52 protein-coding genes, 1 tRNA gene and 1 pseudogene (2 of these 54 running past the window's edge) are annotated in these 56,349 nt (G+C 64.0%); 28 read left to right on the forward strand and 26 right to left on the reverse strand.

All coding sequences use genetic code 11. The features are described from left to right. The 4 genes in view from FIU85_RS11595 to dnaQ are tightly spaced (each overlapping or abutting the next) and all read left to right on the forward strand, a layout consistent with a single transcriptional unit that may run on beyond the window. Positions 1-517: the 3' portion of a nucleoside triphosphate pyrophosphatase gene (locus FIU85_RS11595; protein ID WP_152496999.1), read on the forward strand. It extends 83 nt beyond the left edge of the window; 517 of the gene's 600 nt are visible here — the last part of the coding sequence; its start codon lies off the left edge, out of view; the stop codon is at positions 515-517. Beyond that, positions 514-1,347, forward strand: coding sequence for a shikimate dehydrogenase (locus FIU85_RS11600; protein ID WP_152497000.1), 834 nt, complete (start codon positions 514-516; stop codon positions 1,345-1,347). Before FIU85_RS11595 ends, FIU85_RS11600 begins: the two co-directional genes overlap by 4 nt. After that, positions 1,344-1,937 (forward strand): dephospho-CoA kinase, encoded by a 594-nt coding sequence (coaE, locus tag FIU85_RS11605; RefSeq protein WP_152494248.1) that lies wholly within the window; start codon positions 1,344-1,346, stop codon positions 1,935-1,937. The genes FIU85_RS11600 and coaE overlap by 4 nt, the downstream gene beginning before the upstream one ends. Further along, positions 1,930-2,625, forward strand: coding sequence for a DNA polymerase III subunit epsilon (gene dnaQ / locus FIU85_RS11610; protein WP_152494247.1), 696 nt, complete (start codon positions 1,930-1,932; stop codon positions 2,623-2,625). The genes coaE and dnaQ overlap by 8 nt, the downstream gene beginning before the upstream one ends. 111 nt (positions 2,626-2,736) lie before the next feature. Here the strand turns inward: dnaQ and secB are convergent, their stop codons facing one another. Both secB and FIU85_RS11620 read right to left on the reverse strand, forming a co-directional pair. After that, on the reverse strand, positions 2,737-3,252 hold the full coding sequence (secB, locus tag FIU85_RS11615) for a protein-export chaperone SecB (RefSeq protein ID WP_152494246.1): 516 nt from the start codon (positions 3,250-3,252) through the stop codon (positions 2,737-2,739). 87 nt (positions 3,253-3,339) lie between these two features. After that, entirely contained in the window at positions 3,340-3,837 is a 498-nt protein-coding gene (locus FIU85_RS11620) for an FxsA family protein (protein WP_152497001.1), read from the reverse strand. A 112-nt stretch (positions 3,838-3,949) separates the two neighbouring features. Between FIU85_RS11620 and FIU85_RS11625 the strand changes: the two genes are divergently transcribed. The 3 genes from FIU85_RS11625 (at position 3,950) to FIU85_RS11635 (ending at position 6,233) form a co-directional block, all read left to right on the forward strand. Beyond that, positions 3,950-4,612 carry a Tim44/TimA family putative adaptor protein gene (locus FIU85_RS11625; protein ID WP_152497002.1) on the forward strand — a complete coding sequence of 221 codons (663 nt, stop codon included), beginning with the start codon at positions 3,950-3,952 and terminating at the stop codon, positions 4,610-4,612. After that, positions 4,609-5,646: a murein transglycosylase A gene (locus tag FIU85_RS11630; RefSeq protein ID WP_152497003.1), complete on the forward strand. Its 1,038-nt coding sequence runs from the start codon at positions 4,609-4,611 to the stop codon at positions 5,644-5,646. Before FIU85_RS11625 ends, FIU85_RS11630 begins: the two co-directional genes overlap by 4 nt. 161 nt (positions 5,647-5,807) lie before the next feature. Next, positions 5,808-6,233, forward strand: coding sequence for a Smr/MutS family protein (locus FIU85_RS11635; RefSeq protein ID WP_368372961.1), 426 nt, complete (start codon positions 5,808-5,810; stop codon positions 6,231-6,233). Here FIU85_RS11635 and FIU85_RS11640 read toward each other — a convergent pair. Further along, positions 6,216-7,439: an MFS transporter gene (locus FIU85_RS11640; protein WP_152497005.1), complete on the reverse strand. Its 1,224-nt coding sequence runs from the start codon at positions 7,437-7,439 to the stop codon at positions 6,216-6,218. The two genes, FIU85_RS11635 and FIU85_RS11640, sit on opposite strands and share 18 nt — an antisense overlap. 375 nt (positions 7,440-7,814) lie before the next feature. Between FIU85_RS11640 and FIU85_RS11645 the strand changes: the two genes are divergently transcribed. Together FIU85_RS11645 and FIU85_RS11650 are read left to right on the forward strand one after the other, a co-directional pair. After that, positions 7,815-9,059, forward strand: a complete 1,245-nt coding sequence (locus FIU85_RS11645) for an AAA family ATPase (RefSeq protein ID WP_172978870.1) — start codon at positions 7,815-7,817, stop codon at positions 9,057-9,059. Continuing rightward, positions 9,052-9,690, forward strand: coding sequence for an HNH endonuclease (locus FIU85_RS11650; protein ID WP_172978871.1), 639 nt, complete (start codon positions 9,052-9,054; stop codon positions 9,688-9,690). Before FIU85_RS11645 ends, FIU85_RS11650 begins: the two co-directional genes overlap by 8 nt. Before the next feature lie 64 nt (positions 9,691-9,754). On the opposite strand, the gene hslU is transcribed toward FIU85_RS11650, so the two are convergent. The 11 genes from hslU to regB form a co-directional block, all read right to left on the reverse strand. After that, the gene (gene hslU / locus FIU85_RS11655; RefSeq protein WP_152476488.1) at positions 9,755-11,065 is read right to left on the reverse strand and encodes an ATP-dependent protease ATPase subunit HslU; all 1,311 of its coding nucleotides are present in this window, start codon (positions 11,063-11,065) and stop codon (positions 9,755-9,757) included. Between the two features lie 63 nt (positions 11,066-11,128). Next, positions 11,129-12,208, reverse strand: coding sequence for a hypothetical protein (locus FIU85_RS11660; RefSeq protein WP_152497008.1), 1,080 nt, complete (start codon positions 12,206-12,208; stop codon positions 11,129-11,131). Positions 12,209-12,316: 108 nt separating this feature from the next. After that, entirely contained in the window at positions 12,317-12,868 is a 552-nt protein-coding gene (hslV, locus tag FIU85_RS11665; protein WP_152497009.1) for an ATP-dependent protease subunit HslV, read from the reverse strand. A 310-nt stretch (positions 12,869-13,178) separates the two neighbouring features. Then, positions 13,179-13,499 (reverse strand): thioredoxin, encoded by a 321-nt coding sequence (gene trxA / locus FIU85_RS11670; protein WP_057795333.1) that lies wholly within the window; start codon positions 13,497-13,499, stop codon positions 13,179-13,181. A 59-nt stretch (positions 13,500-13,558) separates the two neighbouring features. Beyond that, positions 13,559-16,921, reverse strand: a complete 3,363-nt coding sequence (addA, locus tag FIU85_RS11675; protein ID WP_152497010.1) for a double-strand break repair helicase AddA — start codon at positions 16,919-16,921, stop codon at positions 13,559-13,561. Next, positions 16,915-19,866 carry a double-strand break repair protein AddB gene (gene addB / locus FIU85_RS11680; protein WP_152497011.1) on the reverse strand — a complete coding sequence of 984 codons (2,952 nt, stop codon included), beginning with the start codon at positions 19,864-19,866 and terminating at the stop codon, positions 16,915-16,917. The genes addA and addB overlap by 7 nt, the downstream gene beginning before the upstream one ends. Next, positions 19,859-20,551 carry a nucleotidyltransferase family protein gene (locus FIU85_RS11685; protein ID WP_152497012.1) on the reverse strand — a complete coding sequence of 231 codons (693 nt, stop codon included), beginning with the start codon at positions 20,549-20,551 and terminating at the stop codon, positions 19,859-19,861. The genes addB and FIU85_RS11685 overlap by 8 nt, the downstream gene beginning before the upstream one ends. Further along, positions 20,527-21,555 carry an aminoglycoside phosphotransferase family protein gene (locus FIU85_RS11690; RefSeq protein ID WP_152497013.1) on the reverse strand — a complete coding sequence of 343 codons (1,029 nt, stop codon included), beginning with the start codon at positions 21,553-21,555 and terminating at the stop codon, positions 20,527-20,529. Before FIU85_RS11690 ends, FIU85_RS11685 begins: the two co-directional genes overlap by 25 nt. After that, the gene (gene tsaE, locus FIU85_RS11695) at positions 21,548-22,024 is read right to left on the reverse strand and encodes a tRNA (adenosine(37)-N6)-threonylcarbamoyltransferase complex ATPase subunit type 1 TsaE (RefSeq protein ID WP_152494231.1); all 477 of its coding nucleotides are present in this window, start codon (positions 22,022-22,024) and stop codon (positions 21,548-21,550) included. The genes FIU85_RS11690 and tsaE overlap by 8 nt, the downstream gene beginning before the upstream one ends. A 47-nt stretch (positions 22,025-22,071) precedes the next feature. Next, positions 22,072-23,580 (reverse strand): PAS-domain containing protein, encoded by a 1,509-nt coding sequence (locus tag FIU85_RS11700; RefSeq protein WP_152497014.1) that lies wholly within the window; start codon positions 23,578-23,580, stop codon positions 22,072-22,074. 72 nt (positions 23,581-23,652) lie between these two features. Further along, the gene (gene regB / locus FIU85_RS11705; RefSeq protein ID WP_152497015.1) at positions 23,653-25,047 is read right to left on the reverse strand and encodes a sensor histidine kinase RegB; all 1,395 of its coding nucleotides are present in this window, start codon (positions 25,045-25,047) and stop codon (positions 23,653-23,655) included. Positions 25,048-25,135: 88 nt separating this feature from the next. Between regB and FIU85_RS11710 the strand changes: the two genes are divergently transcribed. Continuing rightward, complete coding sequence (locus tag FIU85_RS11710; protein ID WP_152497016.1) at positions 25,136-25,762, forward strand: SCO family protein; 627 nt, start codon at positions 25,136-25,138, stop codon at positions 25,760-25,762. A 68-nt stretch (positions 25,763-25,830) separates the two neighbouring features. Further along, positions 25,831-26,382, forward strand: a complete 552-nt coding sequence (locus FIU85_RS11715) for an ActR/PrrA/RegA family redox response regulator transcription factor (RefSeq protein WP_152494227.1) — start codon at positions 25,831-25,833, stop codon at positions 26,380-26,382. Here FIU85_RS11715 and FIU85_RS11720 read toward each other — a convergent pair. Next, entirely contained in the window at positions 26,371-26,862 is a 492-nt protein-coding gene (locus FIU85_RS11720) for a GNAT family N-acetyltransferase (protein WP_152497017.1), read from the reverse strand. The two genes, FIU85_RS11715 and FIU85_RS11720, sit on opposite strands and share 12 nt — an antisense overlap. Further along, complete coding sequence (locus tag FIU85_RS11725; RefSeq protein ID WP_254701750.1) at positions 26,859-27,452, reverse strand: HD family hydrolase; 594 nt, start codon at positions 27,450-27,452, stop codon at positions 26,859-26,861. Before FIU85_RS11725 ends, FIU85_RS11720 begins: the two co-directional genes overlap by 4 nt. 267 nt (positions 27,453-27,719) lie before the next feature. On the opposite strand from FIU85_RS11725, the gene FIU85_RS11730 reads away from it, so the two are divergent. The 4 genes from FIU85_RS11730 to FIU85_RS11745 all read left to right on the forward strand — a co-directional run bounded on the left by FIU85_RS11730 (position 27,720) and on the right by FIU85_RS11745 (position 31,092). Beyond that, a complete protein-coding gene (locus FIU85_RS11730; RefSeq protein ID WP_152497018.1) occupies positions 27,720-28,034 on the forward strand; it encodes a hypothetical protein in 315 nt (104 codons plus the stop codon). 116 nt (positions 28,035-28,150) lie between these two features. After that, positions 28,151-29,539, forward strand: coding sequence for an adenosylhomocysteinase (ahcY, locus tag FIU85_RS11735; RefSeq protein ID WP_152497019.1), 1,389 nt, complete (start codon positions 28,151-28,153; stop codon positions 29,537-29,539). Between the two features lie 165 nt (positions 29,540-29,704). Further along, on the forward strand, positions 29,705-30,535 hold the full coding sequence (locus FIU85_RS11740; RefSeq protein ID WP_172978872.1) for a PRC-barrel domain-containing protein: 831 nt from the start codon (positions 29,705-29,707) through the stop codon (positions 30,533-30,535). Positions 30,536-30,750: 215 nt separating this feature from the next. Further along, on the forward strand, positions 30,751-31,092 hold the full coding sequence (locus FIU85_RS11745) for a DUF2853 family protein (protein ID WP_152494222.1): 342 nt from the start codon (positions 30,751-30,753) through the stop codon (positions 31,090-31,092). Positions 31,093-31,151: 59 nt separating this feature from the next. Here the strand turns inward: FIU85_RS11745 and FIU85_RS11750 are convergent, their stop codons facing one another. Together FIU85_RS11750 and FIU85_RS11755 are read right to left on the reverse strand one after the other, a co-directional pair. Beyond that, positions 31,152-31,694, reverse strand: a complete 543-nt coding sequence (locus FIU85_RS11750; protein WP_152497021.1) for a hypothetical protein — start codon at positions 31,692-31,694, stop codon at positions 31,152-31,154. 150 nt (positions 31,695-31,844) lie between these two features. Beyond that, positions 31,845-31,931 (reverse strand) — tRNA-Leu (locus FIU85_RS11755). Positions 31,932-32,079: 148 nt separating this feature from the next. Between FIU85_RS11755 and FIU85_RS11760 the strand changes: the two genes are divergently transcribed. Both FIU85_RS11760 and FIU85_RS11765 read left to right on the forward strand, forming a co-directional pair. Further along, positions 32,080-33,063, forward strand: a complete 984-nt coding sequence (locus tag FIU85_RS11760; protein ID WP_152494220.1) for a complex I NDUFA9 subunit family protein — start codon at positions 32,080-32,082, stop codon at positions 33,061-33,063. Beyond that, positions 33,060-33,794, forward strand: coding sequence for a hypothetical protein (locus FIU85_RS11765; protein ID WP_152497022.1), 735 nt, complete (start codon positions 33,060-33,062; stop codon positions 33,792-33,794). Before FIU85_RS11760 ends, FIU85_RS11765 begins: the two co-directional genes overlap by 4 nt. Here the strand turns inward: FIU85_RS11765 and FIU85_RS11770 are convergent. Beyond that, entirely contained in the window at positions 33,785-34,588 is an 804-nt protein-coding gene (locus tag FIU85_RS11770) for an undecaprenyl-diphosphate phosphatase (RefSeq protein WP_152494218.1), read from the reverse strand. The two genes, FIU85_RS11765 and FIU85_RS11770, sit on opposite strands and share 10 nt — an antisense overlap. Before the next feature lie 214 nt (positions 34,589-34,802). Between FIU85_RS11770 and FIU85_RS11775 the strand changes: the two genes are divergently transcribed. The 10 genes from FIU85_RS11775 (at position 34,803) to FIU85_RS11820 (ending at position 50,002) form a co-directional block, all read left to right on the forward strand. Next, positions 34,803-36,239 carry an NAD(P)-dependent oxidoreductase gene (locus FIU85_RS11775; RefSeq protein WP_172978873.1) on the forward strand — a complete coding sequence of 479 codons (1,437 nt, stop codon included), beginning with the start codon at positions 34,803-34,805 and terminating at the stop codon, positions 36,237-36,239. Between the two features lie 65 nt (positions 36,240-36,304). Next, complete coding sequence (gene gltB / locus FIU85_RS11780; RefSeq protein ID WP_152497023.1) at positions 36,305-40,837, forward strand: glutamate synthase large subunit; 4,533 nt, start codon at positions 36,305-36,307, stop codon at positions 40,835-40,837. Between the two features lie 159 nt (positions 40,838-40,996). Further along, positions 40,997-41,683, forward strand: coding sequence for a monofunctional biosynthetic peptidoglycan transglycosylase (gene mtgA, locus FIU85_RS11785; RefSeq protein WP_254702885.1), 687 nt, complete (start codon positions 40,997-40,999; stop codon positions 41,681-41,683). Positions 41,684-41,740: 57 nt separating this feature from the next. Then, positions 41,741-42,406, forward strand: coding sequence for a glutathione S-transferase family protein (locus FIU85_RS11790; protein WP_152494614.1), 666 nt, complete (start codon positions 41,741-41,743; stop codon positions 42,404-42,406). 60 nt (positions 42,407-42,466) lie between these two features. After that, positions 42,467-43,516 carry a tRNA epoxyqueuosine(34) reductase QueG gene (gene queG, locus FIU85_RS11795; RefSeq protein ID WP_152497025.1) on the forward strand — a complete coding sequence of 350 codons (1,050 nt, stop codon included), beginning with the start codon at positions 42,467-42,469 and terminating at the stop codon, positions 43,514-43,516. Positions 43,517-43,560: 44 nt separating this feature from the next. Beyond that, on the forward strand, positions 43,561-45,561 hold the full coding sequence (locus FIU85_RS11800; RefSeq protein WP_152497026.1) for a hydantoinase/oxoprolinase N-terminal domain-containing protein: 2,001 nt from the start codon (positions 43,561-43,563) through the stop codon (positions 45,559-45,561). Between the two features lie 87 nt (positions 45,562-45,648). Then, complete coding sequence (locus tag FIU85_RS11805) at positions 45,649-46,848, forward strand: glycine C-acetyltransferase (RefSeq protein WP_152497027.1); 1,200 nt, start codon at positions 45,649-45,651, stop codon at positions 46,846-46,848. Then, positions 46,845-47,765, forward strand: coding sequence for a PLP-dependent cysteine synthase family protein (locus FIU85_RS11810; RefSeq protein ID WP_254702886.1), 921 nt, complete (start codon positions 46,845-46,847; stop codon positions 47,763-47,765). Before FIU85_RS11805 ends, FIU85_RS11810 begins: the two co-directional genes overlap by 4 nt. A gap of 15 nt (positions 47,766-47,780) precedes the next feature. Continuing rightward, a complete protein-coding gene (tdh, locus tag FIU85_RS11815) occupies positions 47,781-48,812 on the forward strand; it encodes an L-threonine 3-dehydrogenase (RefSeq protein ID WP_216648909.1) in 1,032 nt (343 codons plus the stop codon). Positions 48,813-48,991: 179 nt separating this feature from the next. Then, positions 48,992-50,002, forward strand: a complete 1,011-nt coding sequence (locus FIU85_RS11820; RefSeq protein ID WP_152497029.1) for a GlxA family transcriptional regulator — start codon at positions 48,992-48,994, stop codon at positions 50,000-50,002. On the opposite strand, the gene FIU85_RS11825 is transcribed toward FIU85_RS11820, so the two are convergent. Continuing rightward, positions 49,959-50,489: a glutathione peroxidase gene (locus FIU85_RS11825; protein ID WP_152497030.1), complete on the reverse strand. Its 531-nt coding sequence runs from the start codon at positions 50,487-50,489 to the stop codon at positions 49,959-49,961. The two genes, FIU85_RS11820 and FIU85_RS11825, sit on opposite strands and share 44 nt — an antisense overlap. Positions 50,490-50,621: 132 nt before the next feature. Between FIU85_RS11825 and FIU85_RS11830 the strand changes: the two genes are divergently transcribed. Continuing rightward, the gene (locus FIU85_RS11830) at positions 50,622-51,545 is read left to right on the forward strand and encodes a DMT family transporter (RefSeq protein ID WP_152497031.1); all 924 of its coding nucleotides are present in this window, start codon (positions 50,622-50,624) and stop codon (positions 51,543-51,545) included. Here FIU85_RS11830 and FIU85_RS11835 read toward each other — a convergent pair. From FIU85_RS11835 to FIU85_RS11855, 6 genes and pseudogenes are all read right to left on the reverse strand, one after another. Continuing rightward, positions 51,542-52,882 carry an NAD(P)/FAD-dependent oxidoreductase gene (locus FIU85_RS11835; protein WP_368372962.1) on the reverse strand — a complete coding sequence of 447 codons (1,341 nt, stop codon included), beginning with the start codon at positions 52,880-52,882 and terminating at the stop codon, positions 51,542-51,544. The genes FIU85_RS11830 and FIU85_RS11835 overlap by 4 nt on opposite strands. Next, positions 52,879-53,700, reverse strand: a complete 822-nt coding sequence (locus FIU85_RS11840; RefSeq protein WP_152497032.1) for an ABC transporter permease — start codon at positions 53,698-53,700, stop codon at positions 52,879-52,881. The genes FIU85_RS11835 and FIU85_RS11840 overlap by 4 nt, the downstream gene beginning before the upstream one ends. Before the next feature lie 79 nt (positions 53,701-53,779). Next, the gene (locus tag FIU85_RS11845) at positions 53,780-54,673 is read right to left on the reverse strand and encodes an ABC transporter permease subunit (RefSeq protein ID WP_152497033.1); all 894 of its coding nucleotides are present in this window, start codon (positions 54,671-54,673) and stop codon (positions 53,780-53,782) included. After that, positions 54,670-55,461, reverse strand: coding sequence for a TOBE domain-containing protein (locus FIU85_RS22605; protein ID WP_368372986.1), 792 nt, complete (start codon positions 55,459-55,461; stop codon positions 54,670-54,672). Before FIU85_RS22605 ends, FIU85_RS11845 begins: the two co-directional genes overlap by 4 nt. Positions 55,462-55,482: 21 nt before the next feature. Further along, positions 55,483-56,235, reverse strand: a pseudogene (locus FIU85_RS22610) (ABC transporter ATP-binding protein); the annotation flags it as partial. A 63-nt stretch (positions 56,236-56,298) separates the two neighbouring features. Beyond that, positions 56,299-56,349: the end of a polyamine ABC transporter substrate-binding protein gene (locus FIU85_RS11855; RefSeq protein ID WP_152497035.1), read on the reverse strand. 1,035 nt of this gene lie beyond the right edge of the window; 51 of the gene's 1,086 nt are visible here — the last part of the coding sequence; its start codon lies beyond the right edge, outside the window; it ends in the stop codon at positions 56,299-56,301.

Consider the following 56,349-nt stretch of genomic DNA (forward strand, 5'->3'; position numbering starts at 1 on the left):
GCCCGCGCGTGTCGACGAATCCGCAATGCGCGACGGCCTGATTGCCGAAGGTGCCTCGCCGCGCGATATCGCTGATGCCCTGGCAGAGCTCAAAGCCGCCAAGCAAAGCGCCAAACAAGCCGACGCACTGGTCATAGGATGCGACCAGGTCCTGAGTTTCGAGCGGCAGATCCTGTCCAAACCCGACACCCCCGAGCAAGCGCTGGAACAGCTTCGCGCAATGCGTGGCAAGCGACACGAGCTTCTGTCCGCGTCAGTCGTCTGCGATGACTCCCGGCCGGTTTGGCGTCATGTCGGTGTTGTCAGGATGATGATGCGAGAGGTGTCCGACAGCTATCTCGAGGGCTATGTCGAAAGAAACTGGGATAGCATCCGGCATTCTGTGGGTGCATACAAACTGGAAGAAGAAGGGGTTCGACTTTTCAGCCAGGTTCACGGAGACTACTTTCACGTGCTCGGTTTGCCCTTGCTTGAACTTCTGTCGTACCTCAGCCTGCGAGGAGAGCTTGAGACATGACTGAAAACCGGATTCCACTGGCAGGTGTGATCGGCTCCCCGGTGGCGCATTCGAAATCCCCGCAGATACATTCGCATTGGCTCAAGACCCACGGGATTGCAGGTCATTACATTCCGATCGACGTTTCCACCGATGATCTTGAAAACGTCCTGCGCACCTTGCCCAAGATGGGGTTTGTCGGGGTCAACATCACGGTACCGCACAAGGAAAAGGTGCTGGAGATTGCGGACCTCATCACCGATCGGGCGACCTTGATCGGGGCGGCGAACACGCTGATCTTTCGCAAGGACGGAAAAATTCATGCCGACAACACCGACGGTGTCGGTTTCATCCAGAACCTGCGCCAGAACGCGCCGGGCTGGGATCCCAAGGCGGGGCCCGCGGCGCTGCTGGGAGCTGGAGGAGCCGCGCGGGCGGTGATCTCGGCCTTGTTGGAGGTCGGTGTTCCGCAAATCATGATCGCCAACCGTACAAGGGTCCGGGCCGACGCGCTCAAGACGGAATTCGGCAAGCGCATCGTGGTGATCGACTGGGTTCAGGCCGGCAACATGATGGAAGATGCGGCGACGGTCGTGAACACCACGTCGCTGGGCATGATCGGCAAACCGCCCTTGCGCGTGCCGCTGGACGGGTTGCACAAGGGCGCCATGGTGACCGATCTTGTCTACGCCCCGCTCAAGACCAGGCTGCTGGCCGAAGCGGAAAAACTGGGCTGCCAGACTGTCGACGGGCTTGGCATGTTACTGCACCAGGCGGTGCCGGCCTTCGAACGCTGGTTCGGTGTCCGCCCCGAGGTTGACAGCGCGACGCGCGCAGCCGCCCTCCGATGACGTTCAAGCTTGGGCTGACCGGCTCGATCGGGATGGGCAAGTCGACCACGGCCCGTATGTTCGCAGACGAAGGCTGCGCCCTCTGGGATGCCGATGCTGCGGTTCATCGCCTGTATTCGCCCAACGGCGATGCGGTCGCGCCGATTGCATCGGTTTTTTCATCCGCGGTCGTCGACGGTGCCGTCTCACGCGAGCGATTGAAAGCAATCATCGCCCAGGACCCGAACGCCCTGAAGACAATCGAAGACATCGTCCACCCGCTGGTCGCACAGGACCGTGCGGCGTTTCTCGCAAACACGGATGCCGCGATCACCGTTCTGGATATTCCGCTGCTGTTCGAAACCGGCGCGGACAGATCCATGGATGCAACCGTCTGCGTGAGCGTGCCTGCCGAGATGCAAAAAGCCCGCGTCATGGCCCGCGGGACCATGACCGAGGCCCAGTTCGATGCAATCCGAAACAAGCAGCTGCCGGATGCCGATAAACGCGCGCGGGCAGATTACACGATCACTACCGACACGCTTGAACATGCGCGCCGCCAGGTTCAGGATGTTCTGAAAGATATTCGGACCAGGTTGACCCATGCGTGAAATCGTACTCGATACCGAAACCACGGGCTTTGACCCTGAACAGGGGGATCGGATTGTGGAAATCGGCGCGGTCGAGCTGTTCAACCACATGCCGACTGGCCGGACATATCACGAATACATCAATCCTGAACGGTCCATGCCGCAGGAAGCCTTCGAGGTCCACGGGCTGGGCGACGATTTCCTGCGTGACAAGCCAGTCTTCAGCAAGATCGCCCAGAGTTTTGTCGACTTCATCGGCGATGCGAAGCTGGTGATCCACAACGCCGCCTTCGACATGAAATTTCTGAACGCGGAGCTTGGCTGGCTGAAGATCCCCAGAATCCCGTGGGAGCAGGCCGTCGATACGCTTGATATCGCCCGAAGAAAGTTTCCGGGCTCGCCCGCGTCCCTTGATGCCCTTTGCCGTCGGTTCGGCATCGACAACTCGTCACGAACCTTGCACGGCGCGCTTCTGGACTCCGAGATACTGGCCGAGGTCTATCTGGAACTGATCGGCGGCCGGCAGCCCGATTTCGCCCTCGCCGGCGCATACTCGCCCGATACGTCGAAAGAGACGGAAGAGACGAATTGGCATCCCGGCCCGCGGACCAAACCGCTTGCGCCTAGGCTCAGCGACGAAGAGCGCGCCGCGCACCAGGCATTCGTGGAACACATGGGCGACGACGCGCTCTGGAAAAGGCTGAGCTAAAGCGCTTCGCCTTTTACCTGAGGCATCAGCGAAAGGCGAAACGCGTTCAACGATTGGCTGTTGTGCTGCGTTTCGCGGGTAAGCTGTGATTCAGGTTTATCACGAAACGCTTTAGGCGTCAGGCGTCGGCTTTTCTTCGGCAGCCGCCGCCTGGCGCCGCCTGAGTTCGTTGCGGTAAAGCTGAACGAAGTCGATGGTTTCAAGGTTCAGCGGCGGGAACCCACCGTCGCGCGTGACGTCGCTGACGATCCGGCGCACGAAGGGGAAGATCATCCGCGGACATTCGATCAGAAGGAAGGGATGCATCTGGTCATCGGGCACGTTCTCGATATGGAACACGCCGACATATTCCAACTCCATCAGGAACAGCGTGTCTTCTGTCCCCTTGTTCTTGGACGTGACCACCAGTTTGATCGTCACCTCGTACTTATGATTTGCAGATCTCTTCTTGGCGTCCAGATTGACGGCCACCTGCACATCGGGGTTGACCTCGCCGCCAGAGCCGCGTTGCGCCAGGACATTTTCGAATGACAGGTCCCTAATGAACTGGGTCAGAACGTTCATTTTCGGACCTGCCTGCGTTGCTTGAGCGTCCGACTTGGCGGCGCCATTTTCCTGTTCGGCCATCTGCTGTCTCCTGGCGGATAAATTATTCGTTGGAAGGCTTAGCAGGATGCCGATGCCGCCTCAATGCCCTGTCTTGATGCCTTCAGATCAATGCCGGGTCCAGCCAGAACCGTCATGGTTGGGCTTTTTCGGGGGATCGACCTCCTCGTACTGGCCTTCGATCACGTCGGGGCGGTTTCGTGGTCGCGGCTCGTTCCTCATGTCATGTGGACCGTTCGGGCCCATCTCGAAGCGCTGTACCTTGATCCGCGTTCGCAGGAACTGAAACAAGGCCTTGCGGATCGGCGGGGCGAGCAGGGAAAAGCCGACGGCATCGGTAAAGAAGCCCGGGGTCAGCAGCAGCGCACCGGCAATCAGGATCATGGCCCCATGCGCCAAGGGTTCGGTCGGATCGTCCAGCTTCTGAAAAGACGAGCGCAACTGTCCGAACGCCATCGCGCCTTGGGTCCTGACAAGCCACGTTCCCAGAACGGCGGTTATGATGACGATCGCCAGGGTCGGCCACAGACCGATCAGGCCACCGACCTGGATGAACAGCGCGATTTCGATCAGTGGCACGGCGAGAAAGGCTACAAACAGCCACATAAAAACGATCCTCCTTGCTTTGAAAGGCGGGTATGGTGGACTCGCCCGGATCAACACCCTACATAAGAACCGAACCGGGAGGTTTCCATCCCGGGCACGTTGAGAGGTATGAATGAATTCGCCCCTACTCCAATTGCTTGTCCTGGCGGGCATTGCCATCTTCCTTATTCTTCGGCTGAAAAGCGTTCTGGGGACCCGCGACGGGTACGAGCCGTCGCAACAGCCACGGCCGTCGACCCCCGCGCCGTCTCGTCGACAGGATTTCGAGGTGATCGACGGCGGTCCGGATTTCGACATCACGGATCATGTGGCAGAAGGCTCGGATAGCGCCAAGGCGCTCGCCGACATGAAGCGCGCAGACAGCAGCTTTGCGGTTGGCGAGTTCTTGCAAGGCGCGAAACAGGCCTATGAATGGATTCTCATGGCGTTCGAGCGTGGCCAGATGGAGGAAATCAAACCCTTCCTCGATGAAGACGTTTACGAAGCCTTCAAGAGTGTGGTGGACTCGCGCGCCCAGCAAGGCCTGACCGTGGAGGCGGAATTCATCGGCGTTCGCGAGACGACCCTGACCGGGGCAAGGTTCGACAACGCCACCAATTCTGCCGAGATCACGGTCCGGTTCATCGGCGAGCTTGTTTCTGTCGTGCGCGACCAGAACGGCGAGATTGTCGAGGGTGAGCCCGGCAAATCCAAAAAGCAGAAGGACAGCTGGACCTTCGAACGTGTCATGGGGTCCGACGACCCGAACTGGCGGCTTGTTGCCACAGGCGAATGATCGGACGGGCGGCGGCAGCGTTCTCATTTTTCCTGACGGTGGGGACCACCGTCGCGGCCCAGGACGTGACACATACCGTTCTCGACTTCGAAGACCTCAGGGGTTGGGCCGAGGACGACCACGACAAGGCGCTCGAGGCATTTCTGCTCACCTGCCCGGACCTTGAAGACCCGGACTGGCGAGCGCTTTGCGGTCTCGCGCAGCAAAAGCCTGACGCGACCGATTTTTTTCGACTGTTCTTTCGCCCGGTATTGATCGAGGACGGCAAAAAGGCCCTGTTCACTGGCTACTTCGAACCGGAACTCAGCGGCTCGCTGTCGGCCAGTGCGCGCTATCGTTATCCTCTCTACCGGAAACCTCCCGAGGCGGCGGGCGAATTGCCGTGGCTGACACGCCGGGAGATCGAGGCCGGGGTCGCCATGCAGGGGCGCGGGCTGGAAATCGTCTGGGTCGACGATCCGGTCGAAAAGTTCTTTCTCCAGATCCAGGGCTCCGGTCGCGTGACCTTGCCGGACGGGCGTAAAATCCGCGTTGGCTACGGCGGTGCCAACGGACATGAGTACCGTTCGGTCGGGGCGGAACTGGTTCGCCGTGGAATTTACCAAGCCCACCAGGTGTCCGCCCAGGTCATCAAGAACTGGGTGCGCCGCAACCCAGTGGCCGGCAAGGAATTGCTCTGGCACAACCCGTCTTACGTGTTCTTTCGCCGGATCGATTCCGTTCCCGCTCACATGGGTCCTCTCGGGGCGATGAACCGCTCGGTGACAGCGGGACGCACGATTGCGGTCGATCCGGCCTATGTTCCTCTCGGTGCGCCGGTCTGGATAGAGAAAGAGGGCGCAGATCCCATCCGCCGCCTCATGATCGCACAGGATACCGGCTCTGCCATCAAGGGGGCGCAAAGGGCGGATATTTTCATCGGCACCGGAGACGCCGCCGGTCGCATCGCCGGACGCTTGCGCGACCCGGGCCGCATGGTGGTTCTTTTGCCGATACAGCGCGCCTACGCCACCGCGACGGAGCCGAACCTTTGAGCCGGAGGCGGGTGACACCCGAAGAATTGAAGCTTTGGCAGCAGGTGGCGAAGACAACCGACCGGCTTGATCCGAAAACCGGAAAAGAAGGGCCAAGGCTCCTGGATAGGCCGTCGAAGCCACCGTCTGACGCGCCGCAACCCGCGCTTCCCGATTTCAGGGTGGGACAAAACGCCAACCGCTCGGGCCACAAGCACGACACCTTGCCAGGCCTGCCCGAGCGCCTTGCGCGACAGCCGTTGCAGATGGACAAGCGCACGAACACGCGGCTCAAACGTGGCAAGGTCGAGCCGGAAGCCCGGATCGATCTGCACGGCATGACCCTGGCCCGGGCGCAACCTGCCCTGACGGGCTTCATTCTCCGGGCGCAGGCGCAGGGAAAAAGACTTGTTCTGGTGATCACCGGCAAGGGCAAGAATACCGATACCGGCGGACCGATACCCACCAGAAATGGTGTGCTGCGCCACGCGGTACCGCAATGGCTGGGCATGGCGCCGTTGTCGGGGCTGGTGTTGCAGATCACCCAGGCGCATGTGCGGCATGGCGGGGGCGGGGCGTATTACGTCTATCTACGCCGCAATCGGTAGCAGGGGTTTGGCCCGTGTGATGCCGATGGTCATCATCAGGGTGGTGAAGATGAAATAGCCTGCGACGATGAGGTATTGGCGTTCCAATCCCAGCCCCAGATCGATGCCCATGCCGGTCAGGCCGGGGCCGATGGCGGAGCCGAAGACCATGACGGCGGCGGCCATGGCCTTGATCGAACCGAGGCGGGCGGTGCCGTAGAATTCGGCCCAGAAGGCGTTGGGGAGGGTGGTGTTGGCGCCCGTTGTCAGACCGAGGAAGAAGAGGCCGGCGAGCAGGCTCAAGGTATTGTCGGATATCGCAAAAATCGCGAAGGCGGCGACCATGGGAAGCTGGAAGAACGGGATCAACCTGGCGGTGCCAAAGCGGTCCAACGCCCAGCCGGAGAGGATCATCGAGACGATGCCGATGGCGGTGTAGAACGGGTAGAGGGCGACCAGCTGGACGTGGGGTATGCCCTTTAGATCGGCGAAATGGACCTGGTGGAAAAAGAAGGCGGTGTTGAAGGCTGCGGGGCCCAAAAGTGCGGGGACCATGAACCAGAAAAGCCAATGAAATAAGGCCTGATTGCGGGTCCAGTGGCGGTTTTCCATGCCCAGGGACTGGTCGGTTTCGGCCAGGGATTGGGGGGTGCGTTCGAGGCGGAGGAGGCGGTGGATGATCGGAACGCCGACAAGGGCGATGAGGGCGGCGGCGACCCAGAGCATGTGCCAGTCGTAGACGGCCAGAAGTGCAACGAAAACAAGGGGTAACAGGGCCTCGCCCAGGGCGAAGCCGAGGGTGGCGATGGACAGGGCCTTGCCTCTTGTGGCGATGAACCAGCGGGACATGGCGACGACGGCGAGGTGGCTGGTCATGCCCTGGCCGGTGAAGCGCAGGGCAAAAATAACCGCGATCAACCCCCACCAGACCGGATTGAAGGCCATGGAGAGGCAAGCAAAAGCGAGCAATATCAATATGATAGGGGCGAGGGTGCGGACGCGAAAAAAATCCGTGAGGCCGCCGGCCCAGACCATGACCAGGGCAGAGGCGGTGGTGCCGAGCGTGTAGATCCCGCCCCATTGCCCGTGGCTGAGATCGAACGCGGCCCGAACCTCCCCGGCGAAGAGCGAGATAAAAAACGTTTGTCCAAAAGAACTTAGGAAGGTCAGCAGCATACCCGCCGACAGGAAGGGGAGGTTGTCACGGAGAAAATCGAGGAGCCGCATGGCCCCCTTCGTGGCCCGAAACCCGGGGGGAGGAAAGCGGATTCAAAGGCGTGCCGATTTGATTCGTTAATTTTCCGGATCGGCCCAAAAGGACGTCGGTATCGCGTCGGTATTTGGGTGGTATGCCGACGGTGCGAATTTTTGGGCTAGGGGGTTAAGAGGAAGGGCGGCGTGTGTTGTTTTGTGTAGCGAAAACTATCTACTGATTTGAAATTTGGCTTTGGCAGAACGTCAGGACAAATTAAAGTTGTTTGAATACCGCAACGCCTCTACCGTTAGCTGGAAAAGCTTCGCAAAGAAAATTTTGTCGATTGGTTTGCCGTGCAGTACAGGACAATTTCAGTAAATCAGTGGCGCCAGTTTGAAAACGTTCACTTGGACCTGCATCCCAGGCTGACTGTGCTGACGGGCCCAAATGGTTCCGGCAAGAGTACCCTGCTTTCCTTGCTTGAGATTAGTATGCAGCCAGTGCACCGGGAACCATTCCTTGCTACTCCGGTCAAAGACAAAAAGACTGGAAAGTCTAGCTACTCGCTCGGAACTCTTTTCGCGCGCTTTAATCCTTTCAGAAGAGATGAAGAGCCAGACCCAAGTGCTAATGATCATGAGATTGGCGCAGTATCATACGACTCTGGATCTATTGCTAAACTGACCACAAGCGGAGCCGGCGCCTTACAGTATCAAGTGGAGCTAAAGGGCCGTCAGGTCGTGGTGGGTTTCAAGATTGCTTCACACAGGGCAACTCCGAGATACTCAGCAGTCCAATCACTGCCAGTTTCCGGTATCAAACCCAAAGACGCTTTCGAATATTTTAATCTTACACAAAGCGCCTACCAACGTGGAGATCGCTATAATAGAGAGGGTAAATTTGTACAAAACCCAATCGCGCCGTTAAAAGAGGCGCTGATTGGTTTCGCAGCCTTTGGCGCAGATAATCCCCACATGAAAGCTGTTCCAGAATTGCGAGGATTGTTTGACGACTTCCAAGCACTGCTCAAAGTGTTGTTACCACTTGAAATCGGCTTTCAGTCGCTTGAGGTAAGGACCCCGGAAATTGTCGTGGTCTCAAAAACGGGAGAATTTCCGATAGATTCAGCGTCTGGCGGCCTAATGTCCCTGATCCAAACAGCTTGGCAAATTTTTCTTTATACAAAAGCGCATGGAGAAAAAGCGGTTGTACTAATTGATGAGCCTGAAAACCATCTTCACCCTTCGCTTCAGCGAGATTTTCTTGGCAATTTAGTGAATGCTTTCCCCAAGGTTCAGTTCATTGTCGCAACCCATTCGCCATTTGTGATTACGTCCGTTAAAGAGAGCAAAGTTTATGCACTTCGTTACACAAAGCTAGCTGACGAAGACAAATCTTCGGAAACCGCAGTCACAGCTGAGGAAATCGATTTTGTAAGCAAAGCAAAAACTGCAGATAAGATACTCGACGAAGTACTCGGAGTATCCGTAACAATTCCAACTTGGGCCGAACGCGAGCTTTCTCGAATAGCAAGTAACTTTGATGCAGAAAGTCTTTCAAAGGACGCTATAGATAAACTTCGGGCTGAACTTGAAAGCGCGGGTTTGTCCGAATTTCTTCCCGAAGCACTGGGGAAAATTGCTAGTGATTAAGCTTTCTAAGGTTCCTGAACCAGAAATTTTGACAAATAACAAAGAGGCATGGACTCGCGATCTGCTGGACGCAGTAGAGAGCGAAGATAAAGACGCAATTCGTAGGTTGACCAAGCGATACAATCACCCACAAGTAAAGGCGGCGTTGAAACAAGAGACCAACGAAAAATGCGCGTACTGTGAAGCGAAAGTAACTGACGTCGCGCACGGTGACATTGAACATGTCACGCCAAAATCTTTGAATAGAGATCTGACATTTGAGTGGCAAAATTTGACGTTCGCATGCCAAGTCTGTAATCAAAAAAAGTCCAACAAAGATAATATCTTAGATCCATACAACGTCGATCCGGACGAACATCTTTTTTTTGTTGGCGCTTTCGCAAAAGGAAAGACGGAAGATGGTGTACGAACAGTCTTGGAACTGGAATTAAACCGAGTTCCGCTCATCGAAAGCAGAAATCGTGAAATTGAACGTTACGCTGACCAATTAGAAAAAATTTTTCTAGTTCATGACAAGGACACTAGAGAATTGTTAATAAAAGGCATGAAAACCGATCTCGATAGTCGTAGGCCAGAATTTATTGCAGCTTGCCAGAATGTGCTTCAGCAGCACATTGATGCTAATGCCTAGTACGCGTTCAGCCTGCTTGCAGAAATAGTTGGCGGAAAACACAAACCGAACCCACGTTCATCCCTCACAAAACATACCTGCTCAAATCCGTCGACTTCATCAGCTCGCCCAGGTTGGCGTCCACGAAGGCTTCGTCCACGACCACCTTCTCGCCGGCGCGGTCCGGCGCGGTGAAGCTGAGTTCCTCGAACACGCGTTCCATCACGGTATAGAGCCTGCGCGCGCCGATATTCTCGATGGTCTGGTTGACCTCCGCCGCGATGCGGGCGAGGGCCTTGATGCCGTCCTCGGTGAATTCGACGTTGACCTCCTCGGTCCCCATGAGGGCGGAGTACTGGCGGGTCAGGGCGTTGTCCGTCTCGGTCAGGATGCGCACGAAATCTTCCTCGGTCAGGGCGCGCAGTTCGACCCGGATGGGCAGGCGGCCCTGAAGTTCGGGCAAGAGGTCGGACGGCTTGGCGATGTGGAAGGCGCCGCTTGCGATGAAGAGGATGTGGTCGGTCTTGACCGGACCATGCTTGGTCGAGACGGTCGTGCCCTCGATCAGGGGCAGGAGGTCACGCTGCACCCCCTCGCGCGAGACGTCGCCGCCGCGGGCCTCTTGCCTCGCACAGACCTTGTCGATCTCATCGAGGAAGACGATGCCGTTCTGCTCGACCGCTTCCAGCGCGGTGCGGTTGACGGTTTCGTCGTCCAGCAGCTTGTCGGCTTCTTCCGAAATCAGGATGTCGTAGCTTTCGCGGACGGTCATCTTCTTGCGGGTGGTGCGGCCGCCGAAGGCCTTGCCGAAGATGTCGCCGAGATTCATCATGCCCATCTGGCCGCCGCCGGGCTGGCCGGGGATGTCCATCATGCCAAGGGGGTTGGAGGTGTCGGCGACGTCAAGCTCGATCTCGGTGTCGTCGAGCAGGCCATCCTTGAGCTTCTTGCGGAACATCTCGCGGGTGGATTCGCGGGCATCCTCGCCGGCGATGGCGGCGATGACGCGATCCTCGGCCTGTTGGTGGGCGCGGGATTTGACGTCTTCGCGCATGAAGTCGCGGGTCTGGGCGATGGAGCTGTCGACGAGGTCGCGGATGATCTGTTCGACATCGCGGCCGACATAGCCGACCTCGGTGAACTTGGTCGCCTCGACCTTGATGAAGGGGGCGCGGGCGAGTTTTGCCAGGCGGCGGGAGATTTCGGTTTTGCCGACGCCGGTGGGGCCGATCATCAGGATGTTCTTGGGATAGACCTCTTCGCGCAGGTCGTCGGAGAGCTGCTTGCGGCGCCAGCGGTTGCGCAGGGCGACGGCGGTGGCGCGCTTGGCGTCCTTCTGGCCGATGATGTAGCGGTCGAGTTCCGAGACGATTTCGCGCGGGGTGAGGTCGGTCATGGGGCGTCCTGTGATTGCGTTACGGGGAAACGTAAGCATGGGGGGCCGAAACGCAAGGTGCGGTTATTCGGAGGTTGCGGTGACGTCGTCATAGGGGGGCAGGCGGGATTTGCCGGGGAAATTGGGCAGGGCGCGCATGAGGGCGACGCGCAGGTGCGTCCAGAAGGTGCCGAGGCCGGTGATGAAGGCGCCGATGACCAGCATCAGGAGGGGCAGCTGCGTGCCGCCGCCATCCATGCTGAAGAGCCAGTAGATCACGGCGGCGAGATAGCCCATGCCGGCGGTCAGGAACGAGCGGCGGTCAGTGATGAGGGCGAGGCAGGTGACCAGCAGGAAGCCGATGATCGTGAGGATCGTGCCCAGCGCCCCGTCGAAATTGTAGACGGTCATCATCACGGTGTTCACCAGCGCGGGCGCGGCCAGCAGGTGCAGCCAGAAGGCCGAGCGGGCGCGGCGGCCGATGCGATGCGGGTCCTGCATGTCGAACCAGAGGCCGGCGATGAAGGCGAGGATGCCGAAGATCAGCGTGCCGATGGCCAGTGAGCCGCCCCGGCGGAGGTCGAAGAGGCTCCAGAAGCTGCCGGTGATCAGCGTGTCGACCGGGCTAGTTTCGGTGGTGATCGCGTAGATCGTCATGAAGCCGTAAAGGCCGACGAGCAGCATCGAGAAGGGCACGCGGAAATGGCGGTAATGCAGCAGGATCGAGGCCATGCCACCGAGGCCCAGCAGGATGGCCGCGAGCGCGCCGGAGGTGAGGCCGATCATGTCGAGGACATAGCCGATCAGCCCGCCCGCGCCGGTGGCATAGGTGCAGACCAGCACGATGGAGGGCAGGCTCATCCGGCGTTTCAGCGTGAAGTAATGCGCCGCGAACCAGCCGACGGCCATGAGCGCCGCCATGACGAACACCACCCCGCCCGCGGCGAAGGCGAAGGTCACGGCGCCCGAGGTCAGCAGGATCAGGCCGAGCGAAATGAAAATCTCGGCAAAGCCCGAAAACAGCTCGAACGGTTCGTCCTCGTTCGCGCGGCGGGCGATGCGGCCGGCGCGTTCGTGCGAGAGGGCGCTGAGGCGCGCGGCCTGGGCCTCGTCGATGATGCCGGCGGCGGTGGCGGCGCGCAGGTCGTCCTGGGTCAGGGTCATGGAAAGTCCTCTGGTCGTCTTCGCGCCAGCACTAATGGACCGTTTGGACGAAAGAAAGACCGCATTCCGCCCTGCTCTGACTGACGAACGATGCTGGCCAAGCGCTCGCTAGGCGCTGATGGTTTCCACGGTCAGGTTGCCGTTGGTGTAGACGCAGATGTCCGAGGCGATGGCCATGGCATCCCGCGCGATCTGTTCGGCGGACCTGTCGCTTTCGATCATGCCGCGCGCGGCGGCCAGCGCGTAGTTCCCGCCCGAGCCGATGGCGGCGACATCGTGTTCGGGTTCCAGAACGTCGCCCGCGCCGGTGATCACGTAAAGCTGCGAGCCGTCGGTGACGATCAGCATCGCCTCGAGCTTTTGCAGGTATTTGTCGGTGCGCCAGTCCTTGGCGAGTTCGACGGAGGCGCGTTGCAGCTGGCCGGGGGTCGCTTCCAGCTTGGACTCCAGCCGTTCCAGCAAGGTGAAGGCGTCGGCGGTGGAGCCGGCGAAGCCTGCGACCACATCATATCCGCCGGGGCTGATCCGGCGGACCTTGCGGGCGGTGCTCTTGATGACGGTGTCGCCAAGGCTGACCTGCCCGTCGCCCGCGACGACGACCTGCCCGCCCTTGCGGACGCCGATGATGGTTGTGCCGTGCCAGCCGGGGAAATCGCTCATGGTCGGGGCTCCTCTAATGTTTGGACCTATATGGAAGGGGTGAGGAGGCATGGCAACCCGGGTAGGAAAATGGGGCCGCGCATTGGCGGGCCGCGGTGCGGCGAACCTACCGTTGTTCTGAAGAGCTTTATGGTTGCCACAACCGAGAGTAGTTCAAGCGAAGCACCTAGATCTGCCCAATCGCCGTGCCGGGGGGCGGCCCGGCGATGCGCGGCGGCGCGGCTCGCCGCGCCTTTGTTCCGCGCGTGGTTCTTAAATGAAAAAGGGCCGCCCAGTAGGCGACCCCTTCGCTATTCTACTCGGCTTAGCTTCAGATCGACTCTTCGATCCAGCCTTGCAGCGCGGCCTTGGGCGCGGCGCCGGTCTTGGTCGACACGACCTCGCCGTTCTTGAAGATGAAGAGTGCGGGAATACCGCGCACGCCCAGTTGCGACGGCGAGTTGGGGTTCTCGTCCACGTTCACCTTGGCGATCTTGACCTTGCCATCCATCTCGGAGGACAGCTCTTCCAGCGCCGGGCCGATCTGCTTGCAGGGGCCGCACCATTCGGCCCAGAAATCCACCACGACGGGAATGTCGGAGTTCTTCACTTCGCTATCGAACGTGTCGTCGGTTACGGCAACGGTGGCCATCTTGCGTCTCTCCTTGAGCTCGGGTTCGACAGAGAACCTATGAACACCCGTAGGGAGCGTCAAGCTATATGGGTGTCGGCCAGCGCCTGTGTCACAAGATCGTGTGGCAGGGGCATGAGCGTGGCGGTGCGGGTCCAGAGCAGCGCGGTCTCGATGGCGCGGTCGGGATAAATCTGTTGCAGGGCATGGGCATAGGCGCCCATCTGCCGCAAGAGGCCAGAGGGAACATCGGCCGGCGTGGCGGGGACGACGGCGTTGGTCTTGAAATCGACGGCAAGGATTTTCTCGGGCGTCACGATCAGGCGGTCGATCGTGCCGTGAATCCGCCGGCCACCCAGCGCGTCGATATGGGCGGAAACCGGGACCTCGGCCAGTGCCTCGGGGGTAAAGAGCATGTGCAGGTTATCTTGCGTCAGGACGGCTTGGGCCTCGGCCAGCAAGAGGGTCAGATCCTGCCCCTGCGCGGCGTCGGGACCGTGGGCCAGGACGGAGGCGGCCCTGTCGGCCCAGTCGTCCGGGGCCAGTTGCGGCAGAACTTCCAGCAGGCGGTGCACCTGGCGGCCGCGGCGCTTGGCGGCGTCTTCGTCCAGCCCCGCCTCGCCCGGCAGCGCCTTGTCGCCGCCAAGGTCGGTGGAGGGGGCAAGGGTTTCGGGCGCGGCCGGCGCGGGCCTGGCGGGGTCGGCAAAAAAGGTGGGAAGCGTGACGGTTTCGGCCTCGGCCTTTTGGGCCGATTCAGGCTCTAGCCCGGCCCAGTTTCCGCCTTGCAGGCGCAGCCCCTGCCCCGCGTCGAAGACATGCTCGACAGCGTTCGACCGCAGCATTCCGCCGCGCACCTTGCTGTACCAGTCGCGACCTTCGCGATCGAGATCGCCCGCGGCGGACACGATCAGCCATTGCTCGGCCCGGGTCATGGCGACGTAAAGCAGCCGGTCCCGCTCGGCCCATTGCGCGTCCCGCTCGGCCGCGTCCAGGGGCTGAAGTGGCGTGGGCAGATCGTCCTTGCGGGGCCGCCACAGAGCGGTGTCGCCCGCCGCGATCAGCCTGGCCTCGACCCGCAGGTCGCGCTTGGCGCTGTCGGGCAGGATGACGATGGGCGACTCGAGCCCCTTGGCGGCGTGGGCGGTCATCACGCGGATCCGGTCGCCCGCGCCGTCCAGCTGGCGCTTGATCTCCAAATCGTCGGTTTCCATCCAGACCAGAAAGCCCGTCAGGCTGTCGACCGCGTTCTGCTCGTAGGCCATGGCCTGGGACAAGAGCGCGTCGATGCCGTCTTCCGCCTCGGACCCCAGCCGCGCCAGCAGCCGCGCGCGCCCGTCGTGGCGCGTGAGAATACGCTCGATCATGTCATAGGGGCGCAGGTAGTCGGAGGCGTCGCGCAGATCGTCGAGAATGGCGAAGGTTTCGGGAAACTCCGCCGCGCGGTCGCGCAGCGCCTGCCAGAGATAGCGTTGCTGGCGGTAATGCGCGAGATCGAAGATCTGCCCCTCGCTCCAGCCGAAAAGCGGCGACCGCAGGGCGGTGGCGAGCGACAGGCTGTCCTCGGGCGTGGCGAGGAAGGACAGGAGGGCGGCGATGTCCCGCACGGCGAGTTCCGCGCCGACGCGCAGGCGGTCGGCACCGGCGACGTTCAGCCCCTGGGATTTGCAGGCGCGGATGATCTCGTGAAAGAGGTCGGAGCGGCGCTGCACGAGGATGAGGATGTCGCCCTCGGTGATCGCGCGCGCCGATGTACCGTCCTTCGACGGCAGGGGTGTGCCCAGCATCGCCTTTATGTTCCGGGCCGTCTGCGCGGCCAGGCGCGTTGCCGGATCGCCGGGCGTCATGATGTCGACGGGGTCGTACCACTCGGGCGGGTCTTCGGCCTCTTCCTTTTCGACCGGCGGCCACAGATCGACGCGGCCCGGCATGCCGGCGTGGAACGCCTTGTGCGGTTCGCGCTGGGTAAAGCCGCTGGCCTCCAGCCCGCTAAAGGTTTCATCCACCAGCGACAGGATGGTCTGCGCCGAGCGGAAGGAAAACTCCATCTCCATGTCCTGCAAGGGCGCGTCGGTGACGTCCAGCTTGGCGCGGAAATCCTCCTTCATGCGGTCGAACCCTTCGGGATCGGCGCCCTGGAAGGAATAGATCGACTGCTTCTTGTCGCCGACGACGAAGATCGTCCGCTCCCGATCGGCGCGGGCGCCGCTGCCGCTGGTGAATTCCTGCGACAGGCGCTCGATCAGGGTCCATTGGACCGGGCTGGTGTCCTGCGCCTCGTCGACGAGGATGTGGTCGATGCCGCCGTCGAGCTTGAACAGCACCCAGTCGGCGACCTTGGGATCGTCCAGCAGGTCGCGGCTGCGCAGGATGAGGTCGTCGAAATCCAGCATCCCGCGCGCTTCCTTGGCGGCGGCATAGGCGGGCAGGAAAACCGCGGCGAAGCGATGCAGGACACGCGTCATGGCCCGGGCGTCGAGGGCGAGGCGGGTCTCGCGCGCCGCCTCGACGCGGGCCATGAAGGCGTTGAGTTTCTCTGTCAGATCGGGGTTGCTTTCGCGCAGGGCCTTGGTCGGGAAAGAGCCTATCTTGGCGGAAAACGGCGATTTTGCACTGCTGCCGGTGAGGAAGACATCCTCGAGGATCGGCAGCGCCTGGAGCGACGGGATGTCGGCCATGGTCAGCTTGACCGCTGCGGTGGCCTCCGTCTTGCTGCCCGCGGTCAGCAAGGGGAGCAGGGTGACCATCAGGTCGGCCTCGCCACCCGGAAAGACGGACGCGACGAGCGTCTGCGCGGTGTCATCCGGTTTCAGCCCGAACAGGGCGGAAAGCCGTGCATCGTCGACAGGCCGTGACAGGAGGTCCCGCTTGCCGACGATTTCCCGGGTCAGGCTCTCGAAATCCTCGCCGGTATATTGTTCGGCCACATCGTAGAGCAGCTGCGCGTCGGACCCGTTGGCGATTGTCTCGACCACCTCGGCCCGCAGCAGGGCGGCGGCGCGGTCCTCCATCTCGGTAAATTGCGGGCTGACGCCGGCCTCGAGCGGAAAACGGCGCAAGAGGGCCGAACAGAACGAGTGGATGGTCTGGATCTTGAGCCCGCCGGGCGTCTCGATGGCGACTGCGAACAGGCGGCGCGCCTCGCGCAGGCGCTCGGGCGTGATCGCGCCGTCGATGCCTAGGCCCGTCAACTGCGCTTCCAGCCTGGCGTCGGGCAGCATCGCCCACTCGCCCAGCCGGTCGAACAGGCGGTTCTGCATCTCGGATGCGGCGGCCTTGGTGTAGGTCAGGCACAGGATGTTTTGCGGGTCTGTTCCAGCCAAAAGCAGCCGCGCGACCCGGTCGGTCAGCACCTTGGTCTTGCCCGATCCGGCATTGGCCGACAGCCATGTCGAGCGCCCGGGCCGCGCGGCGTCGATCTGGCGCTGGGTGGCGTCGTCTACCATCTGCCCACCTTTTCGGGGTTCGCCGTGTCGGTGATGTCCCACTCGCCGAAGCGGGCAAGCCGGTCATAGTCGCCCTGCATGTCCCGTGTCTTCATCGCGCGGCGCGAAAGGTAGCCCTGGTTTGCATCCATGTAGCGGCTGATGAGGTCCTTCAACTCCGCCCAGACCCGATCGGGCGGGGCGTCTTCGAGGGGCGCCGGCACTTCCTTGGGGTCGCCGGTCAGCCCGATGAATACGGCGCGTTCCACCGGGCCGGGCGCCAGCTCGCCGAACCCGGCGCGTTCGGCCAGGGCGGCCTCCAGCAGAAGCTGCTTTTCGAACGCCTTTTGCGACTTGGCGGAGGGCGGCGCGCCGGTCTTGTAATCGTAGATATGCAGGCGACCGCCCGCGTCCATGTCGATCCGGTCGGCCTTGGCGGTCAGCGTGAAATCCAGCGGGTCGAGCCGCGCCGAGGCCTGTTGCTCGAACGCGGTGGGCCGGGCCAGGGTGCGGCGCTGCGTCTCGGTGTCGACGAACCACGCGGCGATGCGGGCCATGCGCGCAAGCCAGAGCGCACGCGCCTCGCCCCAGGGCACGGTTTCCGCCAGAACAGAGACTGTTTGATCGGTCAAAAAGGCGGGTGTCAGCCTCTCGGGATCATCCATCGTGGCCTTGATGACATGCTCCAGCACGTCATGCAGAACCTCGCCGCGCAGGCGGGCATCGGGCGCGCGCATCAGCGGGTCGAGCGGGCGCAGGCGCAGGATCTTTTCGGCATAGATCGCGTAGGGATCCCGGATCAGCTTTTCGATCCGGGTGACGGACAGCTCCCTGGGGCGCGTCCCGACCGGCGGGATCGGCGCGGGACGGGGGGCCGACGGGGCGGGATCGACGGCTTCGAACGCCTCGGCGCGCGCGATGGCGGTCAGGCCACGGGTCTTCATGCCCTCCAGCGCGGCCTGGCCACCTTCGGCCGGCAGGCCCTTCAGAAGGTTGGTCAGACGATTGAGCCAACGCGAGGGCACCGTCTGCGCGTCGTCGGACCGGATGGCGCGGGTGATCCACACCTCCTTTGTGGCGGTCACGGCCTGCTGGAAATCATGCGCCGCCAGGCCGATGCGCCGCTCGGGCAGCAGGAGCCCGGCCTCGTGCCGCATGGCGCGGTTCAGCCAGGGGTCGCGCGGCGGCGTCTCGGGCCAGGTGCCTTCGTTCAGCCCGGCGAGGATCAGAAGGTCGGCGCCCTGCACGCGCGCCTCGAGCGTGCCCCAGATCAGCACGCGGGGGTCGGTTTCCAGCTGCTGCCGCACGGTGCCGCGCGACAGCACCGCGTGAAACAGGTTGATATAGTCGATGGCGCGCATCGCCTGCCCGTACCCGGCGTTTTCGGCCAGTTCAGAGACGCTTTTCCAAGCTTCGCGCCCGGCATCCTCGTCCCAGAGGCGCAGCGGCGCGTCCGGCTCCGGCCCGCGCGAGATGGCCTCGGCGAGGGTCATATGCGCCTCGACACGCGCCCCCAAGGCGAGGCTTTCGGGCATGGCATTATCGAAGAAGTTGGCGCGCAGCCAGGCCAGCCAGGTGGCGAGATAGGGGTCGTCGATCTTGTCGGCCCAGGCGTCGAGCGTTTGCAGGGTCGGAACGGGCGGGCCATTGCGGCGCAGGTAAAGCTCCAGCTCTCGCGTGAGGCGCAGATGCGGGCCGCGCTGTCCCGCGCCGTGTGTCAGCGGATGTTTCAGAAGCGTCAGCAGTTGCGCGGCGTCGAGCGGCGCGTTTAGGCATTCGGCCACGTGGCGCAGAAAGCGGCCGGGCGCGGAATGGTGCAGCGGCATGCCCGCGCTGTCGTCGGGCGTAATGCCCCAGCGATCGAGCGCCGAGGCGACGCGGCGCGTGAGCGTCCGGTCGGGTGTGATCAGGGCGGCGGTCTGGCCGTCTTCGACCGCCTCGCGCAGGCGCATCGCGATGCAAAGCGCCTCAATCCGAGCCGAGGGCGCCTCCAGCAGGGTCATGTCGTCGGTGGCCGGGCCGATGTCTGCGGCAAGCGCGGGGCCGTGCGACAGCCACTCGTCCGTCACCGGCGCGGGGCGCAGCGCGAGAGAGACCAGGCGGTTGCGTTGGGGCGAGACAGGCTCTGACCCCGGCCAGTGCCGGATGATGGATGGCGGGCTGTCCAGGTCCGCCAGAAGCTGGGCAAAGCGGTATTGCGGATGGTCTTCGCTGCGGTCGGGTGTGTCCTGCAACCGGGTCCAGACGTGCTCTGGCTGATCGGCGTCGAAGCCGGGCAGGACCACCGCGCCCTGCGGCAATGTCGCCACCGTCTTCATCAACAGGCGCGTGGCCCCGCGCGAGCCGGTCGAACCGGCAAGGATGATGGGGTGGTCGGGCGGCCGGGATTGCCACATCCGGGCATAGGTTTCGATCACCCGCCTTTGGCGCGTTTCCACGTCGGGCGCATCTTCGTCGGTTTCGAAATAGGGACTGATTATACCCAGGAAGGTCTTGATGCGCTCCCAATGGCCCGACTGGTCGCCGGTGTCGATGCGCGTGATGTGGTCCGGCGTAACCCCCTCGCCGTGCATTTCGTTCATCAGCTTGGCCAGGCTGTCGGACAGGTCGTAAAGCGCGGCGCGGGGCGCAAGATCAGGCTCCTGGTCAAGCAGCGCCGCAACGACCTTGGTCAGTTCCAGCCGCCGACGAAGGGGCGGAATGGGGTCGGGGATATGGGCCAGGCCCAGCGTTTCGCCGAAATCGGTGACCAGGCTGATCCGGGGCAGCAGGCGCGCCGGCCCCGCGTCGAACAGCGCGCGGATGCGGCGGCCCATGCGGCGGGTGTTGACGATGAGATGGACGCGGGCCAGCGCCTCGGGCGGTTGGCCGGCATAGGCATGGCACAGCCCATCGATCAGCGCCCTGGGAAAATCGGCGCCGAGCGGGACGCCGAAGACGCGCGGCGTGTCCTGCGGCTCAAACATCGGTGCCTCGCAGCATGGCTTCGGCGAGGGCTATCCCCTCGGGCGTGCCCACGTCGCACCACCGGCCCGCATAGCTCACGGCGTGCAGCCGGCCTTCGTCGAGCATGCGGTTCCACAGGATGTTGAGCGAAAAGGCGCGATCCGGGATGTCGGCAAGCCCGTCGGTTTTCAGGATCTGAACGCCGGAATAGATGGCCCCGGCACCCCGGGCGGCGCGGTCATCGGGGCCGATGACGAAATCGCCCGCGCCGGCATGGCCGATGGCATTTTCCGGTGGCACGCAAAGCAGGAGCGCGTCCATCTGGCCGGGATCCCACGCCGCGGCAAGCTGTTCCAGCGGGTTGGGGCCGGCCCAGACGGCATCCGTGTTCATGGTGAAGACCGGGCCGTCACCCAGGAGCGGCAGGGCCTTGCGCAGGCCGCCGCCGGTTTCCAGGATATCGGGCTGTTCCTCGGATATCGTGATGTCGCGCCCGGCCAGGTGCGCGGCAACCTGGGCCGACAGGTAATGCGTGTTGACCACGACGCGCCGTGGCCCCTGCGCCGTGACGAGGTCGAGCGCGTGGTCGATCAGCGGCTTGCCCGCCACCTCGATCAGCGGCTTGGGCCGGGTCGCTGTCAACCGGCCCATCCGCGTGCCGAACCCGGCGGCAAAGAGCATCACTGCATCTGGGGTGTCGCGCATTTCGATTTCAGCTTTTCCATGAGGGCGGCGTCGGGCGGGGGCAGCGCGCGGTCCAGCAGCGCCTTGAGCGGGGCGAGGGCCGGATGCGCGAGATCGCGTTGCAGCAGGCCCCAGACGCGGGGGATCAGGTCGACGTAATGCGCCTTGCCGTCGCGGATGCAGAGCCGCGCGAAGACGCCGAGAATCCTCAGGTTGCGCTGGGCGCCGAGCGCCGCATAGGCGGTGGCGAAGGCCTGCGGATCCTGTGCGGTCTGGAGGGCGTATCGGTCTCGCATGTGAATTTCGAGGTCCGCCGGTACATCCCGGCGGGCGTCCTGCAACAGCGAGACGAGGTCATAGGCCCGGTGGCCCAGCATCGCGTCCTGGAAATCCAGCAGCCCGACACGGGCAACCCCCTTGCGATCGGGCAGCCACAGAAGATTCTGCGCGTGATAGTCGCGCTGGATGAGGACATCGCAGTCGGCGGCATGTTCGGCCAGAAGGTCCTGCAAACAGGCCTCGAACCCGGGCCGTTCCGTGCTATCGGTCGTGTCCGTCGCGCCGGGCACGTACCAGTCGAACACCAGCGCCGAAAGCGCGGTGGCGGTGGCCGGATCATAGGGGGCCAGCCCGTCGGGCGCCGGCTGGGCATGAAGATGCACCAGGACGTCGATTGCGGTGGAATAGAGCCTGTCCTCGAGGTCCGGGTTGCGCGGGACGATGCTGGCGAACAGCGCATCTCCGAGGTCTTCGAGCAGCAGGAACCCCGCGTCGTCGTCGCGGTGAAGGATGTGCGGCGCACTGAGGCCGACAGACGTCAGATAGGTGGCGATTTTCACGAACGGGTGGACATCCTCGCCCTTTTCCGGCGGCGCGTCCATCAGCACGGCGCGCTGGGCGTTGGAGGGCCGGATCAGGCGCAGGTAGCGCCGGTTCGAGGCGTCCCCGGCAAGGTGAGACACCACCGCGTCGCCCCAGCCGGCGTTTTCGACAAAGGCTTCGATCTGTGCGTTGCGATCAGTCATTCGACAGCTCCCCTACCCTGTCACCCCATCGCGGATCGGACCATGCGAAGTCAAGCACGCGCCGGTCGGGATCGGCCTGCGGCATGAAGGTGAGCGACAGGGCATTGGCCGGGGCCAGATCGCCAAGGCGGTCGGGCCATTCCACCAGCGCCACCGAGGTTTCGAAAGCCTCGAGCAGGCCCAGCTCGATCACCTCGTCGGGGTTGGTGAGACGGTAGAGATCGGTGTGCCAGACATCGAAACCGGGGGTCTCGTAGGTCTGGACCAGGGTGAAGGTGGGCGAGGGAACATCCTCGGGGGCGGGCAGCAGCGACTGGATCAGGTTGCGCGCAAAATGTGTCTTTCCGGCCCCGACCGGCCCGGTGAGCAGCAGCACGTCGCCGACACGCAAGACCGCACCGACCCGTCGGGCGAGCGTGGCGGTGGCCTCGGGATCGGCCAGGGTGATTTGCAGCGTTCGCGCGGGCATGGCCCGACACTACACCGCAGCGTGCCACCTGCAACACAAAGGCGGCGTCAGGCCTGTGCTTTCGCGTGTGAGCGCGACGTGCCGTGCTGTGACAGAAGCGTGATGATCGCAGAGTTTCCCGGCAGATGGCCGACCCGGCATATCAGCGTGCTGTCGTCCGGTTGCGGCAGCGTCTCTTCCAGCGCGGCGCGGTTCAGAACCGCCTGCTCCACCCGGTCCCAGACCCCGTCGCGCGACAGGGAGTCGCGGCAGACGGTCACCACCTCGCGCAGGGTCATGTCGGCGAAGGAGGCATCGGGATCAATGCCCAGCAGCTGTCGGCAGGGCCGGTTGCACAATGACACGATATTGTCCGGCCCGAAGACGATCTTGGCCTCGTCGCTGGCATCGAGGACGGCCTCGCACAGGGAAATCTGGCTGCGGAAGTGGCGGGCGAGCGAGACGTTGTCGGTGATATCCTCGAACAGGAACGCGATGGCCCCGTCCGGGTGCGGGCGCCCGGTGACGCGGTAGGTCATGCCGTTCGGCAGGTTCCAGTCCTCGAGATAGAGTCCGCCGGCGGCGCTGCTGATCATGGTCTCGATCTGGTTGCGCCAGGAGGCGTAATTCTTCGGTTCCGGCAGAACGCGGTTGTCGCGCAGGCTGTCGAAGAACTGGATCAGCGAGGGCTGCGACGACAGGATCGGCGCGGGCAGTCCGGTCAGGTCCAGGAGCGCGGGATTGAACAGCGCCAGGTTGCGGTGCCGGTCGAACACCGCAAGCCCGGTGGTGAGGTTGGCGAAGATCTTGGTCAGGGTCTGGATGAACTCGCGGCGCAGCGCCTCGGCATTGGCGACCTGCGTGACGTCGGTTGCGAACACGGCCCGAACGTCGCCGGCGCGGATATGGACCACCTCGCAGACCCTGTCTTCGGCCGTGGCCGGGCCGGGCATCCGCAGGCGCGTGGGCGTGTCCTTTGCGGTTGCCGTGTCGATCAAATGCTGTGCCTGCGCGGGGTCGTAGCCGGCGAAGACCGCGTTCTGCCAGAGCATCCGGCCGGCGGGATCAAGGATGCGCACGGCGCAGGGGGCCTTGTCGAACACCGTCTGGTAGCGCGTGATCGTGGCGCTGAGCCGCCGGGTGCGGTGCCGGTCCAGGGGCCCGGCCCGCGTCGGATCCGTCACCTGGACTCGGCCGCCATCGTTGAAGCGCGACAACGACAGCGTTGCCATGTCGTCTGCGTCGGTCGCGGGCAGGTCGCGCAACTCGCCATCGTCGAGATCCTCGAGCGATCGGGGCAGCGGCCCGAACCGGGAGCCCAGCCAACTGCGCAGGCTGGGCCATGTGCCGATGTCGCCGGAGGCAACCCCCGGCATCGTTTCGGCCGGGGTATCCTGGTCGACGAGGATGTCGTCCTGGAACACGAAGGTCGCGCGGTGCCCGAAGCCGGATGTCGTGTTTCGCGAACCGGGGGTATAGGACGACCAGGATCGGCCAAGCGCCCACAGCACGAGCAGCGAAACGGCGGCCGAGGCCATGAGCGTGGCGGCGAGAAAGAGAGGCGAAAAGCCATCCATGCAAGGCGTCCTGGTCCAAAGACGCGGCTAGCTTGCCCTTTCAAGGTTAACGGGTCGTTAACGGGGGCGATGTCAGCCCTGGATCAGCTGGTTGTCCCCCAGCGATTGCCGCCCGCGCTGGTCGTCGGTTTCAAGGCTGCTTCGCGGCCAGGAGACCTCGACGAACGCGCCGGTGCGCTCGGCATATGCTTCCTTCTTGCGCAGGTCGTCGCTGCCGTTGGCAAAGGTCAGGTCGGCGCCGGACCGTTCCAGCAGGGTCTTGGCAATGAAAAGGCCCAGGCCCATGCCTTCGTATTCGGGACGCTGGGGATCGGGACGCGGTGCGCGGCGGCGGATGAACGGCTCGCCGATCCGGCCCAGGAAGTGCTGTGGATAGCCGCGCCCGTCATCCATGATCCGGACGGTGATGGTCCGGTCGGTCCATTCGCTGTCGATCCATACCCTGTTCCGGCTGAAATCGACCGCGTTCTGGATAAGGTTGCGCAGGCCGTGGATGACCTCGGGGCGGCGCAGAACGGTGGGTTGCGCGCCCTCGTGGGCGATGTCGGCGACGATCTCGAACCGGATGTCCTTGCCGCGGTTGAGATGCGGCTCGGCGGCTTCTTCGAGCAGGGCCGAGAGGGGCGCGCGGCGCAGGTGCAGGTCGTCCTTGCCCGCGCGCCCCATGGACCGCAGGATATCGCGGCAGCGGTCGGCCTGTTCGCGGATCAGCAGGGCATCGTCGCGCAGCTCCGGGTGGTCGTCCAGCTCCTCTGCCAGTTCCGCGCTGGTCAGCTTGATCGTCGCCAAGGGCGTGCCCAGCTCGTGCGCCGCGGCGGCCACCACGCCGCCCAGGTCCGTCAGTTTCTGTTCGCGGGCCAGCGCCATCTGCGTGGCCTGCAACGCCTCCGACATGGCGTACATTTCCGAGACAATCCGGCGGGAATAGACCCCGAGGAACACCACCGCGATCAGGATCGCGACCCAGTTTCCGAACAGGAAAAGATCGGGGATGAACAGCCGTTCGCCGGTCTGCGTGGTCAGCGGCATGAAGAACCGCGTCAGCGCCGATGTGATCAGGATCGCCATCCCGCCAAGAAAGATCGTCGATCCTGCGGTCAGCGCCGAGGCCGACACCGTCACCGGGCCCACGATCAGGATCGAGAACGGGTTGTTCAGACCTCCTGTCAGGTACAGCAGCACGCCGAGCTGCAGCATGTCGAACAGGACAACCAGCAGCGTCTGGCGCTGGCTGAGGCGCTTGTTTTCCGGAAAGATGAAATACGCCGTGACATTCGAGATGATCGACAGGCCGACGAAGAAATAGCACATGCCGAAGGCGAGGCTGAGCCCAAGCACGTATTGCGCCACCAGAAGTGCCGACAGCTGGCCGGTCACCGCCCACCAGCGCAGCATGATCAGCGTGCGCAGGGGGATCGACTGTCGGCCCGAGCCGAAATCCTGTGGCGGCGCGTGGGTGTGTGCCATGCGTGATCTTGTCTCTCTTTCCTTCGGCGAAGGGTGACTTTAGATGTGCCACAGGCAAGTGGATATTCCTAGCGTGAGGGCAGGCGTCATGACACGAGTTTACGCAATTCTGGCAGGTGTGGCCGTGATCGTGCTGCTGGGTGTGACCTATTTCGTCACCCAGCGCGGCGGAAACGGGGACGATCAATTCGCGCAATGCCGGGGCGGGGCGGTGGCCGGCGGCGCCGGTGCCATCGGCGGGCCGTTCACCCTGGTCAGCGAAACCGGCGAGACGGTGACCGAAGAGGACGTGATCGACAAGCCGTCGCTGATCTACTTCGGCTATACCTTCTGCCCCGATGTCTGCCCCATCGACAATGCGCGCAACGTGGCTGCCGTCGATATCCTGGAAGAACGCGGCAAGGACGTGAAGCCGGTGTTCATCACCGTCGACCCCGAGCGCGACACGGCCGAGGTGATGCGCGAGTTCACCGATGCCTTCCACCCCGACCTTCTGGGCCTGACGGGCAGCGAGGAACAGGTGAAGGCGGCGACCACCGCCTATCGCGCCTTCTCGGCCAAGCAGGACAGCGACGATCCCGACTATTACCTCGTGGATCACTCGACCTTCACCTATCTCACCCTGCCCGAGCACGGTTTTGTCGAGTTTTTCCGGCGGGATGACACCGCCGAGCAGATGGCCGACCGTGTCCAGTGCTACTTAGATGCCAGTTGACCCTGCGATAGTTTGACGCATCATGGGGGTGGCGCTACACCTTAAGGCGCGAGCGGGAGGAGACTTGCATGACAGCCGGACAGACCGAGATCGGAGCCGACAGGACGTTGCTTCTTGTCGATGACGACGAACCCTTTCTGCGGCGCCTTGCAAAGGCGATGGAAAAGCGGGGGTTCGAGGTGGAAATGGCCGGCTCGGTGGCGGCAGGACAAGCCATCGCCACGGCGCGGCCGCCGGCCTATGCCGTCTGCGATTTGCGGCTGGAGGACGGCAATGGCCTCGACGTGGTGGAGACGATCCGTGAAAAGCGGCCCGACAGCAGGGTTGTGGTGCTGACAGGCTATGGCGCGATTGCCACCGCCGTTGCGGCGGTGAAGATCGGCGCGACGGACTACCTGTCGAAACCCGCTGACGCGACCGACATCACCAACGCGCTGCTGGCCAAGGACGACGAGATGCCGCCGCCGCCCGACAACCCGATGAGCGCCGACCGCGTGCGGTGGGAGCATATCCAGCGGGTCTATGAGCTGTGCGACCGCAATGTCAGCGAAACCGCGCGGCGGCTGAATATGCACCGCCGGACCTTGCAGCGCATCCTGGCGAAACGCTCACCGCGATAAGTCGTACCGTTTGCAAATGCGGTCGACGGTGGTGCCGTCGGCCAGCACGGTGTCGGGCAGACGCCTGTAATCCTCGAACCCCTTGCTTTGGTAATAGGTCAGGCCGCTGTCGTTGTCGGCGCGGATCGTGGCGTTGATCCATGCGTACCCGATGCGCCTGGCGCGCCGCTTGGTCGCCTCGAAGAGTTTCGAGCCGATGCCAAGTCCTGTCTGGCCCAGACGGACGAAAGTGGCGATGTCGGCGGCCTCGGGCGGCAGGTCGGGATGCGGGCCGATATGTTGAAACCCGAGCACAAGCGCGGCGTCGTCCTCGGCCAGACTCCACGCGTTTTGGCCGGGATAGAGACGCATTTCGGCCTGCATCTCTTGCGGCATAATGGCCGTCGTTCGCGCCGTGGTGCCACCCTTGGCGACGATCTCGTTCAACAGCTCGGCCATCTGTCGGGCATCGAGCGGATTGGCCTGCCGGACATGGATCATTCGGTCAGGCGCATCAGTTCGGCGTGGCGGGCGGTATAGTCGGCGCGGGCCTCCATCGGCGGGCGCAGCACGATGCGCAGGCCGTCGATGATGTCTGCCGGGGGCGTGCCGAAGAAACGAGTCGCTTCGGCCTCGGAAAAGCCGGCGATGGTCGTGGCCTCCATCCAGGCGCTGATCTTGTCGGCCTTCTTGATCATCTTCTTGACCGGCGCCGGGATCGCGGCGGGCAGGCCAAAGCGCAGATGCACCGCTGCCGCCAGCCGCTTGTCGAGCTCGTCATAGGCCGGGCCGACCGCGTTCTTCACCGGAGAGATCATGTCGCCGATCACGTATTCCGGCGCATCGTGCAAGAGCGCGGCCAGCTGCCATTTCGGCTCGGGGCGCGGAATCAGGCGGGAATAGAGCCTCTCCACGAGCAGGGAATGCTCGGCCACCGAATAGGCGAAATCGCCGTCGGTCTGCCCGTTCCAGCGCGCCACGAAGGCAAGGCCGTGGGCGATATCCTCGATCTCGATGTCGACGGGCGTCGGGTCCAGCAGGTCGAGCCGGCGACCGGACAGCATCTTTTGCCAGGCACGGGGAGGTGGCACGGCGGACTCCGTTACAAGGACGTTTTTTCATGGTTTAGGCCCGGGCCAGCCGAATTGCAAAGCCTCGCTGGCGGGGCCGTTGCCACACAAATGCCACATTTGCGCCGCACGTTGACCGCATCGCATCACTGCTGCCAACGATGCCGGGCTTTTGAGGCAATAATAACAATCGAGCACCGCCCCGCATCGACGTGACCGCGACAAAAAAACGAGGCGTGCCGGGTCTGCTGCGGCCTGCCTTTGATAAACCTGTGAAAGGAGCTTGAGATGATCAGGCAACTGACAGCGGTCTGGGCAGCATCGGGCGCAATCGTCATCGGCGCACCGGCCATCGCCGCGCAATGTGCGGACCGCGAAACGGTGGTAGAGCGGCTTGCCGCACATTACGACGAACAGCCCACCGCCGCCGGGCTGCAGACCGAGGACGACTCGCAGGCGCTGGTCGAGATATGGTCGTCGCAGAACACCGGAACGTTCACCGTGATGATGACGATGCCCGACGGCATGACCTGTATCGTGGCATCGGGCACCGACTGGCACCAGAAAGAGCCGGGCGCGCCGGTCCTCGGATCGGCAAGCTAGATCGGGTTTTCGTCAATTTGGCGTCAACCCGGGGCGCGATCCGCGCGACTGTGGATTGCCCATGTCTTGGCCGGGTGCTATCTGCCTTGCAACATTGGAATGCAAGGATCGTCGAGATGGCAAAAGACTACGTGGTCAAGGATATCAGCCTTGCCGCTTACGGGCGCAAGGAACTGGATATCGCCGAAACCGAGATGCCGGGCCTGATGGCCCTGCGCGAGGAATACGGGGCAGACAAACCGCTGAAGGGCGCGCGCATCGTCGGCAGCCTGCACATGACGATCCAGACCGCCGTTCTGATCGAGACGCTGGTGGAACTGGGCGCCGATGTGCGCTGGGCGTCGTGCAACATCTTTTCCACGCAGGACCACGCCGCGGCAGCGATTGCCGAGGGCGGCACGCCGGTCTTCGCAATCAAGGGCCAGACGCTGGAAGAGCATTGGGATTACCTCGACAAGTCCTTCATGTTCGAGGACGGGCCGAACATGATCCTCGACGATGGCGGCGACGCGACGCTCTATGTCCTGTTGGGCGCACGCGCCGAGGCGGGCGAAGACATCATCCCTACGCCGACCTCGGAAGAGGAAGAGGTCATCAAGGCGCAGATCAAGAAGCGGATGGAGGCTTCCCCCGGCTGGTTCACCAAGATCCGCGACCAGATCAAGGGCGTCAGCGAGGAAACCACCACCGGGGTCAATCGCCTCTATCAACTGGTGCGCGACGGGCAGCTGCCGTTCCCTGCGATCAACGTGAATGACAGCGTCACCAAGTCGAAGTTCGACAACAAGTATGGCTGCAAGGAAAGCCTTGTCGATGGCATCCGCCGCGCCACCGACACGATGATGGCCGGCAAGGTCGCCGTGGTCATGGGCTATGGCGACGTGGGCAAAGGCTCGGCCGCCTCGCTGAAAGGTGCCGGCGCGCGGGTGATCGTGACCGAGGTCGACCCCATTTGCGCGCTTCAGGCCGCGATGGACGGCTTCCAGGTGACGACGCTGGAGGATGTGGTGAAGACCGCCGACATCTTCGTCACCACCACCGGCAACAAGGACGTGATCCGCATCGAGCACATGCGCGAGATGAAGGACATGGCGATCGTCGGCAATATCGGCCACTTCGACAACGAGATCCAGGTCGCCAGCCTGAAGAACCACAAGTGGACCAACATCAAGGAACAGGTGGACATGATCGAGATGCCCTCGGGCAACCGCATCATCCTGCTGTCCGAGGGACGCCTGCTGAACCTCGGCAATGCCACCGGCCACCCGTCCTTCGTGATGTCCGCCAGCTTTACCAACCAGGTTCTTGCGCAGATCGAGCTGTGGAAGAACGGCGGTGAGTACGAGAACAAGGTCTACATCCTGCCCAAGCATCTGGATGAAAAGGTCGCCCGCCTGCACCTGGACCGGATCGGCGTGAAGCTGACCCAGCTGGCGAAAGAGCAAGCCGATTATATCGGCGTCTCGCCCGAAGGCCCGTACAAGCCGGAACATTACCGCTACTGAAAACGGACGGGGTTTCGCGGAAACCCCGAATATTCAGGGCCCTACCCGCCTTTCTCGGCAAAAAAATGCCGCCCCGCATCCCGCCGGGCGGCATTTTCGATTCCGGCGGGAACTATCTTCGTCCGGGCGATGTTGAGGCGACATAACGCAAAGGAGGAAGATCCAATGTATAAGACCCTGACAACTTCTGTTGCCGCCATTGCCCTGATGACCGGCGCAGCCATTGCCCAATCCGATACGGATGCCGAAGGCACGCTCACCACCGAGCAGTCGGTTGAGGCGGAAACCCAGGACACGTCGGAGCAGCTGGAACAGAGCGCCGAGAATACGGGCGAAGCTGTCGAAGACGCTGCCGAAGATTCGGCACAGGCCGTTGAAAACACGGCAGAAGACGCGGCCGAAGGTGCCGAGGACATGGCCGAAGGCGCAGCCGACGCGACTGAGGACGCAGCCGATGATGTTGCCGAATCGACCGACGAAGCCGCTGACGACATGACCGCCAGCGACGTTGCCACGGACACCGAAGCCGATGCCGAGACGTCGGACGAAAACATGGCCGCGGACACTGAAACCAATGCTGAAACCGAGTCGTCCGACAACATGGCGGCCGACACCGAAGCCGACACCGAGATGGGTGCCGGCGACGGGAACGCGGTCACCAGCACCGAAGGTGGCATGGACAGCAGCTTCAGCGGCATGCTGGTCGGCGACATCCTTGGCCAGAACGTGACCACCCAAGCCGGTGAAGACGTCGGCGAGATCGACTACATCGTGCGCCAAGGTGAAAGCCTTGCTGCCGTGATCGGCATCGGTGGCTTCCTTGGCCTGGGCGAATACACCGTCGCCATCCCGCTGGAAGAGTTCTCGATGGCCCCCGAAGGCGAAGGCATGATGCTGAGCTCGTGGACCGAGGAAGAACTGAAGGCACAGCCCGAGTTCGATGAGACCGGCGTGGAAGGTCTGGAAGACGACGTGCCGCTCGACACCGCGATGTAAATCGTACCCCTGCATCGGTACGCAGGCGCTGGGCGCTCTCCTTCGGAGGGCGCCCTTTGCGTGTCCGCATCGGGTGCCGCGCCGGGCCGTTCCGGGGAATGCCGGCGAGAATTCCCTTTGTCGGGTGTCCGTCTGTGGCTATCCTGCCCGTGGCTTTCACGCCGGAACTGAAAACACACCCCGGTGGGACGCCGGGACAGGTGGGAGAAGACTTTATGGGACGCCGTGACGAATTGATCGCAAGATATGCTGACGATTTGAAAACGAAATGCGGGATGACCCCGGACATGGACCTGTTGACCAAGGTCACGATCGGCTGCGGGCCGGCGATTTACAACGCCGACGCCGCGACCGTGGCAGCTGGCCAGGACCACGAGCTTGAAACCATCAAGGACAATTTCCTGATCAAGAAGCTGGGTCTGTCCGACGGGCCGCAACTGATGGATGCGATCAACCAGTGCATCGAAACCTACGGCAAGTCCGAGCGCAACAAGTACCGCGCGGTGATCTATTACATGCTGACCAAGCATTTCGGCAAGGAATCGGCCTACGGCTGAGACCGGCCGAGAGTGTCAGGCGCCCGCCCCCTTCGGCGGGCGTTTTCGCGTGCAACGCCTCAGCGCGACAGGCCGGGATCCCGCCCGCCCCGATTGGGAACGGATTTCACCACGATCCGCGTGGCCGGCCCGCGTGTGCCGTCCGGCGCGACAAGCACCGCGTTGAACACCGCGTCGATCCTCTGCTCCTCGGATGGCTGTCCGTCATACCACGCGTTGCCAAGGGTCAGCGTGTCGGCGGCCGCGTCGTCAAGCATGACCGGCCCTTTCGGAAACACGAAATCGTGGAACCGGCCCTCGGCCAGCGTCACCTCCGCCCCGATCTGGCCCAGCGTGAAGGGCGCGCCGGGCGGCAGCGCCAGTTCGACACTGATATAGCCCATTCCCCCGCAGAGCGACGACTCGCCCGGCGCCCCGCGCGCCAGCGACGCGTTGCGGATCACGGGTTTGGTCCGGGCCACGTACCGGGCGATCTCGTCCGGCGCCGCCGTACCCGGGCGCGGCTCGTAAGGGACGTGGAAAATCGCCGGCGGTTCACAGGCGAACCCCGCAAGCGGCAGCAGGGCACCAGCCACGAAGGCCAGAAGGATACGACATTTCATGCCACGTACTCCGACAGAAGGACGGCGCGTATCATAGCACGCCCCTGCAAAATGGGTCGCGGTTTCGCGTCTGCCGGTTCAGATTTCGGGAGTGTCGCCGTCGAAAACCCCCTAAGAGACAAGGCATCCCTGAATGTTGGGGTTGACGAATGGTGCCCAGGAGAGGACTCGAACCTCCACGTCCATACGGACACTAGCACCTGAAGCTAGCGCGTCTACCAATTCCGCCACCTGGGCAGGTGTCGTGGAGGCGCATTTAGACATCTGGCCGGGGCGTGTCAACGTCGATTCGTGCGGATAATTCGGATTGGTCAATTCGCCTTGTCGATTTCCACCATCACGTCTAGTAGAATGGAACCCAAAGGCGCAGACGGGAGCACCAACCATGTCCAGGCTTGTCACCATTTACGGCGGATCGGGGTTTGTCGGGCGGTATATCGCACGGCGGATGGCGCAGAAGGGCTGGCGCGTGCGGGTCGCGGTGCGCCGCCCGCACGAGGCGATTTTCGTCAAGCCCTATGGCGTGGTGGGACAGGTCGCGCCGGTCGCCTGCAACCTTCGCGACGATGACAGCGTGCGCTCGGTAATGCGCGGCGCGGACGCGGTGATCAACTGCGTCGGCACGTTCGACCGGCGCGGCAAGAACAACTTTGACGCCATCCAGGTGGAGGGCGCGCGCCGCGTCGCGAAGATGGCGTCGGAGACGGGCGTTGGCCGCATGGTCCAGATCTCGGCCATCGGCGCCGACGTTGACTCGCCCAGCATCTATGCCCAAACGAAAGCCAAAGGCGAAGAGGCGGTGCTGGAGCACATGCCCGAGGCCGTGATCCTGCGACCGTCGGTGATCTTCGGGCACGAGGACAATTTCTTCAACCGGTTCGCCGGCATGACCAAATTCTCGCCGGTTCTGCCCGTGGTGGGCGGCGCGACAAGATTCCAGCCGGTCTATGTCGACAATGTCGCCGAGGCCGCGGTGATGGGCGCGACGGGCGACGCCGCGCCTGGCATCTACGAACTGGGCGGGCCGGACGTGCACACCTTCCGCGAGCTGATGCAGCAGATGCTGGACGTGATCCGTCGCCGCCGACTGATCGTGAACATTCCCTTCGCGCTGGCGCGGCCCATGGGCATCGTGATGGACGGCGTGGAATTTCTCAGCGGCGGCCTGATCCCGGCACAGATCACGCGCGACCAGGTCGACAGCCTGAAGCGCGACAACGTGGTGTCGGAGGGCGCCAAGGGCCTCGATGCGCTGGGTATCCATCCCACGGCGATGGAGGCGGTGCTGTCCGATTACCTGTGGCGGTTCCGTCCATCGGGCCAGTATTCGGACATCAAGGAATCGGCGCGCAACCTGCGCCAGGGATGATCCGCCGCGCGATATTGGCGGCGCTCCTGCTTGTGTGCTCCGCGCTTGCCACCGCGGCGCAACCGATCCCGGAACAGCAGGCGCAATTGTTCCTCGACTTTGCGCGGGACGTGTCGGGCAATGACCCGCAGGTCATGTCCACCACCCGCGCGCTGATCGAAACGCCGCCCACGACGCTGGAAACCATCGGCTTTTACGGCCTCGAAGACGCCCCGGCGCCCGAGCGCACGCTGCGCGGGATCATCAGCCTGCTCGACGCGCAGGGGCATCTGATTGGAATCGAGGACAAGTACATCTTCGAGATGCCGCTGGTGCTGGAACAGCAGGGGCTGGCCGATTTCGCGGGCGATCCGCGCAAGGATGTGATGCGCCTGTTTCCGGGTGAGGTAGACCCTGACTCCGGGCCGACGGCGGATCAGTGGCGCGCCTTCCGCCACGGGTTCGGCGGCCATGTTCGCGCGATCGAGAAAGCCATGGCGCGCAAGGGGCATGTGCTCATGTCGCTGGATCTGCCGCTGGGCGACACGTTGCACCTGTGGTGCGCCTCGCCCGAGATGGCCGAGAAGTGGCGCGGCACGGCGCTATACTTCGGGATCAACACGGTGACGGAGCGGCACTTTTCCACCGTCACGGTCAGCGTGACCGATCCCGCCTGGGACGATTACTGGGGGTTCCTGACCTATGCGCTGTTCATCCCCGAGCGCTATAGCGCGGTGCCGGATTACGAATAGGCCACGACCAGCAGCACGAGGCCAAGGACGATCCGGTAGATCACGTAAGGCGTAAACGACACGCTGCGCAGGAGCCGCATCATCAGGGTCAGCGCCAGCAGCGCCGACACGAAGGCGAACGCGGCGGCGATGGCGCTGTCGCGGATCAGCCCGATATTGGCGGTGTAGACCGCCTCTGCCCCCAGGAACACGCCGCTTTCAATGATCACGGGGATCGACATCAGCATCGAAAGTCGCGCCGCGTCGGACCGGCCATAGCCCATGAATCGCGCGCCGGTGATCGTTATCCCTGATCGCGACGTGCCGGGGATCAGCGCGATGGCCTGCCAGACGCCCATCACCATGGCATCGCGCAACGACCAGTCGCGCGCCTCGCGCGTTGCCTCGCCGGCCTGGTCGGACCAGTAGAGCACGATGCCGAAGACCAGCATCGTCCAGCCGATCACGGCGATCGACCGCATGTCGTCGTCCAGCCCCGTCATTTTCAAGAGCACGCCAAAGGCCACCACGGGGATCGACGACACGATCAGCAGGAAGGCCAGCTTGGACCCTTCCGTGTCGATCCGCCCCGTGACGGCGCGGGGCAGGCCCGACAGCGCCAGTTTCACATCGGACCAGAAATACAGGATCACGGCGAAGAGCGTGCCGACATGCACCGCCACGTCGATCGCCTGTCCCTGGTCGTCCAGTCCGGTCAGGCCCGGCAATAGAATGAGGTGCCCCGAGGACGACACCGGCAAGAACTCGGTGATCCCCTGAATCACGGCCACAAGGATGAGGTGGAAAAGCGGCATCTGCTCTGCTTCGTCTTTTTTTCTTAGCTATACTGCAAAGTGGATCAGAGGAAAGCGCGCATTTAAGTCCGGTTCGGACCTAAGTTTTTGATCAAACTTGACGCGAGCAGGGTCGGCAGATAAAAATAATGGAATATAGGTCAACTGTGCTGACTTTATTTTATCGTGACCTTGCACTAGACCATGTAGACCGAGGCGATCTTTGGAGAGAATCGTGGCAAAAACACCGATGCTGAAATTCGTGTCCGTCGAGCGGGACATGCCCACCAAGCGTACCGCTGATGCGCGCCGGGAAGATTTCAACGAGATCTATGCCGAATACGCCGACGAGAAGGCGAAAGAGCAGTCCGGCCGGTGCAGCCAGTGCGGCGTGCCCTATTGCCAGAACCATTGCCCGCTGCACAACAACATCCCCGACTGGCTGCGCCTGACCGCCGAGGGGCGGCTCCGGGAGGCCTACGAGGTCAGCCAGGCGACCAACACCTTCCCCGAGATCTGTGGCCGCATCTGCCCGCAGGACCGCCTGTGCGAAGGCAATTGCGTGATCGAGAAATCGGGCCACGGCACCGTCACCATCGGCGCGGTCGAGAAATACATCACGGACACCGCCTGGGAGGAAGGCTGGGTGCAACCCATCGCGCCCCTCCAGGAGCGCGAGGAAAGCGTCGGCATCATCGGCGCGGGCCCCGGTGGCCTTGCGGCGGCGGATGTGCTGCGCAATGCCGGCGTGCAGGTCACGGTCTATGACCGCTACGACCGCGCCGGCGGGCTGCTGACCTATGGCATCCCCGGCTTCAAGCTGGAAAAACACGTGGTCATGCGCCGCAACGACCAACTGGAAAAAGGCGGCGTCGAGTTCGTGCTGAACTGTGACGTGGGCACCGACATCACCTTTGACGAGATTCGCCGGAAACACACCGCCGTCCTCATTGCGACGGGTGTCTACAAGAGCCGCGAATTGCCCGGCCCCGGCGCCGGTGCCGCCGGCATCGTGCGGGCCATCGACTACCTGACCGCGTCGAACCGCAAGAGCTTTGGCGACGATGTGCCCGAGTTCGAAAGCGGCGAGCTGAATGCCGAAGGCAAGCGCGTGGTGGTCATCGGCGGCGGCGACACCGCGATGGACTGCGTGCGCACCGCGATCCGCCAAGGCGCCACGTCGGTGAAGTGTCTCTATCGCCGCGACAGGGCCAACATGCCGGGCTCGCAACGCGAAGTGATGAACGCCGAGGAAGAAGGCGTGGAATTCGAGTGGCTTTCCGCCCCCAAGGCGTTCCACGGCGACCCGGTGACCTCCGTCAAGGTGCAGCAGATGCGCCTTGGCTCGCCCGACGCGACGGGCCGGCAAAGCCCCGAGGAAATCGAGGGCGCGGATTATGACGAACCCGCCGACCTGGTGATCAAGGCGCTGGGCTTCGAGGCCGAGGAGCTGCCGACGCTGTGGGGCCAGGACGAGCTGACCGTGACCCGCTGGGGCACCATCCGCGCCGAGTTCACCAGCGGCAAGACGTCCCTGCCGGGCGTCTATGCGGTGGGCGACATCGTGCGCGGCGCGAGCCTGGTGGTCTGGGCGATCCGCGACGGGCGTGACGCCGCTGCGGCAATCCTTGAAGAAATGGACGCCGGCGCAACGGCGGTGGCGGCGGAATAAGCGTATTTCGCTAGCTTAGAGACTGTTTTCCGGGCCACGCCCGCACCCACTGAAAGGGTATTGTGATGACCAAATTCGATGCAAACTGGGCCTCGCGCGAAGAGCAAAAGCGCAAGTGGATGGCCGAGAACGGCATGTATTCCGAAGAGGAAGAGCATTCCTCCTGCGGCGTCGGCCTGGTGGTGTCCGTCAATGGCAAGGCCAGCCGCAAGGTGGTCGAGGCCGGGATCGACGCGCTCAAGGCGATCTGGCACCGGGGCGCCGTCGATGCCGACGGCAAGACCGGCGACGGCGCGGGCATTCATATCCAGATCCCCGTGCCGTTCTTCTATGACCAGGTGCAGCGCACCGGCCACGAGCCGCGCGAGAACCAGTTGCTGGCGGTGGGCCAGGTGTTCCTGCCGCGCACGGATTTCGGGGCGCAGGAAACCTGCCGGACCATCGTGGAAACCGAAGTGCTGCGCATGGGCCATTACATCTATGGCTGGCGCCACGTGCCGGTGGACATCAGCGTGCTGGGCGAAAAGGCCAACGCCACCCGCCCCGAGATCGAGCAGATCCTGATTTCCAACGCCAAGGGCATCGACGAAGAGGATTTCGAGCGCGAGCTTTACGTCATCCGCCGCCGGATCGAGAAAGCCGCCGCCGCGGCGGGCGTGGGCCAGCTCTATATCGCGTCGCTCAGCTGCCGCAGCATCATCTACAAGGGCATGATGCTGGCCGAACAGGTCGCGGAGTTCTATCCCGATCTCAAGGACGAGCGTTTCAAGTCGAACTTCGCCATCTATCACCAGCGCTATTCCACCAATACCTTCCCGCAATGGTGGCTGGCGCAACCCTTCCGGATGCTGGCCCATAACGGCGAAATCAACACGCTGAAGGGCAACACCAACTGGATGAAAAGCCACGAGATCCGCATGGCCTCGCAATCCTTTGGCGACATGGCCGAGGATATCAAGCCGATCATCGCCCAAGGATCGTCGGATTCCGCCGCGTTAGATTCTGTATTCGAGGTTCTGGTGCGCGCCGGGCGCTCTGCCCCGATGGCCAAGACCATGCTGGTGCCAGAAAGCTGGTCGAAGCAGGCCGAGGAGCTGCCCGTCGCGTGGCGCGACATGTATTCCTACTGCAACTCGGTGATGGAGCCGTGGGACGGCCCCGCGGCTCTTGCCATGACCGATGGCCGCTGGGTCTGTGCCGGGCTCGACCGGAACGGGTTGCGCCCGATGCGCTATGTCGTGACGGGCGACGGCCTGGTGATCGCCGGGTCCGAGGCCGGGATGGTCCCGATCGACGAGGCGACCGTGCGTGAAAAAGGCGCGCTGGGCCCGGGTCAGATGCTGGCCGTCGACACCCAGAAGGGGCTTCTTTACCACGACACCGAGATCAAGGACAAACTGGCGCGCGCCCTGCCCTTCGACGAGTGGGTGGGCAAGATCACCGACCTCGACGAGCAACTGGCCGGCGTGACCGAGACGGCCACATGTTCGGGCACCGACCTGCGCCGCCGCCAGATCGCCGCGGGCTATTCCGTGGAAGAGCTGGAACAGGTCCTCGCCCCCATGGCCGAGGACGGCAAGGAAGTCGTGGCCAGCATGGGCGACGACACGCCCAGCGCGGTCCTGTCCAAGAAATATCGCCCGCTCAGTCACTATTTCCGCCAGAACTTCAGCCAGGTGACCAACCCGCCGATCGACAGCCTGCGCGAATTTCGCGTCATGAGCCTGAAGACGCGGTTCGGCAACCTCAAGAATGTGCTGGACGAGTCGAGCGCCCAGACCGAGATCATGGTGCTGGAAAGCCCGTTCGTTGGCAACGCGCAGTGGCAGGCCATGCTGGAATGCCTGAACGCCGACCTGTGCGAGATCGACTGCACGTTCGAATCCGGCAAGGGCGCGCTGAAGGCCGGGCTGGAACGCATCCGCGCCGAGGCCGAGGATGCCGTGCGCTCGGGCGCCGGGCATATCGTTCTGACCGATCAGGGCGTTTCCGAGACGCGCATCGCCATGCCGATGATCCTGGCAACCAGCGCGGTGCACAGTCACCTGACGCGCAAGGGCCTGCGCACCTTTACCAGCCTGAATGTCCGTTCGGCGGAATGCATCGACCCGCATTACTTTGCCGTTCTGATCGGCGCGGGCGCAACCGTGGTCAACGCCTACCTCGCCGAGGACAGCCTGGCCGACCGGATCGAGCGCGGCCTGCTGGATTGTTCTCTGACCGAGGCCGTGGCGCGCTATCGCCTCGCCATCGACCAGGGCCTGCTGAAGATCATGTCGAAGATGGGCATCAGTGTCATCTCGTCCTATCGCGGCGGCCTGAATTTCGAGGCGGTGGGGCTGAGCCGCGCCATGTGCGCCGAGTACTTCCCCGGCCTCACCAGCCGCATTTCCGGCATCGGCATCAGCGGCATCCAGGCCAAGCTGGAGGAAATCCACGCCACCGCCTTCCGCGGCGGCAAGAACGTGCTGCCTATCGGCGGTTTCTACAAGTCGCGCAAATCGGGCGAGACCCACGCTTGGGGCGCGCAGACCATGCACATGATGCAGATGGCCTGCAACAAGGCCAGCTTCGAGCTTTGGAAACGCTATAGCCAGGCGATGCAGGCCAACCCGCCCATCCACCTGCGCGACCTCATGGCGATCAAGCCCATGGGCGAGGCCGTGCCGCTGGAAGAGGTGGAAAGCGTCACCGCGATCCGCAAACGCTTCGTCACGCCGGGCATGTCGCTGGGGGCGCTTTCCCCCGAGGCGCACAAGACCCTGAACGTCGCCATGAACCGCATCGGCGCGCGCTCCGACAGTGGCGAGGGCGGCGAGGATCCTGCGCATTTCGTGCCCGAACCCAACGGCGACAATCCCAGCGCCAAGATCAAGCAGGTGGCCTCGGGGCGCTTCGGTGTGACGGCGGAATACCTCAACCAATGCGAAGAGCTTGAAATCAAGGTGGCCCAGGGCGCCAAGCCTGGCGAGGGCGGGCAGCTTCCGGGCATGAAGGTGACCAAGCTGATCGCGCGCCTGCGCCACTCGACCGAGGGCGTGACGCTTATTTCACCTCCGCCGCACCACGACATCTATTCGATCGAGGACCTGGCGCAGCTGATCTATGACCTCAAGCAGATCAACCCGACCGTGAAGGTCTGCGTCAAGCTGGTCTCGCAGTCGGGCGTCGGCACCATCGCCGCCGGTGTCGCCAAGGCCAAGGCCGACGTGATCCTGATTTCGGGTCACAACGGCGGCACGGGTGCGTCCCCCGCCACGTCGATCAAGTATGCCGGCCTGCCCTGGGAAATGGGCCTGACCGAGGCGCACCAGGTTCTGTCGATGAACAACCTGCGCGACCGCATCACCCTGCGGACCGATGGCGGGCTGCGCACCGGGCGCGACATCGTCATGGCCGCGATGATGGGGGCCGAGGAATACGGCATCGGCACCGCCGCCCTGATCGCGATGGGCTGCATCATGGTACGTCAGTGCCAGTCCAACACTTGCCCCGTGGGCGTGTGCACGCAGGACGAGTCGCTGCGCGAAAAGTTCACCGGCAATGCCGACAAGGTGGTGAACCTGATCACCTTCTACGCGCAGGAAGTGCGCGAGATCCTCGCCAGCATCGGTGCGCGCAGCCTCGATGACGTGATCGGCCGTGCCGACCTGCTGACCCAGGTCAGCCGCGGCTCGGCGCATCTGGACGATCTCGACCTCAACCCGATGCTGATCACCGTGGATGGCGCGCAGCACATCACCTATGACCGCAACAAGCCGCGCAACGACGTGCCCGATACGCTGGACGCCGAGATCGTGCGCGACGCCGCGCGGTTCCTAAACGATGGCGAGAAGATGCAGCTGCACTACGCCGTGCAGAACACGCACCGCACCGTGGGCACCCGCGTCAGCAGCCATATCGTCCGCAACTTCGGCATGCGCAACGCGCTGCAACCCGATCACCTGACGGTCAAGCTGACAGGCTCGGCGGGCCAGAGCCTTGGCGCCTTCGCCGCGCCGGGGCTGAAGATCGAGGTGTCGGGCGATGCCAACGACTATGTCGGCAAAGGTCTGTCGGGGGCGACCATCGTGGTGCGCCCGCCCATGGTCAGTCCGCTGGAGGCGGCGGAGAACACGATCATCGGCAACACCGTCCTTTACGGGGCGACCGCGGGCTATCTCTTTGCCGCCGGCCGCGCCGGTGAACGCTTTGCCGTGCGCAACTCGGGCGCCAGGGTGGTGATCGAGGGCTGCGGCAGCAATGGCTGCGAATACATGACCGGCGGCATGGCCGCGATCCTCGGGCCGGTCGGCGCGAACTTTGCCGCGGGCATGACCGGCGGCATGGCCTTCCTCTATGATCCCGAAGGCGCGACCGACAAGCTGATCAACCGTGAATCCGTGGTGACCTGCCCGGTGACCGAACTGCACTGGCTGACCGAGCTGAAGGACCTGATCGAACGCCATGCCGAGGAAACCGGCAGCCTCAGAGCGCGCGAGATCCTGCAATACTGGGACGCCGAAAAGGACAAGTTCGTCCAGGTCTGCCCGAAGGAAATGCTGGGTAAGCTGGAGCATCCGATCGGCATCGAGGACAGCGCCATTCCGGCGGAATAGGGTCTGATATCGTATCCGGCCGGGGGCGGGTCCGCCTTGCCTCCGGCGCGGATACGGTCCGCCGGAACAAAGTGCCGATTGACCATCGGACCCCGGTTTGCACTATTGCGGGCAGCGATGGCCAGGAAAACGAGCAGCAGAAAATCCAGACCCTCGGTGATGGACCGGATCGCCGCCCCCGTCCTGTGGGCGCGGGTCTGGGTCGTGCGCCTGTTCCTGATCGTGGTGGTGATCGTCTGCGGCACGGTCCTGGTGCATCGCTGGTTCGCGCCGCCCGATACGCTCTACATGAAACAGGAGGCCTTTCGCCTGGGCGAGATCCGGCACCGATGGGTGCCGCTCGGCGACGTGGCGCCCGTGATGGCGCGCGCGTTGGTGGCGGCAGAGGACGCCAATTTCTGCCTGCACTGGGGCTTTGACATGAACGCCATCCGCGACGCGCTGGAAGACGGCAGCGGGCGCGGCGCGTCGACCCTCAGCCAGCAGGTGGTCAAGAACGTCTATCTCTGGCACGGGCGCAGCTGGACCCGAAAGGCGCTCGAGGCCGGGCTGACCCCGGTGGTCGAGCTGTTCTGGTCCAAGCGGCGGATCATCGAGGTCTACCTGAACGTGGCGGAGTTCGACGAGGGGATCTTCGGCATCGACGCCGCCGCCCGGCATTATTTCGACGTCGCCCCCGACGCGCTGAGCGACGTGCAGGCGGCGCGGTTGGCCGCCGTCCTGCCCAATCCCAAGGACCGCTCCGCGTCCCGGCCCAGCGATGCCACGCGCCGGCGCGCCGCCGGCATCATGGACGGGGCGGCCACGATTCGCCGTGACGGGCGCGCGGCGTGTTTCGAGGATTGAAATGGACGCGCTTACAGGGCATTGAAGGACTGATTTCGCAAGATGACCGGACCCCCAATGGCCAAGCTCTATCACGTTCCACTCTCGCCCTTCTGCCGCAAGGTGCGGCTATGCCTCGCCGAGAAGCGGATCGAATGTGAACTGGTGGAGGAACGCTACTGGGAAGCCGACCCCGATTTCCTGCGCCGCAACCCGGCGGGCAAGGTGCCGGTGCTGCGGCTGGACGGCATGACCCTGTCGGAAAGCACGCCGATCTGCGAGTACCTCGAAGACAAGCACCCCGAGCCCGCCCTGATGCCCAAGGCGCACGAGGGCCGCTACGAGGTGCGCCGGCTGGTGGCGTGGTTCGACGACAAGTTCCATCACGAGGTGACGTCGAAACTGCTCTACGAGCGGGTGAACAAGAAGGTGATGGGCAAGGGCTTTCCCGACAGCACCAACGTCAAGGCGGGCGCCAAGGCGATCAAGTTCCACCTCGATTACATGGCGTGGCTGCTGGACCGCCGCCGCTGGCTGGCCGGCGACGTGATGACCCTGGCCGATTTCGCCGCCGCGGCGCACCTGTCGAGCCTCGACTATATCTCCGACGTGGACTGGAACCGCTCGGACGTGGTCAAGGACTGGTACGCCAAGATCAAGTCGCGCCCGGCCTTCCGCAACATCCTGGCCGACCAGGTGCCGGGTTTCCCACCGCCGGCGCATTATGCCGATCTTGACTTTTAAGGGGCTTTGCCCCTCGGCCTGCGGCCTCACCCCAGGATATTTCTGGCCAGAGAAAGAGCCATGGATGGGCTGAAACAGAGACTGGTGGCGCAGGCCTTGGCCGAAGGCTTCGCCCTGTGCCGCGTGTGCCGTCCGGGCGATGTGCCGCAAGTGCCCGCGCGGTTGGCGGCCTTTCTGGACAAGGGCTATCACGGACAGATGGATTGGCTGGCCGACCGGGCGCACTGGCGCGGCGCGCCCGATGTGCTGTGGCCCGAGGCGCGGTCGGTGATCATGCTGGGCGAAAGCTATACGCCCGAAGGTGACCCGATGGCAACCCTGGAGGACCCTGCGGTCGGAACCGTTTCAGTCTATGCCCGCAACCGCGACTACCACGACATCGTGAAAAAGCGGCTGAAGCGCCTGGCGCGCTGGCTGATCGCCGAAGCGGGTGGCGAGGTGAAGGTCTTCGTGGACACCGCGCCGGTCCCGGAAAAACCCCTGGGCGAGGCGGCGGGCCTCGGGTGGCAGGGCAAGCACACCAACCTCGTGAGCCGCCAGATGGGCAGCTGGTTCTTCATCGGGTCGGTCTTCACCACGCTTGAAATAGACACTGATCCTGCCGAAGAGGATCATTGCGGCTCTTGCCGCGCCTGCTTGGATATCTGTCCGACCGATGCGTTTCCGGCACCCTACCAGCTGGATGCACGGCGGTGCATTTCCTACCTGACGATCGAGCACAAGGGCCCGGTGGACGGAGAGTTGCGCGAAAGGATGGGCAACCGGATCTATGGCTGCGACGATTGCCTTGCCGTCTGCCCGTGGAACAAGTTCGCGGTCGAGGCGACGGAGCTGCGCTATCACGCCCGCGACGATCTGGTTGCCCCGCCGCTGGCAGAGTTGGCGAAACTGGATGACGCCGGGTTCCGGGCGCGGTTTTCGGGCAGCCCGATCAAGCGGATCGGGCGCGACCGTTTCGTGCGCAACGTGCTCTATGCCATCGGCAACTCGGGCCGGCCCGACCTGGCGCCGGTGGCGCAGGATTTGTGCGACGATCCCGATGCAACCGTGGCCGATGCGGCGCGATGGGCGGTAAAGCGGCTCGATCATGCCGCAAACGGGCGCGATTAGCCCGCGGTTTGGCGGTAACCGAACCGCGGACGAAAGGAACCATCATGGCGATACTTCTGGGCGTGGATACCGGCGGCACCTATACCGACGCCGTCCTGGTGCGCGACGAGCGCGAGGTGATCGCCAGCGCCAAGGCCCTGACCACGCGGCAGGACCTGTCCATCGGCATCGGCGATGCGATCGAGGCCGTGCTGACCCGAAGCGGCATAACGCCCAATCAGATCGGGCTTGCCTCGCTGTCGACCACGCTGGCCACGAATGCGTTGGTCGAGGGGCAGGGCGGGCGCGTCGGGCTGGTCTATATCGGCTTTCGCGAGCGCGACCTTGACATGCACGGCCTGACAGAGGCGCTGGCCGGGGATCCGGCCCTGGTGCTCGGCGGCGGGCACAACCATGCGGGCAGCGAGGCGGCGGCGCTGGATGAAACCGCACTTTCGGCATGGTTAGAGACTGATTTGGGTGCCTCCGCCTTCGCCATCGCCAGCCAGTTCGCCACCCGCAACCCCAGCCACGAGCTGCGCGTGGCCGAGATGATCCGCGCCGCGACCGGCAAGCCCGTCAGCTGCTCGCATCACCTGTCGGCCAAGCTGAACGGGCCCAAGCGGGCACTGACCGCGCTCTTGAACGCCCGCCTGGTCGGCATGATCGCCCGGCTGATCGAAAAGGCCGAAGGCACGCTGACCCGCTTCGGCATCGACGCTCCGCTGATGGTGGTGCGCGGTGACGGTGCTTTGATCTCCAGCGCGCAGGCGCGGGAACGCCCCATCGAGACCATTCTCAGCGGTCCGGCGGCCAGCATCGTCGGGGCGCGTTGGATGACCGGCGCCGATCACGCGCTGGTCTCCGACATTGGCGGCACCACCACGGATGTCGCCGTTCTGCGCGATGGTCGTCCCATGATCGACCCGGCGGGCGCGCAGGTCGGGCCGTGGCGCACCATGGTCGAGGCGGTCGCCATGCGCACCACCGGCCTTGGCGGCGACAGCGAGGTGCACGTGATCGACGAAGGGCTGGTGGGTGGCGTCACGCTCGGCCCGCGACGGGTGATCCCGGTCAGCCTGATCGCGCTGGAAGATCCGGCCGCCCTGCACGCGGTGCTGGACGACCAGCTGCGCAACGACACGCCGGGCGAACATGACGGGCGCTTCGTGCGCCTCGTGCCGGGGGTCGAGGCCGACGGGCTAGGGTCGAAAGACACCGCCCTGCTGGAGCGGATCGGCACGGGTGTGAAACCGCTGGGCGCGGTGCTGCGCAACCGGATGGACAGCGCGGCGCTGCGTCGGCTTGTGGCACGGGGCCTCGTGCAGGTCGCGGGCGTGACACCATCCGATGCCAGCCACGTTCTGGGGCGGCTCGATGCCTGGGATGCCGAGGCGGCGCGCAAGGCCGTGCAACTGGTCGGGCGCAAGCGTACCGGCACTGGCAACCGTCTGTGCCCCGAGCCTCAGGCGATGGCGCAGATGATTGTCGATCAGTTGACCGACCAGACGAGTCTGGCCTTGTTAGAGACTGCTTTTGCCGAGGACGATGAAGACTTCGGCCTGCCCCCGGCGCAACTGGCACGGCATGTCCTGATGCAGAAGGGGCTGGACCGGCATCGCGGGCTGGTGCGTCTCGACACCGGCCTGAACGTGCCGGTGATCGGGCTGGGCGCCTCGGCCAGCAGCTACTATCCGGCGGTGGGCGCTCGCCTGGGCTGCGACATGATCCTGCCCGAACATGCCGGGGTCGCCAACGCCATCGGCGCGGTGGTCGGGCGCGTCACGATCCGGCGGCAAGGCACCATTACCAGCCCCGCCGAGGGCCGGTTCCGCGTGCATCTGGAAACCGGGCCGGAGGATTTCGTTGAGTCAGACAAAGCCATGGAAAGGCTCGAAGACGTCTTGAAATCCGATGCCCGCCAGACAGCCCTCGCCGCCGGCGCCGAGGACCTTCAGACGGACATTACCCGCGACATTAAGACCGCGCAGGCCGAGGGACGGGACGTATTCCTCGAAGCCACCATCACCGTCGAGGTCAGCGGGCGGCCCCGCATCGCCTCGTGACCGGGCCACCCATCTGACGGCTGCGCTTGTGATCGGCGGCTGTTACATTGAGAATGTGAAGAACAGTGAAAGCGAGGGGGGCGCACCATGCGGGCGGCCGAGAAATTTGACGCGGATATTGCCGGGCGCCTCGACGGGCTGCGCGACGACGGGCTTTACAAGACCGAGCGGGTCATCACTTCGATGCAGGCCGGCGAGGTGACGCTGGAAGGCGGGCACGCGGTGGTGAACCTCTGTGCCAACAACTATCTCGGCTTGGCCGATGATCCGGAGGTGATTGCCGCCGCGCATGACGCGCTCGACCGTTACGGGTTCGGCATGGCCAGCGTGCGCTTCATCTGCGGCACGCAGGAGGAGCACAAGGCGCTCGAGGCGCGGATCGCTGGCTTCCTGGGGACCGAGGACAGCATCCTGTACGCCGCCGCTTTTGACGCGAACGCGGGTTTGTTCGAGACGCTTCTGGGCCCCGAGGACGCGATCATCTCCGACGCCCTGAACCATGCCAGCATCATCGACGGTGTGCGCCTGTGCAAGGCGCAGCGCTATCGCTATGCCAACAGCGACATGGCGGATCTGGAACGCTGCCTGAAAGAGGCGGAAGGCGCGCGCCATCGCCTGATCGCCACCGATGGGGTGTTCAGCATGGATGGCTATATCGCCAGGCTGGACCGGATCTGCGACCTGGCCGAGCGGTACGATGCGATGGTCATGGTCGACGATTGCCACGCCACCGGGTTTCTGGGCGACACCGGGCGCGGCAGTCACGAACATTGCGGCGTCATGGGCCGTGTCGACATCCTGACCGGCACGCTGGGCAAGGCGATGGGCGGTGCCTCGGGCGGCTATACCGCGGCCAGCGCGCCGGTGGTGGACTGGCTGCGGCAACGCTCGCGGCCTTACCTGTTTTCCAACACGCTGGCCCCGGTCATTGCCGCCGCCTCCCTGCGCGTCCTCGACCTGCTGGAGGCACGCGGCGACGATCTGCGCGGCCAGCTTTGGGACAACGCCGCCTATTTCCGGGAGCGGATGGGCAAGCTGGGCTTCGAACTTCTGCCCGGGCAGCACGCGATTATCCCCGTCATGTTGCGCGACCCCAAGCTGGCGCAGGAGATGGCCAAGCGGCTCAATGACCGCGGCGTCTATGTCACCGCCTTCAGTTTTCCGGTCGTACCGCGCGAACAGGACCGCATCCGCACCCAGATGAGCGCCGCCCTGACTCGTGACATGCTGGACCGCGCCATCGACGCGTTCGAGGCGGTGGGCCGCGAGCTGGAGGTCATCGCGTGACCGTGCTGCCCTCTGTGATCGAGGCCATGGGTGACACGCCCATGGTCGAATTGAGCCGTATCAGAGACGCATTGCACTTGGATGGCCGCATCCTCGCCAAGCTCGATTACCTGATGCCCGGCTTTTCCAAAAAGGACCGCGCGGCACGGGCGATCATCGAAGGCGCGCGCGCCACGGGCGAGCTTGCCCCGGGCCAGACCGTGGTGGAATTGACCTCGGGCAACATGGGCACGGGGCTGGCCATCGTCTGCGGCGTGCTGGGCCATCCGTTCGTCGCGGTGATGAGCGAAGGCAATTCCGAGGAACGCGCCCGGATGATGCGCAGCTTGGGGGCCGAGGTCATCCTCGTCCCGCAGGCCCAAGCCAGCCGCAAGGGCGAGGTCTCCGGCGCGGATCTCGCTCTGGTCGATGCCGCCGCGCAGGAAATCACCGCAGAGCGGGGCGCCTACCGCGCCGACCAGTTCGAGCGGGCGGGCAACCCCCTGTCGCACGAGATGGGCACCGGCCCCGAGATCTGGGCGCAGTCGGGCGGCACGGTCACCGCGTTTTGCGACTTCATCGGCTCGGGTGGCACGCTGGCCGGGGTGGCGGCTTATCTTGGCCCAAATGGCGTGCGCTGCTACGGAATCGCCCCCGACAAACCCGGCCATCCGATCCAGGGTGGCGGCTATTCCATGCCGGACCTCACGCATCTGAAATCCGCCGATCTGGCTGGAACAGTCACTGTTTCCGGCCTCGACGCCGCCGAGGCCGCCCGCCTGCTGGCCCGCACCGAAGGCATATTCGCCGGCTATTCCGCCGGCGCCAACCTTGCCGGCGCGATTCAGCTGTTGGGCGGGCTGGAACAGGGCGGCACCATCGCTATCGTGATGTGCGACAGCGGCCTGAAATACCTCAGCACCGATTTGTGGGACTAGACCATGCAGAACCAGATGAAAGCCCTCGTGAAGGCCAAGCCCGAACCGGGCCTGTGGATGGAACACGTCCCGGTCCCCGAACCGGGGCCGAGCGACGTGCTGATCAAGGTGAAGAAGTCCGCCATTTGCGGCACCGACGTGCATATTTGGAAATGGGACGAATTCAGCGCCAAGACCGTGCCGGTGCCCATGGTCGTGGGCCATGAATTCGTCGGCGAGATCGTTGATATGGGCCGTGCCGCGATGAAATACCGGATCGGCCAACGGGTCAGCGGCGAGGGGCATATCGTCTGCGGCGCCTGCCGGAACTGCCGCGCCGGGCGCGGGCATCTCTGCCGCAACACCAAGGGGGTGGGCGTTCACCGCCCCGGCAGCTTTGCCGAGTATCTGTGCATCCCCGAATCCAACGTGGTGCCCATCCCCAAGGATATCCCGGACGAGATCGCCGCCATCTTCGACCCGTTCGGCAACGCCGTGCACACCGCCCTGTCCTTCGATCTTGTGGGCGAGGACGTTCTGGTCACCGGCGCCGGCCCCATCGGCATCATGGGCGCGCTCGTGGCGCAGAAGGTCGGCGCGCGGAAAACCGTGATCACCGATATCAACCCGTATCGCCTGAACCTTGCCCGCGAGATGGGGGTGCAGCACGTAGTCGACGCAAGCCGCGAACAGCTGCGAGACGTGATGGACGAAATCGGGATGACCGAAGGCTTCGACGTGGGCCTGGAAATGTCCGGCGCGTCGGCGGCCATGCAGCAGATGATCTCGCGCATGAACAACGGCGGCAAGGTCGCCCTCCTGGGCATTGCGCCCACCGAGTTTCCGGTCGACTGGAACACCGTCATTTTCAGGATGCTGCATATCAAGGGCATCTACGGGCGCGAGATGTACGAGACATGGTACAAGATGATCGCGCTGGTGCAGTCGGGGCTGGACGTCTCGGGCCTGATCACGCACCGGATCGGCATCGACGACTTCGAGGACGGCTTCGCGGCGATGATCTCGGGCAATTCCGGCAAGGTGGTGATGGACTGGGGTGTGGCTTGAGGGCCCGGCGCGCGTGATCCGACCCGTTGCAGGGATGTGGCGGATTGGATCAAATCGTGTCGCCTGCGGACCTGTTTCTGCCGAAAACCCGCGCGACAGGCAGGGCCGGTCCGGGTGATTGGTACCGCCCACGCGTCCCGTCCACGGGCCTTGCGTGACCCACAGCCAAAGAATTCTTGATGCGCGACACCGACCAGCCTCCGAAACGCTATGTCTTTCTTCTGATCCCGGGCTTTTCGATGCTGGGCTTCACCTGCGCGCTGGAATCGCTCAGCCTCGCCAACCGCCATTCCAGCAACCGCGCGTTTTACGAATGGCGCTTGCTGAGCGCCGATGGCGCGCCGGCCCGGGCCTGGAACGGCGTGACCATCACCGTGGACGGCGCGCTGGAAGAGTTGCGCCGCGAGGACACGCTGGTAGTCTGTGCCGGCCACGCCGCCTCTGCGGGCAGCACCAAGGATGTGCTGGCCTGGCTGCGGCGCGAGACGCGCAAGGGCATCACCTTCGGCTCCCTGTCCAGCGGCGCCTACACGCTCGCGCTGGCGGGCCTGATCGCGGGGCGCCGGGTCAGCACCCACTGGGAATATGTCGATGCGCTGACCGAGGCCCTGCCGCAGGTCACCGTGCAGGACACGATCTATTCAGTGGACGGCCGCGTGTTCTCCTGCGCCGGCGGGGCCTCGTCGATGGACCTCATGCTGCATCTCATCGGCGAGGATTACGGGCCGAAACTGGTGGAATACGTGGCCGAGCAGATGGTCTATACCGCCCCCCGCGATCACAGCCAGTCTCAGCGCCTGTCCCTGCCCGCCCGCGTCGGGCGCGGCAACCGCCGCCTGACCCAGGCGATCGAGATCATGCGCGGCAATATCGAGGATCCGCTCAAGCTCAGCGAGCTGGCGGCGTTGATTGGCGTTTCCGTACGCCAACTGGAACGGCTCTTCATGGCCTTTCTGAACACCTCGCCCAGCCGCTATTATCTCGAAATCCGGCTGGAAAAGGCTCGAAACCTGCTGCGCCAGACCGAGATGAGCATCACCGATATCAGCGTGCTCTGCGGCTTTACCAGCCCCACGCATTTCTCGCGTGCCTATCGCAAGCTTTACAGCATCGCCCCCAGCAAGGAAGCCGACGCGACCACCCCCGTCAGCCGCCCGTCCGGGCCAGCAGCTTCTCGATTTCGCCGGTGATGGTGGACGACATCGGCTTGACGGGCGAACCATAGGTGCCCACGACCTTGCCCTCGGGGCTCAGCAGGATCTTGTTGAAGTTCCACGCTGGCGTGAACCCGGCCTCCTGCGCCACCGAGCGATAGAACTGGTGCGCATCGGGCCCATGCACGGTCGTGATGCCGGTCATCGGCAGGGTCAGGTCATAGTTCACTTCGCAGAAATCCTTGACCTCTTCCTCGCTCGCCAGCTCCTGGTTGAAATCGTCCGACGGCACCGCCAGAACGACCAGCCCCCGGTCGCGATATGTGTCGTAAAGCGCCTGCAGATCCGAATATTGCCCGGTGAACCCGCACATCGACGCGGTGTTCACCACCAGGACCGGCTGCCCCTGCCAGTCCGACAATCGGTGCGTGCCGCCGTCGATATTGGTGAAGGTGGATTGCAGGTCCAGCGCAAGCGCGGGAAGGGCGAAAACCGTGGCCAGAAAGCCAAGAAGAAAGCGCATGATCATACTCCGTAACTATAGGGCGGTACGCGCCGCGGCCCAGCCCGGATCACTTCGGTCATACCGGCCTTGCGTTGACGGCGATTGATTTTGCTGCCGCTTTCCGTCACGTCAGGGGGACGGAGACGCTCCATGACACCTCTCACGGGTATTCTGCTCAAGCTTGTCGCGGTGACGCTGTTCATCGTCATGTCGGCCCTGATCAAGGCCGCAGCAGACACTGTTCCGCCCGGACAGGCGGTTTTCTTCCGCTCGTTCTTTGCCATTCCGGTGATCCTGGCCTGGCTGGCGATCCGGGGCGAAATGTCGACCGGCCTGCGGGTGAAATCCCGCTTGGGCCATTTCTGGCGCGGGTTCGTGGGCACCACGGCCATGGGCCTGATGTTCGCCGGCCTGGGTCTGTTGCCCCTGCCCGAGGTCACGGCGCTGGGCTATGCCGCGCCGCTTCTGGTGGTGGTCTTCGCGGCGATGTTCCTGGACGAAAAGGTCGGCATCTTCCGCCTCGGCGCCGTGGCGCTGGGCCTCGTGGGCGTGCTGGTGGTTCTGGCCCCGCGCCTGACCACGCTGGGCGGGCCGACGGTGGAAACCGCACAGGCCGTGGGCGCGGTGCTGGTCCTGTTGGGCGCGGTCTGTGCCGCGCTGGCGCAGATCTACATCCGCAAGCTGGTGCAGACCGAACAGACCAGCGCGATCGTGTTCTACTTCTCGTTGACCTCGACGCTGCTGTCGCTGCTGACCCTCCCCTTCGGATGGGTGATTCCGGGCGGAACAGAGACTGTTTACCTGGTTCTCGCCGGTCTGATCGGCGGGCTTGCGCAGATCTTCCTGACCTCCGCCTACCGCTTTGCCGATGCCAGCGTCATCGCGCCCTTCGACTATGCCTCGATGCTGTTCGCCATCGCCATCGGGTATGTCATCTTCGACGAGGTGCCGACCGGGCAGATGCTGATCGGGGCCGCGCTGATCGTGCTGGCGGGTATCATCATCATCGTCCGCGAACGTCAGCTTGGCCTGCAGCGCGGCCGCGCCAAGGAGGCGAAGACGCCCCAGGGCTAGCGGTCAAGCCACGCGTAATGCAGGTATGCGGGTCGCATCAGCATGCGCCGGAATCGCCCCAGCGGGAATTTCCGCGGCTTGTGGCTCAGTGGCGCCGGGTAGGGCATGTCGGGCGTTTCGCCCCGCACCAGGTCGGCCAACAGCCGCCCCGCATAGCTGCCCATCGACACGCCGTTGCCATGATAGCCGAACGCCGCGAACCCGCCCGGCAGTTCCGGGATCGGCCCGGCATAGGGCACCAGGTCGCGCGTCACGCAGACGAACCCCGACCAGTAATGCGGTGTCTCCACATGCGCCCAGGCGGGAAACATCTTTTCGAAATCGGCGCGGATCATCGCCCGAATCTGCGCTTCGGTGCCGGGCGAATGGCGCAGCCCGCCGCGCATCCCCATCAGCATCCGGTTGTCCGGCATCAGCCGGAAATAATGCAGCAAGTGGCGTGTGTCGTAACACATCTGCCTGCTGGTCCAGCCTTGCGCGGCCAGCTCGTCACCCGTCATCGGGCGGGTGACGATCACGCTCGATTGCGTCGGCAGATACCGCGCGCCCATCCAGTCCGGCAGGTTGTCCGCACTGTAACCGTTCGTCGCGATAATGAACTTTTCGGCTGTAACAGAGCCTGTTCCTGTGTGCACCCGATAGCGCCCGTCGGCCAGGCTCTCGATCCGCGTGACCGCGCTTTGCCCGTGCACCACGGCCCCCGCCGCCTCCGCCGCCCTGCAAAGCCCCAGCGCATATTTCCGCGGATTGAGGGCGAATCCGATGGGCATGGTGGAGGCGCCGTGAAAAGGCCCTCTGAACCCCGCCTGCGACAGCTCCTCGCGCGGGGTCAGCGTGGGCGTCACGCCATATAGCTCCCGTGTTGCCGCGGCATCCTCCCGCATCGCCTCGAAGTCCCTGGGGCGATGGGCCAGCTGCGTCTCGCCCTCCGAATGGCGGTCCACGTCCAGCCCCAGCCTCTCGATCAACCCGCCCACGTGATCCACCGCCGCCATCTCGGCCCGGGCAAAGCCGCGCGCCTCGGTCTCGCCGAACTTCGCCTTTATCTCGGCATGGCTGGCCTTGGCCCCGCCCAGGCAACAGAACCCGCCATTGCGCCCCGACGCGCCCCAGAACGGGTGCTGCGCCTCCAGCACGGTGACGCCGACGCCCGCCTCGGCCAGGCCCAGCGCGGCGTTCAGCCCGGTAAACCCCGCGCCGATGATGGCGACATCGGTGGTGGTGTCCCCGTCCAGCGCGGGCCAGTCGCCCGGCGGAACGGTATCCGCCCACCAGCAATCGGCCACCGGCGCGGCGCCATACGCGCCCTCTTCCCAGATCCGCTTGAGCATGGTCATGCCTCGGCCCTGACCGCGGCCTTCTCGTCGGCCTCCTGCCGCAGCAACTGGCGCTTGGAAATCAGCGAGGCGGAAATCACGCCGACCGCGACAACCGCGATCAGGATCGTCGACAGGGCGTTGATCTCGGGGCTGACCCCCAGCCGGATCGACGACCAGATCTTGATCGGCAGGGTCGTGGCCGACGGGCCCGCGGTGAAGCTGGCGATCACCAGGTCATCCAGCGACAGGGTAAAGGCCAGCAGCCACCCGGATATCACCGCCGGCGCGATGATCGGCAGGGTCACCAGCCGAAACGCCGAGAACGCGGAACAGCCCAGGTCCAGCGCGGCCTCTTCCAGTGACTTGTCGAAGCTGACCAGCCGCGAGGACACCACGACCGACACGAAGCACATCGAAAAGGTCGTGTGCGCCAGGATGATCGTCAGCACCCCCCGGTCCAGCCCAATTCCGATGAACAAGAGCAAGAGCGACAGACCGGTGATCACCTCGGGCATCACCAGCGGCGCATAGATCATGCCCGAAAACAGCGTCCGTCCCCAGAACCGCCCCGCGCGCACCAGTACATAGGCCGCCATCGTGCCCAGAACCGTCGCGATGGTCGAGCTGACCACCGCGACCTGCAACGTCACCCAGGCGGCATCGAGAAACGCTTCGTTCCGCAACAGCTCGCCGTACCACCGGGTCGAGAACCCGGCCCAGACGGTGACGAGTTTCGACGCGTTGAAGCTGTAGATCACGAGGATGATCATCGGCAGGTACAGGAACGCGAAGCCCAGCGTCAGGGAGGTGGTGTTGAACCATGTTAACCGCCTCATCGCTCCCCCTTCCGTGCCCGTTCGCCAAAAGCTCTGTCACAGCTTTTGGCAAAACTCTTCCGAAGAGTTTTGCGCGCGCTCATCCTTCCGCCTCCCGCTGTTTCTGCTCATTGCGCTGGAACAGCACGATCGGGATGATCAGGATCAAGAGCAGGATCACCGCCACCGCGCTCGCCACCGGCCAGTCGCGGTTGTTGAAGAACTCCTCGAACAGCACCTTGCCGATCATCAGCGTCCGCGATCCGCCCAGCAGCGACGGAATCACGAACTCGCCCACCACCGGGATGAACACCAGGAAACAGCCCGCGATGATGCCGTTCTTCGACAACGGAAACGTCACCAGCCAGAAGGCCGTCAGCCGCGAACAGCCCAGATCCTCGGCCGCTTCCAGCAGGCTGTCATCCATCCGCTCCAACGCCGAATAGACCGGCAGGATCATGAAAGGCAGGTAGGTGTAGATGATCCCGATATAGACGGCGACATTGGTATTGAGGATCGTCAGCGGTTCGGAAATCAGACCCAGACCCAGCAGAAGCTGGTTCAGGTAGCCTTCGGTCGACAGGATCCCCATCCACGAATAGACCCGGATCAGGAAGCTGGTCCAGAACGGCAGGATCACCAGCATCAACAGCGTCGGCCGCCAGTGGTTCGGCGCGCGCGCCATGGCATAGGCGATGGGATAGCCCACCAGAAGCGTCAGGAGGGTCGAGAAAAAGGCGATCTGAAGCGAGGAAAGATAGGATTTCCAGTACAGGTCATCCTCGGCCAGGAACACGAAATTCTCGAAGTCGAGCGCGGCGAAGAACCCCTTGATCCCCTCCCACCCTTCGGAAAGGTCCAGCTGCGGCGTATAGGGCGGGATCGACAGCTCGATGTCCGACAGGCTGATCTTCAGCACGATGGCGAAGGGCACCAGGAACAGCGCCAGCAGCCACAGGTAGGGCACGAGAATGAGGATCAGACGCCGGGTCATGACGTCAGCACCACGCCCGCCGTGCCGGTCCAGCTGACCCAGACCTCGTCTTCCCAGGTGATGTCGCGCCGCGAGATGCGGCGCGTGTTGGCCAGCTGCGCCTTGATCATCGTGCCGTTTTCCAGCTCGACGTGATAGGTCGACAGATTGCCCAGGTAGGCGATGTCGATCACCTTGCCTTTCAGCGCGTTGACCGCATCGGGTTTGGTCTTGGAAATCCCGATCTTCTCGGGGCGCAGGGCCAGTTGAACGTGCTGGCCGTCCTCCACCCTCGGCCCGTCGAGCGCGATCAGCGGCGGCTGACCCTCGGCCCAGTCGATGGTAATGCCACCGTCGGGAATTTCGGTGGTTTCCGCTGGAACAGTCTCTGGGTGCGCCGCCCTTGCCTCTGTCTTTGGCACCGTCGCGGCGGCGGGGCTCGGGGGCGGCAATTGCCGCACGATGTCGGTGCGCGGGCCGAACACCCTGGCCCAGACTTTGTCATGCAGCCACAGGCCCATCCGGTTGGGTTGCGGTCCCTGCGGCGCCTGTGTGGCGGGCTTTGCGCTGTCCTCCGCAGGTTCCGGCGCGGGGTTGGCGGGCTTTGCGCTTTCGGGTTCCGGCGCGGGCTCGTCCGCGACCGGCGCGTTGGGCTCAGCCGGAACCCCGATTTCGGCAACCGCCTCGGGTGTCTCGACAGTCTCTGTTTCAGCCGTTTCCGCCTCTTGCGGCGCCGCCTCGGCCGTGCCCTCCGGCGTCTCGGCAGCCACCGGACTGGCGTCCGGCCCGGCGTCGGGCGCGCGGTTCATCGCCGTGCCGGAAAACAGCGTCACGTCGCCGATGAAATCCGCCACGTAGGCCGTGTTGGGCGCCTCGTAAATCTCGTCGGGCGTGGCGATCTGCACGATCCGCCCGTCATCCATCACCGCCACGCGGCTGGCCACGGTCATCGCCTCTTCCTGGTCGTGGGTGACGATGACGAAGGTCGTGCCGGTCTTTTCCTGGATATCCATCAGCTCGAACTGCGTGTCCTGCCGCAGCTTGGCATCCAGCGCCCCCAGCGGCTCGTCCAGCAGCAGCAGCTTCGGCCCCTTGGCCAGGCTGCGCGCCAGCGCCACGCGCTGTCTCTGGCCGCCGGAAATCTGGTGCGGCTTGCGGCTTGCGAACCGCTCCAGCCGCGTCAGCTTCAGCATCTCGTCCACCCGCGCCGCGATCTTGTCGGCGGGCAGCTTGTCGCGCTTCAGGCCGAAGGCGATGTTTTCCCAGACCGACAGGTGCGGAAACAGCGCGTAGGACTGGAACATCATGTTCACCTCGCGCTTGTTCGGCGGGATCGGCGCGATATCGCGCCCGCCCAGCAGGATCGTGCCCTCGGTCGGCGCCTCGAACCCCGCCAGCATCCGCATCATCGTCGTCTTGCCACAGCCCGACGGGCCCAGCAGCGCAAAGAACTCCTTTGCGTAGATATCGAACGACTGGTTGTCGATGGCGGTGAACGTCCCGAACCGCTTGGTCACATTCCTGAACTGGATGAGCGGTTTTTCATTCGGATCGTCCCACGGCGCGAACTTGCATTCCGGCATTGCTGTCCCCTTGAAGGAATGAACCCGCGCGGGTGCGCCGCGCGGGTCCTGTCATGTCCTGCGTCAGGTGCCGGACTTGATCTTGGTCCACATCCGGGTCACGACCCGCTGCAC

The sequence above is a fragment of the Roseovarius sp. THAF8 genome (assembly GCF_009363735.1).
GTDB lineage: Bacteria > Pseudomonadota > Alphaproteobacteria > Rhodobacterales > Rhodobacteraceae > Roseovarius.

Excerpts from the sequence above, each read along its gene's own strand:
- FIU85_RS11600 (WP_152497000.1), top strand. The coding sequence starts at position 514 with ATGACTGAAAACCGGATTCCACTGGCAGGTGTGATCGGCTCCCCGGTG.
- coaE (WP_152494248.1), top strand. The coding sequence starts at position 1,344 with ATGACGTTCAAGCTTGGGCTGACCGGCTCGATCGGGATGGGCAAGTCG.
- dnaQ (WP_152494247.1), top strand. The coding sequence starts at position 1,930 with ATGCGTGAAATCGTACTCGATACCGAAACCACGGGCTTTGACCCTGAA.
- secB (WP_152494246.1), bottom strand. The coding sequence starts at position 3,252 with ATGGCCGAACAGGAAAATGGCGCCGCCAAGTCGGACGCTCAAGCAACG.
- FIU85_RS11620 (WP_152497001.1), bottom strand. The coding sequence starts at position 3,837 with ATGTGGCTGTTTGTAGCCTTTCTCGCCGTGCCACTGATCGAAATCGCG.
- FIU85_RS11625 (WP_152497002.1), top strand. The coding sequence starts at position 3,950 with ATGAATTCGCCCCTACTCCAATTGCTTGTCCTGGCGGGCATTGCCATC.
- FIU85_RS11630 (WP_152497003.1), top strand. The coding sequence starts at position 4,609 with ATGATCGGACGGGCGGCGGCAGCGTTCTCATTTTTCCTGACGGTGGGG.
- FIU85_RS11640 (WP_152497005.1), bottom strand. The coding sequence starts at position 7,439 with ATGCGGCTCCTCGATTTTCTCCGTGACAACCTCCCCTTCCTGTCGGCG.
- hslU (WP_152476488.1), bottom strand. The coding sequence starts at position 11,065 with ATGACCGACCTCACCCCGCGCGAAATCGTCTCGGAACTCGACCGCTAC.
- FIU85_RS11660 (WP_152497008.1), bottom strand. The coding sequence starts at position 12,208 with ATGACCCTGACCCAGGACGACCTGCGCGCCGCCACCGCCGCCGGCATC.
- hslV (WP_152497009.1), bottom strand. The coding sequence starts at position 12,868 with ATGAGCGATTTCCCCGGCTGGCACGGCACAACCATCATCGGCGTCCGC.
- trxA (WP_057795333.1), bottom strand. The coding sequence starts at position 13,499 with ATGGCCACCGTTGCCGTAACCGACGACACGTTCGATAGCGAAGTGAAG.
- addA (WP_152497010.1), bottom strand. The coding sequence starts at position 16,921 with ATGGTAGACGACGCCACCCAGCGCCAGATCGACGCCGCGCGGCCCGGG.
- addB (WP_152497011.1), bottom strand. The coding sequence starts at position 19,866 with ATGTTTGAGCCGCAGGACACGCCGCGCGTCTTCGGCGTCCCGCTCGGC.
- FIU85_RS11685 (WP_152497012.1), bottom strand. The coding sequence starts at position 20,551 with ATGCGCGACACCCCAGATGCAGTGATGCTCTTTGCCGCCGGGTTCGGC.
- FIU85_RS11690 (WP_152497013.1), bottom strand. The coding sequence starts at position 21,555 with ATGACTGATCGCAACGCACAGATCGAAGCCTTTGTCGAAAACGCCGGC.
- tsaE (WP_152494231.1), bottom strand. The coding sequence starts at position 22,024 with ATGCCCGCGCGAACGCTGCAAATCACCCTGGCCGATCCCGAGGCCACC.
- FIU85_RS11700 (WP_152497014.1), bottom strand. The coding sequence starts at position 23,580 with ATGGATGGCTTTTCGCCTCTCTTTCTCGCCGCCACGCTCATGGCCTCG.
- regB (WP_152497015.1), bottom strand. The coding sequence starts at position 25,047 with ATGGCACACACCCACGCGCCGCCACAGGATTTCGGCTCGGGCCGACAG.
- FIU85_RS11710 (WP_152497016.1), top strand. The coding sequence starts at position 25,136 with ATGACACGAGTTTACGCAATTCTGGCAGGTGTGGCCGTGATCGTGCTG.
- FIU85_RS11715 (WP_152494227.1), top strand. The coding sequence starts at position 25,831 with ATGACAGCCGGACAGACCGAGATCGGAGCCGACAGGACGTTGCTTCTT.
- FIU85_RS11720 (WP_152497017.1), bottom strand. The coding sequence starts at position 26,862 with ATGATCCATGTCCGGCAGGCCAATCCGCTCGATGCCCGACAGATGGCC.
- FIU85_RS11730 (WP_152497018.1), top strand. The coding sequence starts at position 27,720 with ATGATCAGGCAACTGACAGCGGTCTGGGCAGCATCGGGCGCAATCGTC.
- ahcY (WP_152497019.1), top strand. The coding sequence starts at position 28,151 with ATGGCAAAAGACTACGTGGTCAAGGATATCAGCCTTGCCGCTTACGGG.
- FIU85_RS11740 (WP_172978872.1), top strand. The coding sequence starts at position 29,705 with ATGTATAAGACCCTGACAACTTCTGTTGCCGCCATTGCCCTGATGACC.
- FIU85_RS11745 (WP_152494222.1), top strand. The coding sequence starts at position 30,751 with ATGGGACGCCGTGACGAATTGATCGCAAGATATGCTGACGATTTGAAA.
- FIU85_RS11750 (WP_152497021.1), bottom strand. The coding sequence starts at position 31,694 with ATGAAATGTCGTATCCTTCTGGCCTTCGTGGCTGGTGCCCTGCTGCCG.
- FIU85_RS11760 (WP_152494220.1), top strand. The coding sequence starts at position 32,080 with ATGTCCAGGCTTGTCACCATTTACGGCGGATCGGGGTTTGTCGGGCGG.
- FIU85_RS11765 (WP_152497022.1), top strand. The coding sequence starts at position 33,060 with ATGATCCGCCGCGCGATATTGGCGGCGCTCCTGCTTGTGTGCTCCGCG.
- FIU85_RS11770 (WP_152494218.1), bottom strand. The coding sequence starts at position 34,588 with ATGCCGCTTTTCCACCTCATCCTTGTGGCCGTGATTCAGGGGATCACC.
- gltB (WP_152497023.1), top strand. The coding sequence starts at position 36,305 with ATGACCAAATTCGATGCAAACTGGGCCTCGCGCGAAGAGCAAAAGCGC.
- mtgA (WP_254702885.1), top strand. The coding sequence starts at position 40,997 with ATGGACCGGATCGCCGCCCCCGTCCTGTGGGCGCGGGTCTGGGTCGTG.
- FIU85_RS11790 (WP_152494614.1), top strand. The coding sequence starts at position 41,741 with ATGGCCAAGCTCTATCACGTTCCACTCTCGCCCTTCTGCCGCAAGGTG.
- queG (WP_152497025.1), top strand. The coding sequence starts at position 42,467 with ATGGATGGGCTGAAACAGAGACTGGTGGCGCAGGCCTTGGCCGAAGGC.
- FIU85_RS11800 (WP_152497026.1), top strand. The coding sequence starts at position 43,561 with ATGGCGATACTTCTGGGCGTGGATACCGGCGGCACCTATACCGACGCC.
- FIU85_RS11805 (WP_152497027.1), top strand. The coding sequence starts at position 45,649 with ATGCGGGCGGCCGAGAAATTTGACGCGGATATTGCCGGGCGCCTCGAC.
- tdh (WP_216648909.1), top strand. The coding sequence starts at position 47,781 with ATGAAAGCCCTCGTGAAGGCCAAGCCCGAACCGGGCCTGTGGATGGAA.
- FIU85_RS11820 (WP_152497029.1), top strand. The coding sequence starts at position 48,992 with ATGCGCGACACCGACCAGCCTCCGAAACGCTATGTCTTTCTTCTGATC.
- FIU85_RS11825 (WP_152497030.1), bottom strand. The coding sequence starts at position 50,489 with ATGCGCTTTCTTCTTGGCTTTCTGGCCACGGTTTTCGCCCTTCCCGCG.
- FIU85_RS11830 (WP_152497031.1), top strand. The coding sequence starts at position 50,622 with ATGACACCTCTCACGGGTATTCTGCTCAAGCTTGTCGCGGTGACGCTG.
- FIU85_RS11835 (WP_368372962.1), bottom strand. The coding sequence starts at position 52,882 with ATGACCATGCTCAAGCGGATCTGGGAAGAGGGCGCGTATGGCGCCGCG.
- FIU85_RS11840 (WP_152497032.1), bottom strand. The coding sequence starts at position 53,700 with ATGAGGCGGTTAACATGGTTCAACACCACCTCCCTGACGCTGGGCTTC.
- FIU85_RS11845 (WP_152497033.1), bottom strand. The coding sequence starts at position 54,673 with ATGACCCGGCGTCTGATCCTCATTCTCGTGCCCTACCTGTGGCTGCTG.
- FIU85_RS22605 (WP_368372986.1), bottom strand. The coding sequence starts at position 55,461 with ATGAACCGCGCGCCCGACGCCGGGCCGGACGCCAGTCCGGTGGCTGCC.